Origin of the sequence: Streptomyces cinerochromogenes (genome assembly GCF_014648635.1) — a bacterium.
Classification (GTDB): Bacteria; Actinomycetota; Actinomycetes; order Streptomycetales; family Streptomycetaceae; genus Streptomyces; species Streptomyces cinerochromogenes.
Window position 1 is genome coordinate 1 of the sequence record NZ_BMRM01000018.1, and the last position, 56,961, is coordinate 56,961.

At 68.4% G+C, this 56,961-nt stretch carries 51 protein-coding genes and 3 pseudogenes (1 of these 54 only partly in view); 21 read left to right on the forward strand and 33 right to left on the reverse strand.

Features of this window, described 5'->3' with window-relative positions; translation table 11 throughout:
* The coding region (locus IEZ20_RS29770; protein WP_189304386.1) for an MFS transporter at positions 1–608 on the forward strand (608 nt) is incomplete at its 5' end.
* Between the two features lie 252 nt (positions 609–860).
* Positions 861–2,231, forward strand: coding sequence for an FG-GAP-like repeat-containing protein (locus IEZ20_RS29775; protein WP_229896309.1), 1,371 nt, complete (start codon positions 861–863; stop codon positions 2,229–2,231).
* 304 nt (positions 2,232–2,535) lie between these two features.
* On the opposite strand, the gene IEZ20_RS29780 is transcribed toward IEZ20_RS29775, so the two are convergent.
* Entirely contained in the window at positions 2,536–4,941 is a 2,406-nt protein-coding gene (locus IEZ20_RS29780) for an ADP-ribosyltransferase domain-containing protein (protein ID WP_229896310.1), read from the reverse strand.
* Positions 4,942–5,254: 313 nt separating this feature from the next.
* Here IEZ20_RS29780 and IEZ20_RS29790 point away from each other — a divergent pair, with 313 nt between their 5' ends.
* Positions 5,255–5,938, forward strand: a complete 684-nt coding sequence (locus IEZ20_RS29790) for a cysteine hydrolase family protein (protein WP_189304390.1) — start codon at positions 5,255–5,257, stop codon at positions 5,936–5,938.
* A gap of 213 nt (positions 5,939–6,151) precedes the next feature.
* Here IEZ20_RS29790 and IEZ20_RS29795 read toward each other — a convergent pair whose 3' ends face one another.
* The 5 genes from IEZ20_RS29795 to IEZ20_RS29815 form a co-directional block, all read right to left on the reverse strand.
* Positions 6,152–8,347 (reverse strand): MMPL family transporter, encoded by a 2,196-nt coding sequence (locus IEZ20_RS29795; RefSeq protein ID WP_229896343.1) that lies wholly within the window; start codon positions 8,345–8,347, stop codon positions 6,152–6,154.
* A gap of 203 nt (positions 8,348–8,550) precedes the next feature.
* Positions 8,551–9,306, reverse strand: coding sequence for a hypothetical protein (locus IEZ20_RS29800; RefSeq protein ID WP_189304394.1), 756 nt, complete (start codon positions 9,304–9,306; stop codon positions 8,551–8,553).
* A gap of 26 nt (positions 9,307–9,332) precedes the next feature.
* Positions 9,333–10,058: a GNAT family N-acetyltransferase gene (locus IEZ20_RS29805; RefSeq protein WP_189304396.1), complete on the reverse strand. Its 726-nt coding sequence runs from the start codon at positions 10,056–10,058 to the stop codon at positions 9,333–9,335.
* Between the two features lie 102 nt (positions 10,059–10,160).
* Positions 10,161–10,976: a tryptophan 2,3-dioxygenase gene (locus IEZ20_RS29810; protein WP_189304398.1), complete on the reverse strand. Its 816-nt coding sequence runs from the start codon at positions 10,974–10,976 to the stop codon at positions 10,161–10,163.
* Positions 10,977–11,035: 59 nt separating this feature from the next.
* Positions 11,036–11,815 carry a DUF6875 domain-containing protein gene (locus tag IEZ20_RS29815; RefSeq protein WP_189304400.1) on the reverse strand — a complete coding sequence of 260 codons (780 nt, stop codon included), beginning with the start codon at positions 11,813–11,815 and terminating at the stop codon, positions 11,036–11,038.
* Between the two features lie 608 nt (positions 11,816–12,423).
* Between IEZ20_RS29815 and IEZ20_RS29820 the strand changes: the two genes are divergently transcribed.
* The gene (locus tag IEZ20_RS29820) at positions 12,424–12,747 is read left to right on the forward strand and encodes a hypothetical protein (protein WP_189304402.1); all 324 of its coding nucleotides are present in this window, start codon (positions 12,424–12,426) and stop codon (positions 12,745–12,747) included.
* Positions 12,748–12,929: 182 nt separating this feature from the next.
* Here IEZ20_RS29820 and IEZ20_RS29825 read toward each other — a convergent pair whose 3' ends face one another.
* Both IEZ20_RS29825 and IEZ20_RS29830 read right to left on the reverse strand, forming a co-directional pair.
* Positions 12,930–13,310 carry a hypothetical protein gene (locus tag IEZ20_RS29825; protein ID WP_189304404.1) on the reverse strand — a complete coding sequence of 127 codons (381 nt, stop codon included), beginning with the start codon at positions 13,308–13,310 and terminating at the stop codon, positions 12,930–12,932.
* Positions 13,311–13,633: 323 nt separating this feature from the next.
* A complete protein-coding gene (locus IEZ20_RS29830; RefSeq protein WP_189304406.1) occupies positions 13,634–14,134 on the reverse strand; it encodes a GNAT family N-acetyltransferase in 501 nt (166 codons plus the stop codon).
* Positions 14,135–14,158: 24 nt separating this feature from the next.
* Between IEZ20_RS29830 and IEZ20_RS39925 the strand changes: the two are divergent.
* A pseudogene (locus tag IEZ20_RS39925) lies at positions 14,159–14,349 on the forward strand (IS701 family transposase); the annotation flags it as partial.
* Positions 14,350–14,405: 56 nt separating this feature from the next.
* On the opposite strand, the gene IEZ20_RS29835 reads toward IEZ20_RS39925, so the two are convergent.
* Positions 14,406–14,849, reverse strand: coding sequence for a nuclear transport factor 2 family protein (locus IEZ20_RS29835; RefSeq protein ID WP_189304408.1), 444 nt, complete (start codon positions 14,847–14,849; stop codon positions 14,406–14,408).
* Between the two features lie 100 nt (positions 14,850–14,949).
* Between IEZ20_RS29835 and IEZ20_RS29840 the strand changes: the two genes are divergently transcribed.
* Both IEZ20_RS29840 and IEZ20_RS29845 read left to right on the forward strand, forming a co-directional pair.
* Positions 14,950–15,585, forward strand: coding sequence for a TetR/AcrR family transcriptional regulator (locus IEZ20_RS29840; RefSeq protein ID WP_229896311.1), 636 nt, complete (start codon positions 14,950–14,952; stop codon positions 15,583–15,585).
* A 290-nt stretch (positions 15,586–15,875) separates the two neighbouring features.
* Positions 15,876–16,523 (forward strand): polysaccharide deacetylase family protein, encoded by a 648-nt coding sequence (locus IEZ20_RS29845; protein ID WP_229896312.1) that lies wholly within the window; start codon positions 15,876–15,878, stop codon positions 16,521–16,523.
* Between the two features lie 323 nt (positions 16,524–16,846).
* On the opposite strand, the gene IEZ20_RS29850 is transcribed toward IEZ20_RS29845, so the two are convergent.
* Positions 16,847–17,479 (reverse strand): hypothetical protein, encoded by a 633-nt coding sequence (locus IEZ20_RS29850; RefSeq protein ID WP_189304412.1) that lies wholly within the window; start codon positions 17,477–17,479, stop codon positions 16,847–16,849.
* A 442-nt stretch (positions 17,480–17,921) separates the two neighbouring features.
* Entirely contained in the window at positions 17,922–19,232 is a 1,311-nt protein-coding gene (locus IEZ20_RS29855) for an SUKH-4 family immunity protein (RefSeq protein ID WP_189304414.1), read from the reverse strand.
* A 250-nt stretch (positions 19,233–19,482) separates the two neighbouring features.
* On the opposite strand from IEZ20_RS29855, the gene IEZ20_RS29860 reads away from it, so the two are divergent.
* A protein-coding gene (locus IEZ20_RS29860; RefSeq protein WP_268253085.1) for an IS5 family transposase occupies positions 19,483–20,311 on the forward strand; the annotation gives its coding sequence in 2 pieces (ribosomal slippage) (positions 19,483–19,793 and positions 19,792–20,311; 831 coding nt in all).
* Between the two features lie 117 nt (positions 20,312–20,428).
* Here IEZ20_RS29860 and IEZ20_RS29865 read toward each other — a convergent pair.
* From IEZ20_RS29865 to IEZ20_RS29875, 3 genes are all read right to left on the reverse strand, one after another.
* Positions 20,429–20,680 (reverse strand): hypothetical protein, encoded by a 252-nt coding sequence (locus IEZ20_RS29865; RefSeq protein ID WP_189304416.1) that lies wholly within the window; start codon positions 20,678–20,680, stop codon positions 20,429–20,431.
* A 611-nt stretch (positions 20,681–21,291) separates the two neighbouring features.
* Positions 21,292–22,884, reverse strand: coding sequence for a GMC family oxidoreductase (locus tag IEZ20_RS29870; protein ID WP_189304418.1), 1,593 nt, complete (start codon positions 22,882–22,884; stop codon positions 21,292–21,294).
* A 65-nt stretch (positions 22,885–22,949) separates the two neighbouring features.
* Positions 22,950–24,386, reverse strand: coding sequence for an aldehyde dehydrogenase (locus IEZ20_RS29875; protein WP_189304420.1), 1,437 nt, complete (start codon positions 24,384–24,386; stop codon positions 22,950–22,952).
* Between the two features lie 437 nt (positions 24,387–24,823).
* On the opposite strand from IEZ20_RS29875, the gene IEZ20_RS29880 reads away from it, so the two are divergent.
* Positions 24,824–25,441 (forward strand): TetR/AcrR family transcriptional regulator, encoded by a 618-nt coding sequence (locus tag IEZ20_RS29880; protein ID WP_189304422.1) that lies wholly within the window; start codon positions 24,824–24,826, stop codon positions 25,439–25,441.
* Between the two features lie 179 nt (positions 25,442–25,620).
* On the opposite strand, the gene IEZ20_RS29885 is transcribed toward IEZ20_RS29880, so the two are convergent.
* Together IEZ20_RS29885 and IEZ20_RS29890 are read right to left on the reverse strand one after the other, a co-directional pair.
* A complete protein-coding gene (locus IEZ20_RS29885) occupies positions 25,621–26,583 on the reverse strand; it encodes an NAD(P)H-dependent flavin oxidoreductase (RefSeq protein WP_189304424.1) in 963 nt (320 codons plus the stop codon).
* Between the two features lie 381 nt (positions 26,584–26,964).
* Positions 26,965–27,432 carry a VOC family protein gene (locus tag IEZ20_RS29890; RefSeq protein WP_189304426.1) on the reverse strand — a complete coding sequence of 156 codons (468 nt, stop codon included), beginning with the start codon at positions 27,430–27,432 and terminating at the stop codon, positions 26,965–26,967.
* A gap of 341 nt (positions 27,433–27,773) precedes the next feature.
* On the opposite strand from IEZ20_RS29890, the gene IEZ20_RS29895 reads away from it, so the two are divergent.
* Both IEZ20_RS29895 and IEZ20_RS29900 read left to right on the forward strand, forming a co-directional pair.
* Positions 27,774–29,192 (forward strand): zinc-dependent alcohol dehydrogenase family protein, encoded by a 1,419-nt coding sequence (locus IEZ20_RS29895; RefSeq protein WP_229896313.1) that lies wholly within the window; start codon positions 27,774–27,776, stop codon positions 29,190–29,192.
* A 14-nt stretch (positions 29,193–29,206) separates the two neighbouring features.
* The gene (locus tag IEZ20_RS29900; RefSeq protein ID WP_189304429.1) at positions 29,207–29,578 is read left to right on the forward strand and encodes an ankyrin repeat domain-containing protein; all 372 of its coding nucleotides are present in this window, start codon (positions 29,207–29,209) and stop codon (positions 29,576–29,578) included.
* Here IEZ20_RS29900 and IEZ20_RS29905 read toward each other — a convergent pair.
* Both IEZ20_RS29905 and IEZ20_RS29910 read right to left on the reverse strand, forming a co-directional pair.
* Positions 29,548–29,935 (reverse strand): annotated as a pseudogene (locus IEZ20_RS29905) (transposase); the annotation flags it as partial. The gene IEZ20_RS29900 and the pseudogene IEZ20_RS29905 sit on opposite strands and share 31 nt — an antisense overlap.
* Before the next feature lie 485 nt (positions 29,936–30,420).
* A complete protein-coding gene (locus IEZ20_RS29910) occupies positions 30,421–30,939 on the reverse strand; it encodes a winged helix-turn-helix transcriptional regulator (protein WP_189304431.1) in 519 nt (172 codons plus the stop codon).
* 75 nt (positions 30,940–31,014) lie between these two features.
* On the opposite strand from IEZ20_RS29910, the gene IEZ20_RS29915 reads away from it, so the two are divergent.
* The gene (locus IEZ20_RS29915; RefSeq protein WP_189304433.1) at positions 31,015–31,824 is read left to right on the forward strand and encodes an SDR family oxidoreductase; all 810 of its coding nucleotides are present in this window, start codon (positions 31,015–31,017) and stop codon (positions 31,822–31,824) included.
* A gap of 25 nt (positions 31,825–31,849) precedes the next feature.
* On the forward strand, positions 31,850–32,209 hold the full coding sequence (locus IEZ20_RS29920) for a nuclear transport factor 2 family protein (protein WP_189304436.1): 360 nt from the start codon (positions 31,850–31,852) through the stop codon (positions 32,207–32,209).
* Between the two features lie 718 nt (positions 32,210–32,927).
* Here IEZ20_RS29920 and IEZ20_RS39930 read toward each other — a convergent pair.
* Positions 32,928–33,032 (reverse strand): annotated as a pseudogene (locus IEZ20_RS39930) (B/F/G family RNA polymerase sigma-70 factor); the annotation flags it as partial.
* Between the two features lie 65 nt (positions 33,033–33,097).
* Here IEZ20_RS39930 and IEZ20_RS29925 point away from each other — a divergent pair.
* Complete coding sequence (locus IEZ20_RS29925; protein ID WP_189304438.1) at positions 33,098–33,307, forward strand: hypothetical protein; 210 nt, start codon at positions 33,098–33,100, stop codon at positions 33,305–33,307.
* 550 nt (positions 33,308–33,857) lie between these two features.
* Here IEZ20_RS29925 and IEZ20_RS29930 read toward each other — a convergent pair.
* Positions 33,858–34,445: a TetR/AcrR family transcriptional regulator gene (locus IEZ20_RS29930; protein ID WP_189304440.1), complete on the reverse strand. Its 588-nt coding sequence runs from the start codon at positions 34,443–34,445 to the stop codon at positions 33,858–33,860.
* Between the two features lie 125 nt (positions 34,446–34,570).
* Between IEZ20_RS29930 and IEZ20_RS29935 the strand changes: the two genes are divergently transcribed.
* Positions 34,571–35,593, forward strand: coding sequence for a hypothetical protein (locus IEZ20_RS29935; RefSeq protein WP_189304442.1), 1,023 nt, complete (start codon positions 34,571–34,573; stop codon positions 35,591–35,593).
* Between the two features lie 84 nt (positions 35,594–35,677).
* Here IEZ20_RS29935 and IEZ20_RS29940 read toward each other — a convergent pair whose 3' ends face one another.
* The 10 genes from IEZ20_RS29940 to IEZ20_RS29985 all read right to left on the reverse strand — a co-directional run bounded on the left by IEZ20_RS29940 (position 35,678) and on the right by IEZ20_RS29985 (position 47,884).
* Positions 35,678–36,607, reverse strand: a complete 930-nt coding sequence (locus IEZ20_RS29940; RefSeq protein ID WP_189304444.1) for an NmrA family NAD(P)-binding protein — start codon at positions 36,605–36,607, stop codon at positions 35,678–35,680.
* A 335-nt stretch (positions 36,608–36,942) separates the two neighbouring features.
* Positions 36,943–37,773, reverse strand: coding sequence for an alpha/beta fold hydrolase (locus IEZ20_RS29945; RefSeq protein WP_189304446.1), 831 nt, complete (start codon positions 37,771–37,773; stop codon positions 36,943–36,945).
* A gap of 403 nt (positions 37,774–38,176) precedes the next feature.
* On the reverse strand, positions 38,177–39,622 hold the full coding sequence (locus IEZ20_RS29950) for a Dyp-type peroxidase (RefSeq protein ID WP_229896314.1): 1,446 nt from the start codon (positions 39,620–39,622) through the stop codon (positions 38,177–38,179).
* 57 nt (positions 39,623–39,679) lie between these two features.
* The gene (locus IEZ20_RS29955; protein WP_229896315.1) at positions 39,680–40,264 is read right to left on the reverse strand and encodes a hypothetical protein; all 585 of its coding nucleotides are present in this window, start codon (positions 40,262–40,264) and stop codon (positions 39,680–39,682) included.
* A gap of 164 nt (positions 40,265–40,428) precedes the next feature.
* Complete coding sequence (locus tag IEZ20_RS29960; RefSeq protein WP_189304450.1) at positions 40,429–41,550, reverse strand: catalase family protein; 1,122 nt, start codon at positions 41,548–41,550, stop codon at positions 40,429–40,431.
* Between the two features lie 1,028 nt (positions 41,551–42,578).
* Positions 42,579–43,037: an SRPBCC family protein gene (locus IEZ20_RS29965; RefSeq protein ID WP_229896316.1), complete on the reverse strand. Its 459-nt coding sequence runs from the start codon at positions 43,035–43,037 to the stop codon at positions 42,579–42,581.
* Between the two features lie 140 nt (positions 43,038–43,177).
* Positions 43,178–44,007 (reverse strand): IS5 family transposase gene (locus IEZ20_RS29970; RefSeq protein WP_373303993.1). Its coding sequence is split into 2 segments (ribosomal slippage): positions 43,178–43,665 and positions 43,665–44,007, totalling 831 coding nucleotides; the frame shifts between segments, so codons are not numbered across the junction.
* 942 nt (positions 44,008–44,949) lie between these two features.
* Positions 44,950–46,026: a methyltransferase domain-containing protein gene (locus IEZ20_RS29975; RefSeq protein WP_229896317.1), complete on the reverse strand. Its 1,077-nt coding sequence runs from the start codon at positions 46,024–46,026 to the stop codon at positions 44,950–44,952.
* 157 nt (positions 46,027–46,183) lie between these two features.
* On the reverse strand, positions 46,184–47,023 hold the full coding sequence (locus IEZ20_RS29980) for an MBL fold metallo-hydrolase (protein WP_189304451.1): 840 nt from the start codon (positions 47,021–47,023) through the stop codon (positions 46,184–46,186).
* Between the two features lie 231 nt (positions 47,024–47,254).
* On the reverse strand, positions 47,255–47,884 hold the full coding sequence (locus IEZ20_RS29985) for a TetR/AcrR family transcriptional regulator (RefSeq protein WP_189304453.1): 630 nt from the start codon (positions 47,882–47,884) through the stop codon (positions 47,255–47,257).
* 93 nt (positions 47,885–47,977) lie between these two features.
* On the opposite strand from IEZ20_RS29985, the gene IEZ20_RS29990 reads away from it, so the two are divergent.
* The 5 genes from IEZ20_RS29990 (at position 47,978) to IEZ20_RS30010 (ending at position 52,967) form a co-directional block, all read left to right on the forward strand.
* The gene (locus tag IEZ20_RS29990) at positions 47,978–48,424 is read left to right on the forward strand and encodes a nuclear transport factor 2 family protein (RefSeq protein ID WP_229896318.1); all 447 of its coding nucleotides are present in this window, start codon (positions 47,978–47,980) and stop codon (positions 48,422–48,424) included.
* On the forward strand, positions 48,421–49,269 hold the full coding sequence (locus tag IEZ20_RS29995) for an NmrA family NAD(P)-binding protein (RefSeq protein ID WP_189304456.1): 849 nt from the start codon (positions 48,421–48,423) through the stop codon (positions 49,267–49,269). The genes IEZ20_RS29990 and IEZ20_RS29995 overlap by 4 nt, the downstream gene beginning before the upstream one ends.
* 536 nt (positions 49,270–49,805) lie before the next feature.
* Complete coding sequence (locus IEZ20_RS30000; protein WP_373303994.1) at positions 49,806–51,494, forward strand: PP2C family protein-serine/threonine phosphatase; 1,689 nt, start codon at positions 49,806–49,808, stop codon at positions 51,492–51,494.
* Positions 51,448–52,572, forward strand: a complete 1,125-nt coding sequence (locus IEZ20_RS30005; protein ID WP_189304460.1) for a cobalamin B12-binding domain-containing protein — start codon at positions 51,448–51,450, stop codon at positions 52,570–52,572. The genes IEZ20_RS30000 and IEZ20_RS30005 overlap by 47 nt, the downstream gene beginning before the upstream one ends.
* Positions 52,569–52,967 (forward strand): STAS domain-containing protein, encoded by a 399-nt coding sequence (locus tag IEZ20_RS30010; protein WP_189304462.1) that lies wholly within the window; start codon positions 52,569–52,571, stop codon positions 52,965–52,967. Before IEZ20_RS30005 ends, IEZ20_RS30010 begins: the two co-directional genes overlap by 4 nt.
* 98 nt (positions 52,968–53,065) lie before the next feature.
* Here IEZ20_RS30010 and IEZ20_RS30015 read toward each other — a convergent pair whose 3' ends face one another.
* The 3 genes from IEZ20_RS30015 to IEZ20_RS30025 all read right to left on the reverse strand — a co-directional run bounded on the left by IEZ20_RS30015 (position 53,066) and on the right by IEZ20_RS30025 (position 55,951).
* A complete protein-coding gene (locus tag IEZ20_RS30015) occupies positions 53,066–54,370 on the reverse strand; it encodes an APC family permease (protein ID WP_229896320.1) in 1,305 nt (434 codons plus the stop codon).
* A gap of 107 nt (positions 54,371–54,477) precedes the next feature.
* Complete coding sequence (locus IEZ20_RS30020) at positions 54,478–54,903, reverse strand: hypothetical protein (protein WP_189304464.1); 426 nt, start codon at positions 54,901–54,903, stop codon at positions 54,478–54,480.
* 49 nt (positions 54,904–54,952) lie between these two features.
* Positions 54,953–55,951: an AraC-like ligand-binding domain-containing protein gene (locus IEZ20_RS30025; protein WP_189304466.1), complete on the reverse strand. Its 999-nt coding sequence runs from the start codon at positions 55,949–55,951 to the stop codon at positions 54,953–54,955.
* 686 nt (positions 55,952–56,637) lie between these two features.
* Between IEZ20_RS30025 and IEZ20_RS30030 the strand changes: the two genes are divergently transcribed.
* Positions 56,638–56,961, forward strand: partial view of a hypothetical protein gene (locus tag IEZ20_RS30030; protein ID WP_189304468.1) — the beginning only. It continues 447 nt past the right edge of the window; 324 of the gene's 771 nt are visible here — the first part of the coding sequence; it begins with the start codon at positions 56,638–56,640; its stop codon lies off the right edge, out of view.

Here is a 56,961-nt window from a genome sequence, read left to right on the forward strand (position 1 = left end):
CCGCTCTCGCCGCGGGCGGCGTCTTCTGCGCCTTCTCGTACCTGGCCCCGTTGCTCACGGACGTCTCCGGTCTCGACGCGGGCTATGTCTCCGCCGTCCTCGCCCTGTTCGGCATCGGCGCCCTCATCGGTACCTATATCGGTGGCCGGGTCGCCGACGCCCATCTCTTCGGCGTGCTGCTCAGCGGTGTCACCGCCTCCACCGTCTTCCTGGTGGCGCTGGGGCTGCTGGCCTCCAGTCCCGTCGCCACGATCACGCTGACCTTCCTCCTGGGCGTGTCCGCCTTCTACACCGCGCCCGCCCTCAACGCCCGGATGTTCAACGTCGCGGGAGCCGCCCCCACTCTGGCCGGTGCCACCACCACCGCGGCCTTCAACCTGGGCAACACCGGCGGCCCCTGGCTCGGCGGCACCGTCATCGACGCCGGCCTCGGCTACGCCTCCCCGGCCTGGGCCGGTGCCGCCATGACGGTCCTCGCCCTGGCCACGGTCGCCATCGCCCTGCGGCTCACCAGGACGACCTCCCAGGTCGTGGCCCGGTCCTCCGCCTCCGACGCGGAGGAGACCTCGGCGCACACGGCTGACGCGTCCTGCACCGCGTCCCGCTGACCGTCCCGCCGCTGGTGGCGTGCGCCCGCGCCGTCCACTGCGACCCGGCCTGCGTGGAAACCCTCGCTACAGCCGTCCGCTGATCAGCCGGATCAGCCCCGTTCACCGGCAGCACCCGTCCGCTGCGGGTGCTCGCGGGGTTCGGCATACGATGCCTTGATGCGGTGCACGCCCAGTTGCGTCGTGTGGGAGGGGATCATGTTCGTAACGAACAGGCTTGGCAGGCGCGGCTGTTGGCGGTCGGGGGCGCTCGTGGTCGCCGCTGTCATGGGCGCCCCGCTGTTGTCGGCCGCGCCCGCGGCAGCTGTGCACGGGGCGGTGCCCGGTGACTTCAACGGTGATGGCTACCGCGACGCCGTGCTTCCGGCGCCGGGGGCGAACGTCGCCGGCAAGAGGGCGGCGGGTGCCGTGGTCGTGCTCTACGGTTCGAAGTCGGGGCTGTCGACGTCCCGGCGGGCGACCATCACGCAGAACAGCGCCGGCGTGCCGGGCACGGCCGAGACCGACGACGAGTTCGGTGGTGCCACCGCGACGGCCGATCTGAACCGGGACGGTTATGCCGACCTGGTGGTCTCCGCGCCGTTCGAGGACACCGCGCGGGGCAAGGACGCCGGCACGGTGACGGTGCTGTGGGGCGGCAAGAAGGGGTTGACGTCCGGCACCGACCTGCCGGCCGCCACCGCCGGCAGTTACTACGGCCTGGACGTGGCAGCGATCAGCACCGGCCCCGGGGTGAAGACCGAGGTGCTGGTCGCCGGATACCAGGGGTCGATGAGTTTCACGGGGCCCTTCAGCCGCAGCGGCACCTACGGCCGAGCCGTGGAGAACACGGCCACCGCTGCCCTCCAAGGCGTCGCGCTGGGCGATTTCAACCGCGGGGGCTCCCCGGACGAGGTCGTCGTCACCGTCCGGCTGAGCGACCTCAGCGGCGGCGCGGTGTACGTCAATCCCGATCCGGGCGGTGAACAGCAAAGGGGCAACGGCCTGATCGCGGCCACCGGCGACGTCAACGGCGACGGATACACCGATCTGGCCGTAGGGGACCCGGACGAGCCGGACAGGGCCGGAACCGACGGCGTGCTCGGCGGCCGGGTCCTTCTCTGGTACGGCTCGGCGCAAGGCATCGCGCGGGACGCGAAGCCGGTGCAGCTGACCCAGAACACCGCCGGTGTGCCCGGTTCGAGCGAGAAGGAGGACGCGTTCGGTGGTGCCCTGGCGGTGGCCGACCTGAACCGCGACGGGCTGGCGGACATCGTGGTCGGCTCGCCGCGGGAGGACACGGGCAAGAGGAACGCCGGGCAGGTCACGGTCATCCCCGGCCGCCGCACCGGAGCCCTGGGCGGCGGCGCCTACGCCTTCACCCAGGACACCGCTGGTATCCCCGACGCCGGTGAGGCCGAGGACGCATTCGGCACCACCGTGGCCGTCGGCGACATCAACAAGGACGGAAAACCGGAACTCTTCGTCAGCGCCGAGGGGGAGAACAACTACACCGGCGCGGTCTGGGTGCTCCCGGGCGGCACCAGCGGCCCGACCGCGAAGGGCAGCCGCGTGATCACCGCCGGGTCTGTCGGCTTCCCGCAGAGGGACAGCACTCTTCTCGGCGGCTACCGGGTCGGGTGAACGGATCTGTGCTTGCGTCGAAGCGGTGGCGTGGGAACCGCGAGGGCACTCCTTGCACTGCACGCTCATCCGGACCGGCACCGCCTCCTACCGCTTCGAGGCAACACCACCGTCAACCCCGGCGCAGCCAGGGCCACCGCCCTCGCCATCCAGCGCACTGCCGACGGCGGGGCGACTTCGAGTGCTGCCTGGAGGTTGCGCCAGGGACGCGGCGAGACCGGCATGGGACGCTGCCACGTGGTTGCCGGGCGCGAACGTTCGGCAACCACGACCGTGACCGCCGGTGAATGGCCGGCGGGGCGGTTCAGGACACCACGGGAGCCCTGTCCGTGACCTCGCTCAGCCGGACCGTGCACAGCCCGCGGGACTCGCTCTTCACCTCCGTCACCTTGAGCTGGGTACCCGGGGTGAGGATGTACTCCTCCTCGCCGGTGAAGGCGGAGAAGCTCTTGATCCCGACCGCCCGCGCAGGCGTCACTTCGAAGAGGGTCCGCTTGCCGCGACTGCCCAAGAACGCCCTGGCCACATGCAGCTCCGAGGTACACGAGGAGACGCCCCACCAGGTCACCGTCCGGCCCACCGGGTACTGCGCCCGAAGGTCCAGCGACACCCCGCGCCACAACGGCTGCGTGTAGGTCGGCAGCTGCGCGACCGCCGAGAACAGCAGTCGCAGGTACGGCAGGTAGGGGATGACCTTGGTGCGGTCGGGCGAGCGCAGAACGCTGTTGATCTCGCGGTAGAAGGCTGACTCACAGGTGTAGAGGTGGAGCGCGGCGATCGCGTCGGCGGACAGGCCGCCGCCGGCCGCCTGGTCCGCACGCTGCTTGCCGAAGTCGAAGGAGCGCCGAATGTGCCCGGCGAGCCCGGACAGTGCCGCGGAGACCGGGGCGACGGCGTCCTGGAAGTCCATCAGCGGAGTGTCGAAGACACCGGTGATCGTGGGCAGGACCAGGCCCTCGTCCTTGACGCTGGTGAGGCGTTCCAGGTACAGCTGGTGCAGGTTCATGGTCGACTCGATGAAAGCGCCCATGCGCGCCGAGACGCTCCCGCCGTCACCGCCCGCGCCGGCTGCCGGCACGTTCCACCCCTTGCTCGGCAGCCAGTCGATGGGGTCGGCGCCCAGCGAGGTCAGGGCGTCGTTGACCTGGGCGAAGTGGTCGCCCTCGCAGAAGATGTCGCCCTGTGCCGCCGGATTCGCGTGGTCGAGGTGCCGGACCTCTACGTCCGGGTACTTCTGCTGGAGCCGGAGCACGACCCGCTTCAGGCTGCGCGCGTGCGCCCCCCACCACGCGAACACGACCCCGCGGTCCTCCTCGGCCGCGTCCTGCTTGGCTTTGAGGATCTCCTCGACGATCCGTTCGGCGACCGGCCGCCAGAACGCCGTGTGCTGGTCGGTACCCATCGCCCCGTCGCCGCTCGCGGTCAGCGACGCGTTCAGCAGGAGCACGCCCTGTGTCAGCATCGCCTGGAACCACTCCGGCGGCTGGACCGTGTCCCGCTCCTTCAGCAGCGCCCGCACGTCGGCGATCGGGGTCTTCTTCGGGATGCCGTACTTCCACATCGCCGCTGCCTTGATGAGGCACCGGATACTGACGACCCGGCCGAACTGGCTGTCCTTCCAGTCGCTGAACGTGTTGTCGAACATGGCTATGCCGGTGGCGCTCTCCGGCCGCGGATACGGGTTCTGACCGAAGACCACGACCTTCCACTTGTGCGGCGGATTCGGCTTGAGCGCCTGGAACGTCAGCTCGCGGACCGGGACCACCTCGTGGCTGCGGTCCTTCCCGATGAACCGTGCGGCGTCCGGCTGCGCCTCGATGACCGGCTTCAGCAGCGGGAGCCAGGCCTCCCCGCCGCCGGCGAAGAGCTCGGTCAACGCGAGGGGATCGTCCGCATCGGCATGGGGCTGCGGCGGCTGGCCCGGAGCCGGGACGCCGGTCGTCGACCCGGTCATGGCGGAGGCGTTTTCGTTCGTCGTGGCCGCAGGAGAGCAGGCGGCGGCGGAGGGAGCGGGAGCGGCAGTTTCGGGCGCGGGGGCGGCGGGCGTGACGGCCGTCGGCGGCACGATGCGTACCCGGTGGTCGACGGGCGCGTTCTCGATCCCGTGGAGCTGGGAGATGATCGTGGACCGCAGCTCGTCGTCGTCCTCGAACCAGTGGTCGTGGAAGAGCGTGTAGCCGGTCCACATCAGGTTGGCGCACACCCGGGCCGGCACCTGGCCGGTCTGCGCTCCCATCCCGACCAGCGCCACGGACCGGATACTGCCCGGCTTCTTCCGGTTCTGCCGGTGGACGGCCTGGAAGGCGGCCGCGCACGCCAGCGCCACGTTCAGCGTGGCGCTCACGTTCTGCGAGGACCGCACCATCGTCGGCGTCGATATCAGATACCGGGGGACGGTTGCGCCGGACGGGACGCAGACCGCGCTGCCCACCGGCATGGGTCCGGCGAACCGGTCGCGGATCGCCCGCTGGACACGCACCTGGATGCCGGACCCCAGGTACCGCTTGATGACGGCGTCGACTCCGCCGTCCATCCGTCCCCGGGAGTTCGTGGGGGTGACCCAGGCGTCGACGTCCTCGTCGAGGATCGAGCCCTTGCGGATCTCGATACCGGGGGTGTCGGCGAACGCGGCGCGCCACGCCTCCACCACACGCTCGTTGACGTCCGTCAGCACCACCCTGAGCGCGGGCAGAACACTGCTCTCGGTCATCGTCCACTCCTGTCGTGCAACAGTGTTTCCAGGAGCTCGAATGTATCGCCCACCACTGACAACGCAGCTGCGACAAGGGGCCGGTGACCTGCCGTCATGCCGCGCGTGCGTCATCCAAGCGGGCGTCGTCTCGACGACCCGGCGGCCGGCGCGCCGGCATTTCCCCGCGCGCCACGGCTTGTGCCTCAGCGACGTCGCCCCGCTCGGCTGCTGGAACAGCGGCGCCCCACTCAACTCCCTGGTGTCACCCGACACCGGCCCGTGCGGCACCAACCGCAAGGTCAGTACCGACCACGACTGAGGAGGCACCGCCGTGCAGGACATCGAGGCCCGCATCCACACATGGCACATCGAAGAGCGCGAGTACCGGCGCCAGCAGCAGCGCCGCGGACGCCGCTTCGCCTACCCGCGCCTCACACCGGCCCGCACCGCCCTGGTCGTCATCGACATGGTGCCGTTCTTCGTCGACGCCAACCCCTACGCCCGCGACATCGTCCCGAACATCCAACAACTCGCCGACCGGCTGCGGGCGGTCGGCGGGACCGTCGCCTGGGTCCTGCCCGCACGCACAGAACGCACCCCGGTCGGTGACGAGTTCCACGGACCCGAAGCCGCCGAAATGTTCCGCAACTCCGGCGGTACCGGACCCCTACGCGGCCGGCTGTGGCCAGGCTTCACCGCCGACCCGCATGACATCTTCGTGGAGAAGAGCGCACCCAGCGCTTTCTTCCCGGGCCGTTGCCCGCTCCCGGACCTGCTCCAAGAACACGACATCGACACAGTCCTGATCACAGGAACGGTCACCCAGGTGTGCTGCGAATCATCGGCCCGCGACGCATCCACCCTCGGTTACCGGGTGGTCATGGTCGCCGACGCCAACGCGACCGGTCGCGACCAGGACCACAACGCCACACTCGCCACGATCTACCGCTCTTTCGGTGACGTACGCCCCACAGCAGAGATCCTCGACATGATCGACGCGGCACCGGTGCCATGAGAGCCACCCGGTCGACGACCACCAGTTCATCTCGGGTAGGACCGAGTCCCAGAGTCGCACCGTCTTGTCGGCCCCACGGTTGTGGAGTCTCTGCGTGGACACGAACACGTGGTTCGAGGTTGCCTCCCGGTCCGTCCCCGATCCGCCGGACAGGGCCTGGTAGTGCTCCGACAGCCCGGCGAGGGCCGGGGTACGAGCGTCGAATTCCTCTGATCACGGGGCCGGGGTCCCGGTTTCGATCGGGTGCTGGGCTGACACGGGGTGCTTCATCGGCTCGTCCGGGTGCGTGTCCGTGTGGTGGTGGCGGGACAGGCCAGCGGGCGCCCACCAGTTGGCCTTTCCGGTGAGTTGCATGAGGCAGGGGACGAGAATGCCGCGGACGAGGGTTGCGTCGACAAGGACGGCGAGGGCGAGTCCCGAACCGAAGATCTTCAGTGGGGTGACTCCGGAAGTGGCGAGTGCGCCCATCGCCGTCGCCACGATGAGGGCCGCTGCGGTGACCAGACGGCCGGTCCGGGCGATGCCGAAGACGACGGATGACGTGTGCGCACCAGTGCGCAGGTATTCCTCTTTGATACGGGAGAGCAGGAAGACCTCGTAGTCGACGGACAGACCGAAAGCGATGACGATGGTCAGCAGGGGCATGGTGACGTCCAGCTGGCCGGTCACCGTGAAATCGCCGAGCAGCGTCTTGAGGTGACCTTCTTGGAAGACGTACACCATGGCGCCGAGGCTCGCTGTCAGGCTGAGCGCGGCCAGCAGGAGCGCTTTCAACGGGATCAGGATGGAACGGGTGAAAAGGAACAGGAGGATCAGGGTACTCGCCCCGGCAATGGCCGCTGCTGCCGTCAACCGGCCGCCGATGACGTGCACGGTGTCGACGCGTTGGGCGGGCAGACCTCCGACCAGGTGAGGTCCGGGTGCGGGCGCCTCCCTGACCTGCCGCACGAGGTCGTCCATGGCGCCGTTGTCCAGCGACGCGTGGGCGGTGACGGCCAGCCAAGTGGTGCCCGGTGCTGCGAAGCGCCGATGCCGGGCGGTGGGTGCTCCTGCGCGGCCGTGGGACGTGAAGCTGCCCGTGGCGGTTTCCACGCCTGACACGCCGGCGGTGTCGGCGAGGCGTTGGGCGTAGCGGCTGAGTTCAAGGCGGTGGGTCTGGGCGTCGGTGGCGGGAAGCCACACCGTCAGCGTTCGCTCTCGTGGCGCGGGGAACTCCTTGCGGACCCGCTCGCCGATGGAATGCGATTCGAGCTGGGCAGGCAGATCTCGTGCGTCGGGGATGCCGAACTGGACATGGGCGAAGGGGACGGCCAGGGCGAGGAGGACGAGGGTGCAGGTTCCGCCGAGGAGCAAGGGGTGTTTGGTGGATGCTTCGGCGACGGCTCTCCAGGTAGGGCTGTCTGCCCTTCCCCGGCCCTGCGCGGCGTCCGTGGTTCTCCGGAGCCGCAGGCGCTCCAGGACAGGAGGGGAGGAACCCGCGTTGCCGATGCGCTCACCGAGCAGCGTCAGCAGAGCGGGCATCACGGTCACCGTGGCGAGCGCGGTGAGGGCGACGACGGACAGCCCCGCCCATGCCATGGAGTGCAGGAACGGCAGGGGAAACACGAAGAGGGCGCACAAGGCCAGGGCCACGGTCAGCGCTGAGAAGAGCACACTGCGTCCAGCTGTGCGCATGGTCCTGCTGACGGCCGCGGCGACGGTCGCTCCCTGGGCGTGTTCCTCGCGGAAGCGGGTGACGACCAGCAGGGCGTAGTCGACCGCGAGCCCGAATCCCAGCGCGGCGGTGATGTTGGTTGCGAAGACGGACACCGTCATGACGCGTGTCAGCACACCGAGGAGGGCCGTGGACAAGGTCACGGTGAAGACACCGATCACTGCCGGCAGCAGTGCCGCGGTGGGCGAGCCGAAGGCCAGCAGCAGGATGAGGATGGTCAACGGTGCGGCGACCAGCTCCGCTCGGAGCAGGTCCTTACGGCACTGTTCAGTCGCCTGCACGGCCATCCAGGCAGGGCCGGCAGCAGAAACACGCGCGGTCGTCGTGCTCTTCGCGACCTGCGGAACGATACGGGCGGCGGTTGCCGCCGCCTGCGTGTCGGTCCCGGACAAGTCAACGGCGACCAACGCGGCGCGGCCGTCTTCGGCACGCAGCTCCCGCGCGCCGGTGCTCCAGTACGAGTGAACACGCGCGACACCGGTCTCGGTGGAAAGACGCTGCGTCAGCTGCCGACCCAGAGCGCGCATGTGCGGGGAGTCGACGTCGCCTGGAAGGTAGAAGAGCAGATCGGTCTGAGGTACCTCGAAGTCCCGCGCCAAGGCCTGCTCCACCCGTGCGGATTCCGTACCTGAGGGCGTGAACCCGCCGGCGGACAGCCCGGTGGATGCCATCGCCCCGGCGGCGGCGAACAGCACGGCGAACAAGGCTGCCCCTCCCAGCATCCGCCACGGCTTCTTCTGCGCCGGGCTGACGGTGGAGGCCTTCCGGGGAAGCTGCTCGCTGCTCTGTGCCGGCGGTGGAGCGCTGTGAGGTGGCAACGGGGAACCTTGTCGTCGTAGAGGGGGGCGGGACGGAGGAGGGAGCGCAGCGTGCACCGAACTGCGCGGCGTGATGCGGGTCAGCTGTTCCGTGTGCAGACCAGAACGCCGCGCTGTCTGGGATGGATGCTGTAGCTGATGTCCCGCGTCGTGGTGGCCACACCCCGGTCGGCGAGTCGGCTGCGCAGCGCGTCGAGGGTGGAGCAGGGGGCACCGAGGGGATCTTCCAGCGGGCCGATCAGTACGTCACCGGCGGTGACGCGCACGAGCTCCAGGATGGCTTCTTCCTGGTCTGCCGCGTGCGGGAACGTGAAGAGCAGGAAGCCGCACAGCGAGAGGCGGAACTGCCGGTCAGCGAAGGGCAACCGGGGAAGCGCCGCCGGCACGTAGTGGCGTTCCGGCCCGGCGTGGTCCGCGGCGTAGTCCCGCAGGAACGCCTCGGCCGCCCCTTGCCACCGTACGAGGTGCTCCTCCGGCGAGCCGGCCCAGGAGAAGTCGAGCTGGTCGGCGATCGCGAGTCCGAAGGCGGCGCTGGCCGCGAGGTGGCCACGCACCAGTGGTTCGATGATGTGCGGAGCCAGGAGGTAGACCGGATCGGCGGAGATGACCTGCGCCCCCAGTGCCCGGCTCTCCGCCGCGAATGACGACGCACCACCAGGGCAGTCGAGGACGGGACCGCTCAGCAGGTCCTCATCGGTCAGTCCGAACACCATGCGGTACTCGTCCAGGGTGCGCGAGGTGAGTTGCACACGGCCTTCGACGACCGCCTGCGCCGCGGCGGCCACCTGGTCCGTAGTGGGGGAACCGCCGGGGGAAGGCGTTGACTCAACGGGCACGTCGTGAGTAGAGGTCACGGGGGGTCCTAACTGATCGGGGGCCCTTCGGGAAGCCGGGCAAGAGTGGTCGGAAGCTCACCGACGGAGGCCAGGTGCCATCCGCCAGTCGAGAACATGGCCTTCGTGCGGACCGCCGCTTCCTCCAGGCGTCCGCCGATGAGCAGGCCCAGACCGTCGGACCCGGGCAGGACCATGGGTTCGGACAGCTGCCGGGCTCCCAGCCAGCCGGCCAGGCGCACCAGGGCCGGACGTGTGATCGCCGCGAATTCAGCGACACCCCAGGCGGTGGAAGTCCAGGTGGCAGCCGCATGCATGATCACGGCGAGGACTTCCAAGGAGCGCGCTTCGGGGGAGACGACCAGGCGCTCCCCGAAGACGAAGCCATCGGGATCCGCGGGCAGCGCTGCCCGCAGCTCGGCCGTCAGGTAGGGGCACCAGCCGTCGGTTTCCCGCTGGCGCCGCACCAAGCGGACGGTGCCGACCGGCACATCATCCGTGCGGCACAGCAACACGAGCGCTTCCTCGTCATCGCTCTCCCAGTCGGGTGCCGGCAGCGGGAACCCGTATTCACGGCGCAGAGAGGCGACCTCATCACGCTGAGGTCCCTCCTCCGGTGCAACGGTGACGGCTTCGATGGTGAACGTGCGCCCGTGATGGGTGGCTTCCAGCCTCGGCTTCGGCATGCCGGTGATAGAGGTGCCGGTGATAGAGGTGCCAGTGATAGGGGCGCCAGTGATGGGGGATGCGGTCATTTCCTGCCTACGGTCGATTGATGAATGCGGCCCAGGCAGCATCTGCTCCCCGGACACCGCTTCTGTTCCCGAAGAGTTGGCCTGAGGCAAGCCCGACGGCCGTCACAGCAGGCCCCGGGAGCTCCACAGCTCGGGGAAGATCCGGTACTCGGCGGCACGGCGCAGCCACTGCACCCCCGTGGTTCCGCCCGTTCCGGCTTTGGTGCCGATGATCCGCTCCACAGTGAGCAGATGCAGGGAGCGCCAGCGGCCGAAGCCCTCCGCGACACCGATCAGTGCCTCCGACAGTTCGAACATGTCGTCACCGGGGCCGCCTCGGTACTGATCTGCCCACGCACGTTCCACGGCCTCGTGCGGCACGTAGGGCTCGCTGACATCCCTCACGAGGACGGCGTCCGGGATGACCGACCCGCGGCGTGCCAGCAGGTGCAGCGCCGCGTCATAGACACTCGGCGCCCGGAGTGCTTCCTGGACCTGGACATGAACGTGCGGGACCCGACGGTGTGGACGGGCCATCGCGGCGTTCTTGTTGCCCAGGACGTACTCGAGCATCCGGTACATGTACGACTGGAAACCCGAGGCCCGACCCAACTGCTCGCGGAACGCGTTGAACTCCGTGGGCGCCAGTGTCCCCAGTACATCCCACGTGCGGGTAAGCAATTCGATCACCCGCCGCGCACGCCGCAGCGTCCAAACGGCTTGCGCCACATCGTCGTCGTCGAGCCGCGCGCGCACGGCGCACAGCTCTCCGTAGAGCAACTTGAAGAGGAGTTCTTTCACCTGGCCGAGGACATAGAACGTCGGTTCGGCCGGTGCCTCGGACAAGGGGTGCTGCAACGACAGGAGAACATCGATGCTCTGGTAGTCGATGTAAGGGGTACTCGGGCCGGGAAAGTCGAGGTACGGCTCATCGTCCATGACGTCGGGCGCTCGCCGCCCATCAGCTGCGCCGCCGGCAGGGCATGATTCCACTGTGCTCACATCCCGCCCCTGGAATCCGTGCGGTACCGGGAGACCGGGAGCGTCATCTGTGCGAGGGGTCGATCGAGGCCGTGCAGGCGTCGCTCATCCGAAGACCGCGCGCTGGTGGGCGGCTCGTGGGCGGACATCAGGGCTGCCTTGTGTCTTACGGCCTTGGCTCCGGCTTCCGCGGCATTGCGCGCCGTGTCGGCACCGAACCGGGCGCGTGCCCGAGCGAAGTGCTCAACGAACAAGGGATCAGGGACCGAGCCCCTGTCATACCGGCCGCCGTAACGCTGGTCGTACGCGGTGAAGGATGTGCTGTCCCCGTCCAGGAAGAGCACATCGTGAACCGCCATGTGCCGCAACGCCAGCATCGGCACGGGTGACCGCGACACCCGGAAGGAGGGATTGCGAGCCGCTCTTTCCTCACACTGCGCGTGGAACTGGCCCAGCATCAGCCCCTTGGCCACCAACTCCGGTTTCACCTGCCGATGGGCCTCGTCAGTGACACCCAGCCTGTCCGTTGGCAGACCATCGAGCACCACGACCAACGCGTGCAGCGTTCGGTTCCGGCTCACCCATTGAGCGCTCTCGAACACCGCGACCATGTCCCTGACCAGCGACACCAACCCCGCCACACCGATCTGCGCGTTCACCGGCCACTGCTCCAGCCGGAGAGTTCCCGCACGAAGCGCCGGTGCGACAAAAGGACATACCGCGCCCGGCCGTCCGACCCGGGCATCAACGCTGCACAGATAGCCGGTCAGCCAAGCCCGCGCGGCTTCCATGTCCATCGCAACCAAGACCTGCCTCGCATCCCTTCGCCCGCTCCGCCGACCTCGCGCTCGACAAGCCCGACCGCTCGGTTGGCGGCTCAGACAGCCCAGCACCTTGATTGACCACCGCGGCACAGGCACAGCCGAACGATCACTCGAACGCGTGGCGCGGCCACGCCCGTGCAGGCCATCGGCCCGCGCGGGACTCTTGGGGATGATCGACGCGGCGATCTGTGACGGCGACATCGTGTCGTGACCGTACGACGGCGGAGCAGTGCCGGCCACGGCGACATCGTCGCCGCGCTCGTGGAGGATGAGGCCACCATCAAGGCGCGGCGCGCCGGCGGGACGGGCGGGTGCGCTCATGCCCCGCGCCCCGGCCGATGAGCCGACCCCCGGCGACCAGGCGCGGATCCTCGGCAAGGCCGTCGGAGTCTTGCGCCTGCTCCTGCTCTGGCTCGCGCGTGACCGCCCCGGTGATGGTCTTCGCCGAGCTCGTCGGGTGCGCTCGGGTCTCGTGCCGTAAGCGCGCCCCGTTCCATCGCCCTCGCCGGGTACTGGAGCACTTCGAACGCGGACAGCTCGTCGAGCGTCCCGTCACCGCCGCGGCGTAGGCTCGGCGCACCATGGCTGACCACCACACCTATGGCACCAGCACCCACACCGCGAGCGAGCTGGTCCGGCTCGTCAGCGACCGCCTCGGGCTGGTCTTCATCGAGCGCGACAGCGACTACCGGGGCGTCCACCACCTCGCCGGCACCTCCAACAAGCAGATCGAGATCCAGCCCAACCCGATCCCCGGCGACGACGAGGAAGACGACCTCTACGCCCCGGAACACCCGTCGGCCCGGGTGCTGTTGCTCACGATCACACCGGCCCCGGACCCTGCCCTGCAGTCCCGCCTGGACTCCATTGAAGGACTCATCCACCTGGGCCACGAGACCCTGTAAGCCATCACCGCACACAGCCTACGGGCGCCGACGGGCCGGGCGAGCGGGCCGGCGCTGGAGACCAGGTGGAGGGCGCGTACCACCCGGGCAGTCCACAGCGGCCGCCCTCACCCTGCCGCGCGGTGTCACTCGAGGCCCGGCTGAGCATGAGGATTCCGCCACCTCGTCCCGGGAGGTGGCACTCAAGGGCACGGGCGCGCCGTACGTTCCAACGCTTTGCGGGCGGCGAGGTAGCCCGCGATCTTGAACGCCCTTTCGTGCGAGCCGAAGGCATCGGCGCGGGCGCGCCGCAGCACCACCCGAGTGGCGATCACGACTCCGTGCTCGGGCAGGCTCAGCTGCTCCTCGATCCCCACGGCGGCAGCCTCGAAGAAGCGCGACAGGGCCTCGGCCGGTTCGTAGTCCACCGTGAGCCCTTCAGCCACCTCGAAGACGAAGCCCTCGGCCGCGGGCTCGAAATCCACCTCTATCTCCGCGAAATGCGGCGCGCAGTTCTGCTTCTGATGCAGCACCCGTACGCCACGGATCGGGTACGGCGGGAAGCGGGGCAGCGCTGATGTCATGCCGGAACGCTACCCCTGCCTGAACATTGACCGCATCGTCACCATCCCAGGCGCCGACCCTGCACGGGTTACCACGCTCCTGGCCGGCGCCCGCAGCCCGCCGCCCGCAGCATCCGACATCCGGCCGACCCCGAATCCGCACCCCACGCCCCCACAAGCCGCCCGCGCTGCCTGCCGCCACGCATGACGGCACTCCACAGTTGCGAACCCCAGCCGTGGCGCGGATGCCTCCGCTTCAGCATGCCTGGTCTGCGCCCCGACCAACCGAGCAAGAGCTGTGGAGAGGCCTCATACAAGGAAAACCTGGCCGACGGTACTGCCTCCTACGGCAGGCAACGCGTGAGCCACACCAGTTCCCCACTGTCTTCGGTGGAGACGTGGTCTCGCTGGAACCCAAGCTTTTCAAGAACGCGAAACGATGGCGCGTTCCAGGGACGCACCGTCGACCAGAGCCGTTTACGCCCCGTTGCGATCGCCGCGTCGAGCACCGCGGATCCCGCCTCGGTGGCATAACCCTGTCCGTGCACGCGCCGGAACAGCTCGAAGGCCATCTCCGGCTCGTCGACAGAAGCCCGGCCGACAGTGAGCCCGCAATACCCGATGAAGTCACCCACATCGCGACGGATGACGGGCAGCAGAGCAATCCCTGTCCGTGCCGACGCAGCGCGCTGATCCTCGATCATCCGCCGGTTGTCCTCGATCGACGGCATACCACCGCCGCGTTCGGCGACGAGCGCGCGATGGGCGTCGATGTCGGACTCGGTCCACTGCCGCAACATCAGTCGGACGGTGCCGAGTTGGAGGGGCATCGGCGCATGCGGCATGGCAACACTCTATCGATGCCGCGCCCCGAGCCGGACGACTTGGATCACGTGAGATGGACAGTCACCTGCAACGAGATCGCACGTCTGTTGATCACGCTCATCGCCCAGTGCGTCCACGACACGGCCCACCGGCTCGCTGGCCCCACTGGCGACGCCGCCACCAGGCCCGATCCCGAGCAAGCCACTACCAGTGCCAGGCTGCCGCCCTGACGTGATCAGCGGACTACATGCGCTGTGTTCGGCGGAGCCTGACGTGTCGTCATGTACCGAATCAGCCTTGCTGGTCCAGCGCGGCGAGCAACTGGCTCGCGCGTCCGTCCGCCGCGGCGAAGGCGAGGTGGTCGTGGTAGTCGCGCGTCTCGACGATCAGGCCGTCCCTCACGTGGAGGACCTGGATGTTGGCGGTGCGGAAGGTGCGGCCGGTGGCGGGGTACAGGCCCTCGTAGTCGAACTCGGCGATCACCACTTCGGGGTCGCCGGTCTCGTGGATGCGGATGTTCTCGGTACGCAGGCGAACCGCGTCAGAGGCCTCCAGGGCCTCGAAGCGCTTACGGAGCTCCGCCCGGCCGTGGATGCGGCGTGGAGGAACGGGCGAGAAGACGATCTCCACCTCGGTGTCCTCCGCGTAGAGCTCGGGCAGTTCGCTCCACTTGCCCGCCGAGATGAGACCCGCCAACTGCCCGAAGATCTCGCGGGGCGTAGCTGGTGCAGACATGGCTGACCTCCGTGATCCCGCCACCTACAATCGGATAGGCGACTCCGGTTCCGACGATACGGATAGATGACTCCGTTTGTCCAGGCATGGTGAGGACCACTTGACGACAGATCAGACTTCCCCCGCCACAGGCGTGAAGCCCTTGCGTGCCGACGCACGGCGAAACCGCGCGCGGCTGCTGGAGGTCGCTGAGGCGGTCTTCACCGAGCGGGGTACGGGCGCCTCGACGGAGGAGATCGCCCGGGAGGCGAAGGTCGGCATTGCCACCGTGTTCCGACATTTCCCCACCAAGGAAGCCCTGCTCGAAGCGGTGCTCGTCCGGCGATTGGAACGGCTGGCCGAGGAGGGGCGCCGCCTGATGGCCGAGACCGGGCCGACCTACGCTCTCTTCGCGTTCTTCGACTTGGTACTGGATCAGTCTCCGGTCAAGAATGCCTTCGCCGCGGCGCTCGCGGACGCGGGAGTCGATGTGCGGGCCGCTACCTCTGAGGCCGGGCGAGCCCTGGGCGAGGTGCTCACCGTGCTCCTCGACGGCGCCCAGCAGGCTGGTGTGGTGCGACGGGACCTGGGGGTACCGGAGTTGACGGCGATCCTGGTGGGCACCTGCCGCATGCTGGAGCACCTGGACGGCCACCCGGAGTCCGCGAAGCGGGCCCGAGCGGTCGTCCGCGACGGGCTGAAGGCGCGCACCGGGAGCCCGGAAGAGCCCTTGCCTCAAGGAGGTGCCCCCTCCTGAAGGAGGAGCGGGCAGCCTACGGTCCCGGCGGTCCTGCGAACCGGGCCTGCAGCATTGCCACGCCACGGCCTCAAGGAAAGGTACCGGTCGACCGATGACGGCGGCATGGAAACACGCTCCCTCGCCGCACGCGGTCTCGTCTCCCGTCGCCTGGTGACCGCCGGCCTACTCGCTGCGGCTTGGGGGCGGCCCCCGGGCCCTCTGCCGGAGCAGCCGGGGCTTTCTCGCCGCATCGAGCGGCACCTGCGGACGAAGGGGGTCTGCGGGCGCTGTTCGGGTCGGAGAACCGTGTGATCCGTACGCGTGAACGGGTGGTCGCGGTGACGTTCAACGCGGCCTGGAACGACGCCGGTCTGGAACGCGTTCTCGGCGAGCTCGCACGTCGGCGCACGCCCGGCGCGTTCTTCCTGACCGGTGACTTCGCCGACCGGTACCCCAAGGCGGTCAAGCGGCTCGCTGCCGCTGGACACGGGTTGGGCAACCACTCCTACAGCCACCCCTACTTCAACGACCTGACCGCCGCCGGAAGGAGCCGGGAGGTGCGGGCAGCGGACCGGGCCTTGCGGGCGGCCGGGGCAGGAGCGGCCCTGACCCCGTTCTTCCGGTTCCCCTACAGCGAGACCAGCGCTGCCCAGATCAAGGAGGTCAACGGGCTGGGCTTCGCGGATATCGAATTCACCACCGACACCAACGGGTGGAAGGGCACCGAGGGCGGCATGACCGTGGGCCGCGCGGTGCGCCGGGCGCTGGACGCCCTGCGGCCGGGGATGATCCTGCAGATGCACGTCGGCACGACCGAGGGCCAGACCGACGTGATCGATGCTCGGGCCCTGCCGCGGATCCTCGACGCGATCACCGCGCGCGGTTACCGCGTCATCGACCTTCGCCTGCTCCTGACGCCCCCGGCTTCCCTCGGTACGGAGCGGGACAACCACTGAGCCACGCGGGGGCTCGCAGGCATGGAGGACGCCTCCCCAGACCGCTGGCCGCCGGCGGTCTGACGGGTGTACGCCGCGATCGAGGGCCGTCACGGGGCCGGGCGGACGAGCGGGTGGTGGCCGCCCTGAGGGAGGTGTGGGAGGCCGGACGGGATCGCTCCAGCGGGATGCTTCGGGTCGTACTCCGCTCGCAGCGGACTGCCGTACCAGCCCCGCCCGGCACTCTGCCGCTGTTGGGGGATTCGCTGCTAACGGTGGTGCCGAGTTGGTGATGATCTCTGGTACCTGAAGGGCCGGTGCGTGTTGTGCTGGTCAGTGGCTCGCTATGAGGTTGGGGGCGCGGTTGGCGGCAGGCGGGGGTTGCCGCCGGCCCAGTACAGGGCGGTGTCGATGTCGCGTGCTGTCCAGCCGTCGGCGTGTGCTCCGCCGTGGTGCAGGAGGTCGTCGAGGAGGTGTAGGTAGCGGCCGTAGCGTCCCGGAGTGGGGGTGAGGGTGAGGCCGAGTGTGTCCAGGGCGTGTTGGACGCGGCGGTCGTAGACGGCCATCCGCTGGGGGGCCGCCGCGGTCAGAACGGCCGAGGCGAGGGCGTCGCCTCTACGGAAGCCGGGCAGTTCCCCGATGATGCCGCGCCCCGCACGGGCGGCTTCGCCACGGGCGAGGGCCGTGTCGCGGACGGCGGTGACAGCCCGCTCGGTGACCTGGCGGACCTCGGTGTCGGGCAGGGACATGAGCGCCGACACCCAACGGGTTTGAGCGGAGAGTCGCTTCCAGACGACGAGGGCCGCGATGTCGGTCTTACCGAGACTGCCGGTGCGCTCGGTTCGCTGGGCGACCTCGTGGAAGACCTCGTCGTAGTGAGGTGAGACTCCTGCCAGATACCCGGCGCGGGCGGAGGTCAGCACGTCCCATACGGCAGGGAGCTCTTCGTCGGCGGTGCCTTCCGTGCTGTTTTCCATGTTCGCATCATGCCGGTTCTAGCTCGCTGGCGCGTGTGGCGGGCTCAACGCATCCGGCAAGCAGTACTGCCGGTGGCACCACCCACGGAAACGGTTCCCGCAGTCCGTCCGGCACGGTCCGCTCGACCAACTCGCTACCTGGGCGAAGCTCACTTCGCATCTGACCGCCGAGACCTACGACAGGAGCCGTGCCGTGGTGGACCGACGGATACGGGAACGGGCCTGCTTGCGGCTCATGGGCCCGGGTAGGGGCACGGCTGGCTCCGGCGCGGCCGGGGGCGGCCCGCACGGGCGCGGAGGTCTGCCGGCTTCCTCCTTGACGGCGCTGCGTGAACCCGCAGTGCGCCGACTGCCTGTCCTCGTACGGGCCCTCGGCCGATTCCGTGGTGATCACGAGCAGAGGCCGGCAGACAGCGCTACCCGGTCACCCGGCCGCACTGGCTCAGTAGCCGTCCACCCCCAGCTCCGTGATGCCGGCGTAGAGCCAGCTCCACACCCTGCCCGTCGCAGTGTCCCGGTCGGACAGGTCCGGGGCCAGTTCCGCCAGCTCCGCCAGGAACAGCTCCGTCACGTCTTCCTGGCCGCCCTCCACCGGGTACGGGTGCCAGCAGGCGTTGCGGTAGCGGTCGACGGCCTCCAGGACGCGGGTGAACACGTCGAGATCCGGGGCCAGTGGCACCAGGACCTCCTCGCCACGGCGGGTCAGGCGGCTCCGGATGTGCACGGTGCCCTCGTGACGGTGGAGGTACAGCTCGCCGTACTCGGTGACACCGAAGGCGATCAGGTCGGCGGCGGCCACCCCGTCGGGCAGGCTCTCGCCCGGCAGGGCATCTTCCGCAGGTGGGCGCATGGAGTCCAGCGGGTGGGTCTCGTACTGAGCGCTGTGGCACACCCACCAGGCGGGCAGGCCGACGTCCCGCAGATACCGCCTGCTGCCCGCGTGGACGAGTCCCTCGGGCAGGTCGCTCTCGGCGATGCGCACCACGTGCCGCGCGCCGCCGAAGGCGTCGTCGACCCGGGCCGCGGTGAGCGGACCCGTCGGCCGCCGCGTGGCGGGGGCCGGTCCCGGCGGTGGTTCCTCCGCCGACGTGGGGTCGAGGCCCGTGCCGCGCGGCCAGTCCCGCAGCGTGTCGGCGTCCGTTTCCACGACCGCTATGCCGTGCACACTCGTGACGAGATGCCGGGTCCGGCCTCCGTCCGTCGCGAAGGCCACGGCGCCCTCCCACTCCTCCGGGAGGAACAGGTCCAGGTCGTACAGCGCGAGCGCATCGGCGGTCCCGGTCCCGGCCGGCGCGTCGGTCAGCGCCGCCTCGTCCACGTCCGTCACCCGGTGGCCGGTCGCCGCGTCGAGCCAGAGGGGGCCGCGCTGGTCGGTGACCTCGACGAGTTCCCGGCCCCTGTCCACACACCGGCGCACCCGGAAGTAGTCGCCGTTCAGGCTCGGGTGGACCGGGAACCAGTGGGCCGGCCGCCACCACGCCCACACCGTCCGCCACGGCATGCCGGGACCGGCCGCCGCGATCCGGTCGGCGTACGCGTCGTGACCGGTGGCCTTCGCCGCGAAGTGCAGCCAGGATGCGAACTCCGCGGGCGTCACCTCCGCGCCCCCGAAGATCGCCTCGGCCTGCAGGAAGACCTCGCCCCCGACGCCACGGGCCCTGTCGTCATGGGAGAGATGGGCGCGCAGCGCCGCACGGTCGGCGGTCAGCAGCCGTGCGGGATCTGCCAGTACCCCGTCAAGATCATCAGTCATACGGTCATGCTGCCAGCCGGCACTGACAGCCGAGCGCGCACCCCGGGTCCTCGAACCCCTCCCGCGCGCTTCTGGAGGAGTTCCAAGACGGCGCGGCGGCAGGCCAGGGGGTGGGTGTGGCGGATCCGGGCCTCGGACCAGACAGCGGGGGAGTGGGACATACCCCGCCTCCCGCTGAGCTAGAGCGTGTCTCCTTGATGGGTTGAGCTGTTAATCGGATGTGTCTGTTCGACTGGTGATCAGCGATGTGATGTGGGACCGGATCGAGCCGTTGATGCCGGCCGATCCGGTCCGTGGGCGGCGGTGGGCGGACCATCGCCGGACTCTGGAGGCCATCGCGTGGAAGTTCCGGACGGGCTCGCCCTGGCGGGACCTGCCCGAGGAGCTCGGCTCGTTCAAGACCGCCCACAAGCGGCTGTTGCGCTGGGCGGTGGACGGCACGTGGACTCGCATCCTTGCCGCCGTTCTGGCGGCGGCGGACGCGGACGGCGACATCGGTTGGATGGTCTCGGTGGACTCCACCATCTGCCGGGCCCATCAGCACGCGGCGGGCGCCCGCAAAGGGTGACTCCGGCAGAGGCGAGCTGACTGACCACGCGCTGGGACGCTCGCGTGGTGGCCTGAGCACAAAGGTTCACCTGGCGGCCGACTCCAACGCCCGTCCCCTGGCGTTCGTCCTGACGGCTGGACAGGCTGGTGACGCGCCCGCGTTCACCGCGGTGATGGCCGCCATTCGCGTACCGCGCGGCCAGAGCGGGCGGCCGCGGACCCGGCCGGACGTGGTGCTCGCGGACCGGGCCTACTCCTCGCGCGCGATCCGCGCCCACCTGCGTGAGCGGCACGTGCGGGCTGTGATTCCACAGCTGGCGGACCAGGTCCGTCACCGTCGGCGGCGCGGCTCAAACGGCGGGAGGCCGCCGACGTTCGAGCCCGAGGCGTACAAGGGACGCAACAGCGTTGAGCGGTGCATCGCCCGGCTGAAACAGTGGCGCGGCCTGGCCATGCGAACGGACAAGCTCGCCGTCGCCTACCAGGCCGCGTTCCACCTCGCCGCGATCCTCATCTGGACCCGGCGATAATCGCCGTCAGCGGTTGCCCATCCAACGCGCGTCCGCAGGCCAAGCCAGTACCTACGCGCTCCACGACGCTGAACGCCATGCGTATGGGGACGGTGTCCTCCCCCGGGCGTCAGGTGGTTAATCCGTCTTGACGGGCACGAGTGCCCAGGCGTTATGAACTTCGGAGTCGGAAGGTGCCAGTTCGAGCATGGGCGGGAAGATCGGTTTCGTCGACACCACCAGATGCAAGTCCTTGTCGGAGACACGGATGAAGTAGGGGGTCGGCTGCGGCGCCTGCGGGGCTGCTTCGATCTTCCACTCATGGGTGGGGAAGTCACTCAACGGCCCCAGGATCACCCTCTCACCCTCCTCCGCCTCCTGGTAGCTCACGGAACGAGAGGGGAGCATCTGGGCGGGAACACTGGATAGCGCAGACGTCATCCTCGCGGACCTCCACCCTGAACTGCTGGTCCCGTTCCGGCGCAGTGCCGGCAGCCGTAACGGTCACACCCTGATCGGTCGCTGTGAGGACCTGCGGCTCCGGGCTGGTGGCGTCGGGCCAGCTGACGATGCGATAGACGCCAGAGGACAAGGTTCCCATGGGTGACTCCTTCACCTGGTAATTGCTGCGGCCGACTCCGGTCAACAGCCTCCTGCAGCGACAACTGGGCCGGACCGCAGATCGGCCGGATCACCAGGCAACACTGCCGAGGTTCAGAGGATGCGCTCCAACACGGCAAACCACCCGAACGCGGGAAACCACAAGGAGACACGCTCTAGGCCAAGCCGACAACGACCGGCCGCAGCGCAACACGCAAGGAGGCGGCCCGGACCGACCGGGCCACCTCCTTGCAACGACATCACTCTTTCAAGCTCAGTAGTAGTGCTTGTTGGCTGGTCAGGCACCCTGCGCGAGACAGGGCTTCAGAAACGACGCCGCTGGGGCGCGCCCGGTAAGTGACGGGCGCGCCCCAGCGGCGGGCTCGAGTTCAGCGAGGCCGCTACCCGATCCGCTCGGCAGCCTTTTCGGCGATCATGATCGTGGGTGCGTTGGTGTTTCCACTGATGACAGTCGGCATGACCGAGGCGTCGACGACACGCAGTCGCTCGACTCCGTAGACCTCCAGATCCGAATTGACGACGGAGTCGTGTCCGGTTCCCATGGCGCAGGTTCCCACTGGGTGATACGCCGTGGCACTCCATCTGCGGACGTGTTCTTCGAGAGCGGCGTCGTCCAGACCGTCCAGGTCGTCACTGGCCGGCAGGTACGACCGCGCGAGGTATTCAGCGAACGGTGCGCGGTGGGCGATGTCCATGACCGCTCTGAGTCCGGCGACCATGACCGACGCATCCGCGGGCACGTCGAAGTACCGGGGATCGATCAGCGGTGGGGCCTGCGGATCAGGCGACGCGAGACGGACGGTGCCGCGAGTCTGCGGGTGCAGGGGGACGCAGTTCATCGTGAACACCGGCCGGTCAGGTCCTTCCTCACCGCTGAGAATGAGTGCTGTGGCCCCTCCCACCAGTTGGACGTCAGGACGGCTTTGGCCGTCGGTTACGTTGAGGAACGCGCCGACCTCGCCGTAGTTGGAGGCGAAGGGCCCGTCGCCGTGTGTGCGCCAGCGTTCGAGGTTGTCCGGGGTGAGCAGGTCCCGGACGATATCAGTGGAGTTCCGGGTCTCCCACACGACGGGAGCCATCAAGTGGTCCTGCAGATTACGCCCGACGCCGGGCAGGGGGACTCGGACGTCTATCCCCACATCGTGCAGCTCGTCGGGATCGCCTATGCCCGACAGGAGCAGCAGCTGGGGCGAGTTGATGGATCCGCCGCAGAGCAGAATCTCCCTGTCGGCGTGGGCCGTCCGCTCCTGTCCGTCCCGGAGATAGGTGATGCCGGCCGCGCGTGATCCGTCGAGCGTGATCTTTGTTGCCACGGCGCTGGTGCGCACCGTGAGATTGGGTCGGCCGAGGGCCGGGCGCAGATAGGCGTCGGCCGTGGACCACCGTCGCCCGTGATGGCATGTCACCTGGTACAGGCCGGCGCCGACACAGGAAGCCCCCGCGAAGTCGTCGTTGCGGTCCATTCCCCATTCCACGGCGGCGTCCAGCCAGGATTGTGAGAGTTCGTGGGTGTAGGCGCGGTCCTCGACGTGCAGGGGGCCGTCCGAACCGTGGTAGGGCTCGCCGAGGCGGTGGTTGGACTCGGACTTCATGAAATAGGGCAGGATGTCGTCGTAGCCCCAGCCTTTCGCACCGTGCTCATCACGCCAGCTGTCGTAGTCGTGTCGGTTGCCCCGGGTGTAGATCATGACGTTGGTGGAGGATGAGCCGCCCAGTGTCTTGCCCCGGGGCCAGGAGAAGGCGCGCCCCGGCTGGGGCTGCTCGACCGTACGGTAGCTCCAGTCGGTATGCGATCCGAAGAGCATTCCGAGCGCGGCTGGGATGTGGATGAGTTCGTCGGTGTCGGGGCCGCCCGCTTCGAGGAGCAGCACCCGAACGCGGTCGTCGCGGCTCAGGCGGTCTGCGAGTACGCAACCGGCGCTGCCGGCGCCCACGATGACGTAGTCGAATCCTTCGATTCCGGTGGAAGTCATGCTGGTTCCCTCGCCCGGCGAGCGGCCGTCGCCCGGACTCGCCGAGCCGGGTGACGGCTGTCGCATCAGGGGTGGTAGATCGACTGGAATTGCTGGTATGCGTGAAGTCCCTCGGGCCCCAGTTCGCTGCCGAGTCCGCTGGCCTTCCTACCTCCGTAGGGGGAGGTGAGGTCGGGTAGATAGCCGTTGAGCCCGACGGTGCCGGTCCTCAAACGGCGGGCCACCTGGGCACCATGGTCCAGGTCCGTGGTCCAGACGGTGCCGGCGAGGCCGTAGGCCGACTCGTTCGCCAGGCGCACTGCCTCGTCCTCGCCGTCGTAGGGCGTGATCGTGAGGACCGGGCCGAAGATTTCTTCCTGTGCGATGGTCGATGAGTTCTCGACGTCGGCGAATACGGTGGGTTCGACGAACCAGCCTCGATCGAGGCCGGCTGGCCGGCCTCCTCCGGTGGTGAGCCGAGCCCCTTCGTTGAGGCCGGTCTTGATGTAACCCAGGACCCGTTCGCGCTGGCGCTGGCTGACGAGCGGGCCGATCTGGGTGTTGGGGTCGAGCGCATCACCGACGACGGCGTCACGGGCCATCGCCGTACAGAACTCCACCACTTCCCGATACCTGCTGCGAGGGGCCAGGATCCTAGTACTCGCGTAACACGTCTGACCGTTGTTCAGCAGACTGGCCATGAAGAACTGCTCTGCGTTCGCGGCGAGGTCGGCGTCGTCGAGGACAACGGCGGCGGACTTGCCTCCCAGTTCCAGGGTCACCGGCCGCAGCAACTCGGCGCATACGGCAGCCACTTGGCGTCCCGCTCTGGTGGATCCGGTGAACGACACCTTGTCGATGTCAAGATGGGAGACCAGATAGGCGCCGGTGTCACGGCCGCCCGGAACGATGTTGATCACACCGTCGGGAATGCCTGCTTCCTCGACGGCCTGCGCCAGCAGCACCGAGTCGAGGACCGTCTCCTGAGCCGGCTTGAGGACGAGCGCGCAACCGGCCGCCAGAGCCGGGGCCACCTTGAAGAAGGCGATGGTCTGAGGGAAGTTCCAGGTCATGATGGCGGCTACGACGCCTGCGGGTTCCCGTCGGACCAGCGTGGTGCCACGGGGCAGTCCGGTACGCAGCTGCTCGGACGTCATGCTGTCGGCCAGACCCGCGTAGTAGCGCAGCAGGGCTGACGGCACCACACCTTCGAAGGACCGGGCGACAGTGATCGGCATGCCGTTCTGCGCGCTGACGGCGGCGGAGGTCGCCCCCTTCCGGGCATCGAGCGCATCCGCGAGACGGATCATGGCGGCCGCGCGTTGTTCAGGGCCCCAGGAGGACCAGCCCGTCGGTGCGTCGAATGCGGCACGAGCGGCTCCGACCGCCCGGTCGATGTCGTCCTGCGAACCGTCCGGTACGGCACCGAGATGATCGCCGGTACTCGCGGATGCGACGTTGATGACACGGTCACCGGACGTGTGCACCCAGCGTCCGCCGATGAACAGATGGTTGGGATCCATTGGTGAACTCTCCCCACGGCATGGCCTTGGGACCACGACATTCCGTGGTATGCGATACGTGGATGAACAGCGGGCACGAGGATGCTCAGCGCGGTACGCAGGCCGCTGCCGGTCATGACTTTCCTGCGCAGTGGCCCGGCGCGTCGAACCTGCGGGCGGGCCGCATCTGCGGCGCCCCTTGCGGCTGGTACCGGCCCTGGGGGAGCGCTTTCATGATTCACAACTGAATGAATCCGACATTACACCCATCTGGGGTAATTTGTCACCAGATGGGTGAAATGCGAGAGTAGATGCTGTGGCCGTCGCCCGACGAAGGAGGGCCGGACCGGCGGCTCAAGAACTCACACGAGGCCACTGAGCATCGCAGTCGGCAGGCCGGCCCCCGGGTGCGTGACATCGCACCATGAGCAGCACGCCTCAAGGAGAGGTGGCACATCGTGAGGACATATGGCGGAGCCACGGCGGAACAGCGCGCTTCGCTCCGCCGTCGGCGCCTCATGGAAAGCGGACTCGAACTTTTCTCCACTCAGGGATACGCCCGCACATCGATCAGTGCGGTTCTCCGCCACGCCGGACTCAAAGACAGGTACTTCGCGGAAAGCTTCGCGTCCCTCGACGATCTCATGGCAGCGCTCATGAGAGACATCTACGAGGAACAGATCAGCCGGTGCACCGAGGCGATCGCCACAGACCAGCCGCTGCGCGACCGGGCTCGAAACATGATCGACGTCATCACCGGGCTACCTCTGGAAGACCCCAGAAAAGGGCGCGTCAAACTCACAGAATCCCTGGGGGCCGGTCCCCTCACAGCACGCGAACGGCGTCTGGGCCTGCAGCGCATGAGCGGCCTCGTGGACTCCCTCCTGAGAGAAGAGCTTCATGATCCCCGGATCGACACCGCCACCCTGTCCGTGGCCGTCGTGGGCGCGGTCAGCGAGATGCTGCTGAGCTGGTTCAACGGACATCTGGGCATCTCAAGGGAGGAACTGGTGGATCAGGGCCTCCTCCTCTTCGAGGCCATCACCGAGCACGCCTCGGCAACATCACGAGAATGACAGGGCAGCCACCGTCAACAGCTCCCAGAGACCACCCGGAGTCATGCGTTCACCACGCTCAGTCGACCGCATCCACCGGCGTCCGCCACCTCCCCAGCCGCGTTTCCGTCGGGTGGTGACTCAGGCGTTCACGACCGGCACGTCGAGCTTCGCCGTCCCCGCACGAGCTGGGTTGCTCGTCAGCTCAGCAGCGATCGAGGCCGTGAGGCCAGGATTGCCTCGGCCTCGTCACTGATCGTGCGGACCACTTCGGCGGCGGGACGGACGGCATCGACGAAGATCGCCGACTGGCCATAGAGAATCGCGCTCGTGTCAGGGTCGCGCGGGTCCTCAACGGGACTGACGTCCTTGGGGGGCGCGAATTCCTCTTTGCGGTCCCGCAGCGTCGCCTCGCGCTCTGACCACTCATCGGTGAACCGATTGCGGCGGACTCGTTCACCGATGGTCGCCGGCCACGGCAGCCCCGACACAATGTCGTAGGTCCGCGTCCATACGGTGTCACTGCCATCACTCTCGACGATCAGGCGCTTGTGGACATCGTTCACCTCGATCGCTTCGGGCGTGGCGAGAAACGCCGTGCCCAGCCAGGCGCCGTCCGCCCCGGCGGCGAGGACGGCCGCGAGTGTGCGGCCATCGCCAATGCCTCCTGCGGCCAGCACCGGAACATCGGGGTAGCGCCTCACGATCCCGGCCAGAAACGGCAGGAGGCCCATCGTCCCGGTATGGCCGCCGGCCTCGGTACCCTGCGCCACGAGGACATCGGCACCCGCGGCGACGGCCGTCTGTGCGTCATCGTAGTTCTGTACCTGGCACATCACCCGGGCTCCTGCGGCCTTGGCTCGAGCAAGCCACGGTTGCGGGTCGGCGAACGACAGCGCGATGACCTCTGGTCGCTCTTCCAGAGCGGCCTCGAAATGCGGTTCGGTGAAGGGGAGGAGTGGCGTGATGAAGCCGACTCCGAACGGGAGGTGAGTCGTGGCGCGAATGGTCGCGATCTCCGCACGGATCCAGTCAGGCCCTTTCCAGGGACGTGTTCCCCCGAAGGAGCCGAGCCCGCCGGCCGCGGAGACCGCGGCGGCGAGTGTTCCGCCGCTGTGCAAGCTCATCGGGGCTGCCATCACCGGGTAGGTGATACCGAACATTTCGGTGAATCTCGTATGCCACATGGGTAGACGCTAGCGAACACGGCGAGTCCGGCCTACCAGAAGCGCCGTCTCGCCCGAGTGAAGCTATTCGATCGCAAAATGGAACCGCGGAGCGCCTGACCCATCAGCCGGAGTGTTAGGTGGTGTCGTAAAGCTTGTAACACGATCTTGTTGAAGTGCTCTGGTTGGGCGTGAACGAAGTGATGATTCGGCCGTTCGGACGGCTGCGAGTACTCGGCCGTGGATCGTAGACGACGATTTGTGGTTCGACTGAGTCGCAACACACGGCAGCGCAAGGCCCGCGCTATTCTTCTCGGACGGTGCGGTGGGCGAGTAAAAGTCTGGATAACTGAGCGCATACTGATGTTGTGAGACCGATCAGGAACCAGCTCCGGGCAGCTTCTGCGACAGTTCGATCATGTTGCCCCACGGGTCGCGGAAGAACGCCAGTCGCCGGCTGATGTCCTCGATCTCGAAAGGTTCACCGATAAGGTCGACACCACGGCCAGCGAGCTCCGCACGTGCTTCGTCGACATCGTCGACATGGAAGCACATGTGCTGGTAGCCGCCGTGCTGCAGGCTGACTCCGAGGTCGTCGAGGACCTCGTTCGGGAAGGGTACCGGTCCGGCCAGCAGTTCTACATGGAAGTTGTCATCGTTGGGCGGGCAGAGGTACGCGAGCTTCAGCTCACCGTAGGGCCACTCCTGGAGCACTCGGAAATCCAGCTTCTCCGTGTACCAGGCCTTCCCCGCGTCGTAGTCGGGAACGCGGATACCAACATGGTGACCACTAAAGGATGAAAATGGGCTTGATGGGTTTTTCGGCGGGTGGGCCGGCATGGGCATCACAATCACTCCTACCCTGCTGAACCATCAGGGGATGACGGGATGAACCAGACGGTTCAGCCTATCGCCCGGTTCGCTGCGGAATAATAAAAGTCCGGACATTCGTGATCAAGTTTGATGGCTCACCGTGTAGAGCTTGTAACACGATTATGATCGGTGCTTCTTCAGTCGCATCCAGCAGATGAGGCTGCATGCCAAGGAAACGAAGGCGACGACGGCAGGCGGGATTCCGTCGCGCACCGCGAGCTCACTCATCCGCTCGGGATCGCACCTCACGGCGGGAGAGGTACCGCGTCGCTGAGCTCATCGCCGCGCATCTGCGCAGGACCGACGACTCCTGGATGACGCAGCTACAAGACGCCGCCGCACGAGCCGGGGGCGGCCCTGGTGAGCAACTCGTCGGACACTTTGACGCGCTGACGGACGCCTTCGAACGGCACGGCTTCTTCGGATGCCCGTTTGTCAGCGCGGCGGTCGAAGCGGACCTGGACGCGGAGGCCCGGGCCGTCACTATGCAGCACACTCGGCGGCGTCAGGCGTGGCTGACCGAGCTGTCCGAGAAGGCCGGCGCGGACGACGCCAGCGCGCTGGCCCGGCAGATCGGACTCCTGATTGATGGCGCCTTGGCCTTGGGACGCCTGCTGCAGGACCGCGCCGTCGTGGAGGAGCGAAGTCGACGGCACGCCTGCTCATCGGCAGTCACCTCTGATCGCGGCCGGTGCACCACCGTGCCGGCCGCATACCCACATCAACGAAGACAGGGAAGAGGTGCAGTCGTGCGCGCAGCGGTTCTCCGAGAGTTCGGCACGCCGTTGGTCCTCGCTGAGATCGACAAGCCCGACATCGGCCCGGGGCAGGTGCTGGTCAAGGTCGAGGCCAGCGGCGTCAACCCGTTGGACACCAAGATCCGGGCCGGCAAGGCGGCTCATGCCAGGCGCACGCTCCCGGCCGTCCTCGGCCTGGACCTGGCCGGCGTGGTCGAGGAGGTCGGCCCAGGTGTCCACGGCTTCACACCGGGCGACGAAGTCTTCGGCATGACCGGCGGTGTCGGTGACGTGCAGGGCTCGCTTGCCGAGTTCGCTGCCGTGGACGCGCGTCTGCTCGCGCGCAAGCCGGCCTCGCTCACCGCACGCGAGGCCGCGGCCCTGCCCCTGGTCGTCATCACGGCCTGGGAGGGACTGGTGGACCGGGCGCAGGTCCACGCGGGGCAGAGGGTCCTCATTCATGGCGGAGCTGGCGGCATCGGCCATGTGGCTGTGCAGATCACCCGTGCTAGCGGTGCCGAGGCCTTTGCCACCGCGTCACCTCCGCGACTGGAGGTCGTCCAGCGCCTGGGGGCCATCCCGATCGACTACACCGCCGCCACCGTGGACGAATACGTCGCCAAGCACACCGGCGGCGAGGGCTTCGACGTCGTCTTCGACACCGTCGGTGGTTCCGTGCTCGACGACTCCTTCACCGCGGTACGCACCTACACGGGTCATGTCGTGAGCGCCTTGGGGTGGGGAACACACAGCCTCGCGCCACTGTCGTTCCGCGGAGCGACTTACTCCGGTGTCTTCACCCTGCTGCCCCTGCTGACCGGACGCGGGCGTGAACATCACGGAGAGATCATGCGCGAGGCAGCCGCACTGGCCGATGCCGGGGCACTCAAGCCGCTTCTCGACCCCCGGCATTTCACGCTCGCTGACGTCGCCGCCGCCCACGCCGCCGTGGAGAGCGGCACCGCCCAGGGCAAGGTCGTGATCGACATCGGCTGACACCCATCCGGCCGATGACCGACCGAGCGAGGCAGGTCGCCGGATGTACATTCGTGCGCCGGGGGGCCCAGCATTTCGCGGCGGGTGAGCAGGATGCCGCGGCGGTCAGCTCTCTCTTGGCGGCGGGTGTGGGAGTGGATGTCCCCGACGAGCAGGGCAATACGCCTTTGCGGGCAGCGGTGTTCACGTATCGAGGTGATGGTGCGGTGCTGTTGCTGCTGGTCAGTGCCGGTGCCGATCCGGACATAAACCACCTTCATGGTGTGAGTCCGCGGTGCCTTGCCGACTGGCGTATTGGTTCAGATGCCGTGGTGCATCTCGGGATCGTCCCGTCTCGTAGTGCTGTTTATGCAGGTCAGGCGGCTTTGGCGGGCTGTGGCTCGTAGAAGGTTCCGTCGCGGAGCATGGCGAAGAGGACATCGGCTCGGCGTCGGGCGAGGCAGAGCAGGGCCTGGGTGTGGTGCTTGCCCTGGCTGATCTTCCTGTCGTAGGAGGCCCGCGAAGCCGGGTCGCTCAGGGCGGCGAACGCGGAAAGGAAGAAAGCCCGTTTGAGCTGCTTGTTTCCACGCCGGAAAGGTTGTTCGCCGCGGATCGAGGAGCCCGAGTTCCGGGTCGCCGGGCGAGACCGGCGTAAGCGGCGAGGTGACCGGGAAGGTGCTGCCTTCGCCGACCTCGATGAGGATCCTGGCCCCGGTCCTGACGCCCACTCCCGGCATGGACGTCAGGACCTTCAAAAGAGGGTGCCTTGATGGCCTTGGTGTAGGCGCTGGCGCGGTCCCGGCCGATGATCTCGGCGCCGGGATGCTCGGTGAGGCAGGCCGCGAACGTCTCCGAGGTGCGGTCGGGCAGTACGTCCACGACCCGGCCGGCCTCGACGTCGACCAGCACGTGCCGTAGGTGCAGCCCTTGCAGAAGGCGAACTCATCCACCCCCAGCACCCGCGGCGCACGGTCCGGCACCGCCGGCGCCGTCAGTAGCCTGAGAAGCCGGGTCCGGCCCGCGGTCAGCCGCAGCCGGTGGCACAGCCGGGCGGCGGGACGGCCGCCGAGCTCGATTGCAGAGCCTTGGAAACGACCGGTGTTGCTCCTCGCCTCACTTGATCCAGTTCTCAACGACTGGGGAGGGTTGGCAGGTATCACGCCGGCGACAAGCCGGTGCCGCAAGGCTGGTCAGGTGCAGCCCGTGCTTGCGGCCCTGCTGAAGGCTGTACGAGGCTCTTCCGGGGGGCTTACGCCTCTTCTGCGGGAATGGCCGGCCGTGCCGCGTAGCGGGTGCGCATCGCGTCGCTGGCTGCGGGGCCTGCGGTGAAGACGTAGGCGGCGCTGTCGTCGAGTCGGCGGCCGGTTTTGGCGTCGACGACGACGGGCTCGACTTCCTCGCCGCTGTGCGCATTGACGAGGATCATGCTGCGCTCCGTCGGTGCGAGGCGGGAGTTGCCCCACGCGGCGAGGGCGACGATCACCGGGCGCAGGGAGCGCCCGAGTTCGGTCAGGACGTACTCGTGCCGGACGGGGCTGGTCTGGTAGGGCCGGCGTTCCAGCAGACCGTCGGCGACCAGGGTCTTCAGCCGGGTGGTGAGCATGCTGGAGGAGATGCCCAGGCTTTCTTGGAACTGGTCGAAGCGGGTGTAGCCGTCGAAGGCGTCGTGGAGGATCAGCAGTGTCCACCACTCGCCGACGTGTTCCACCGTCGTGGACAGCGGGCACTCCCGGTCCTCTAGCCTGATCCGGCTCGCCACGGCGACCATCCCCTCAGTTACTGCTAATGTCGAAGTTAGTAGCTTCTATTTTAGCAGTCGAGACGGGAGCGGCGCCTCGTATATATGCGCCCGGGAACGGAGCACAACGTGACCACGTCCATCAGCGAATCCCTCGAAGGCCGACGCGCTCTGGTCACCGGCGGCACCAAGGGCACCGGAGCCGCGATCGTCCGACGGCTCGCCGAGGCCGGCGCGACCGTGCTGGTCACCGCCCGCAGCCGCCCCGACGACGTCGAGGAGAAGACGTTCATCACCGCCGACCTGTCCACCGCCCAGGGCGCCGCCCACGTCGCCTCCGAGGTGGACGCCCGCATGGGAGGCGTCGACATCCTGGTCAACACCCTCGGCGGCTCCGAGGCACCGGCAGGAGGATTCGCCGCGCTCGGCGAGGACGACTGGGCAAGGGAGCTGAACACGAACCTGCTGGCCGCCGTCCGCCTGGACCGCGCACTCCTCCCGCACATGATCGCCACGGGCAAGGGCGCGGTCGTGCACGTCACCTCGATCCAGCGCCGCATGCCGCTGTGGAACGGCACCCTGGCCTACGCCGCCGCCAAGGCCGCCCTGACCACCTACAGCAAGGGCCTGGCCAACCAGGTCGCCCCGTACGGCGTCCGCGTCAACACCGTCTCGCCCGGCTTCGTCCAGACCTCGGCCGCCGACAACCTCGTCGCCCGGATCGCCGACGACGCCGGCATCAGCCAGGAAGCGGCGCTGGGCCGGCTCATGGACTCCCTGGGAGGCATCCCGCTCGGCCGTCCCAACCGGCCCGAGGAGGTCGCCGAACTCGTCGCCTTCCTCGTCTCCGACCGCGCCTCGGCCATCGTCGGCGCCGAACACGTCGTCGACGGCGGCACCACCCCCACCGTCTGAACCCGCCACCACCTTCAGGATCGTCATGCACGACAACCAGCCCCGAACCATCACCCCGGACGACCTGCCCGCGGTGATCACCCGCTACCTCACAGCGCACCGCGCCCACGACACCGCCACCGCGGTCACGACGTTCACCGACGACGCCACAGTGATCGACGACGGCAACACCTACCAGGGAAGCGCCGCGATCGAGCGGTGGCTGGACCGATCCGCCACCGAATTCACGTACACCATCCACCTCACGAACGCCCAGCAGACCAACACGGCCCACTACATCGCCACACACCACCTCGAAGGCAACTTCCCCGGCGGCACCATCGATCTCCGCTATCGATTCACGCTGCGCGACGACCTCATCGAACACCTCGCCATCGAACCCTGAACCCGCTCCCACACCACCTGTTCCCGCCCACGAGAGAGACCCCACCCACCCCCGGACCGCCCCGTCCCAGCCCTCGTGCCCACCCAGCCACCCGACCAAGAACCAGCCCTCAAGTTCGGCAACCCGCAGATCAGCACTTGCACGCCTGAGGAATCAAGGCGAGCAACTCCGGGGCCATCCTCAGCACAGGGTGAGGAGATGCAAAGATCCCCATCACCCCTGAATTTCACGGAGTTCACCGCCGAGGTCCTGGCCTGGACGATGTGGTGGAACACCGAGCATCGCCTGACGGCCTCGTCGGCCAGACGCCCATCGAGGCATGGCAGGCGGATCCCACGCCGCTCTCCGACATCCCCCCAGGCCGCTCTGTGGGCTCTGATGCTGGAAGACGACGGCCGGCCGCGGAAGCTGACCAGCCACGGGGCGCGCCGGCGCGGCCGCGACTAGGTTGGCGCATAGATGGCCGGCCAGGCAGGCCGCACTGTCCGTATCCGCTACATGCCCCATCACGACCACAAGATCGAGGTCTTCGACCCTGCCGGGCCCCATCTCGGGCCTGCCCACCTCCCCGACGCCGCCACGCCCGAGCAACTCGACGCCCTGCGGCGTACCCGTACAGCCCGGGCCCGCCGCCTGCGTGAGGAAGCCAAGAAGGCTCAGGCTCTGCGCCGGCAGCGTTTCGCCCCTGCCACCACACCCACGGCCCCACAGCGCCTAAGCGCAGGTACAGGACGATGCGTTCCCGCTCGGGCAGTCGGCGCAGCCCCTCTTTGGCGGTCTCGCGGTCGATGACGACGTCGTACGAGGTGTCTGCTGCTGCGAGGGCGTGGGAGGGTGGGCGGCGCGACGGCCCTGCCCTGCCAGCAGCAGGGTGGTTCAGCCCATTGGATGATCACTTTCAAGGGCAGGCCACCGCTGGTGCTGCACCGCGACACCATGCAGGCCGACCTCCCGGACGGCTCCCGGCTGACGCTGATGCGCAAGGAGGTCCGCCTCCGGGCCGCCCGCAAGGGGCGGGTGCTGCCGAAGGAGATCACTACCGCGTCATCACCTTCGCAAAGGGCGACAAGGTCGTGCACCTGGGCACCTCCCTGCTGAACCACGAGCAGTACCCGGCGGATGAGCTGGTCGCCCTCTACCGGAACGCTGGGAGATCGAGCTGAGCTTCGACGAGATCAAGAACCACTCGGGCCCGGCGGATCGCTCCGGTCGCGGACCCCGGAGGCCGTGCGGCAGGAGCTGTGGGCCCTGCTCGCGGTCCACCAGGCCGTACGCCGGTTCGCGCACGCCGCCGCGGCGAGCACACCGGTTTTGGACGCTGACCGGCTCTCCTACCTCCGCTGCGTCCGAATCGCCCGCCGCAGCGTGCCGTTCCAACACGACACTTCCAGACGCGCGCTGACCAGCGCCTGGAAGATGCGGACGCGCCTTGGTGGAGCGGGCCGACAGCACCCGGCCGCAGCCATGCCGGGTTGCCCACTGCCGCTGCCGTCCGCCGTCGTTGCCGTCAGCGTTGCCGTCACTGCCGTGGGTGGCAAACGCCGTATGAGCCCCGCTTTAGGAGTTCGATCCGAGCGCAGTCCAGCTGCTGCCGACGACTGATGCGACGCCCGGACGCAGCCGCTGGTGTCGTCCGACGTCGTTGATGTCAGCAGTGGATGTCAGACACGTGGTTTTGCGGGGCGGGTGACAGCGCGGCGCGGGCGGCGGAGAGCACCTGCCCGGACAGCGGGGAGTTCTTGGTGGCGCGGGCCAGGAGAAGGGCGCCGAGCATGGTGCACAGCCGGGCGATGCCGTCCTCGTCGTCGGTGGCGAGCCACTGGGTGAAGTCCTGTACCCCTTCGGCGTAGGCGCGGTGCGCTCCGTGGTCGCCACTGTCCCGGGCCATGTCGGTGGCGAGCGCGGCGACGGGGCAGCCCGAGGCGGGGTTGTCCCGGTGCCGGACGGACAGGTACCCGTCGATCAGGGACTGCTGGGCCTCGACACGGTGCCCCTCGTGCTCTTCGAGTGTGGTGGCGTGGAACTCGGTCAGTTCGCCGAACGCGTGGGTGACCGCCTCGTCGATCAGGGCCTCCTTGGAGGCGAACTGCTTGTAGAAGCCGCCGTGCGTCAGGCCGGCCGCCTTCATCAGATCCGCGACGCTCACGCCCGTGCCCTGCTCGCGGAACAGCTGCGAGGCCCGTTCCACGACCCGCTGGCGGTTCGCCTGTGCCTGCGCCTGTGAGACGCGACCCATAGGGCACCTCCCTTTTGGATGCTGGACGGCATCTATCGTACGGTTGCTTTTTAGATTACTAGCATCATCTATTTTGGGCCCCCTCCCCTCGTCCCAGGGCGCGCCCCCTTTCCGGGAGACACCTCATGGCCACTCGCCTCGGCCCGGCCGCCGAAGCCGACCTGACCACCGCCACCTCCTCCTCGGCAACCGCGCCACCGGTCCGGCTCTGGCTCCAGCCGACCGTGATCGCCCTGGTCGTCGTGGCGGCCTTCATCGGCTGCTACGTCGGTCTGCAGCGCAACCCCCAGCCGCACCGGGTGCCGGTGGCTGTCGTCGGCCAGGAGCTTTCGGGCGAGATGAGCCAGGTCCTTGGTGACAGCGTCGATGTCCATCCTGTCGCCGACGCCGCCACGGGGCGCGCCGAGGTTGAGCGCCGCGATGTCGTGGCCGCGCTCAGTGGCCACGCGGACTCCGACCGGTTGCGCCTGGAGGTCGGCGGAGCCAACGGGCAGTCGACCACGACGGCCGTCAAGAGCCTGATCGGCGCCTATGCCCACGGGTCGGGCCAGCGCCTGACCACGGTGGATGTCGTCCCGTTCGCTCGGTTCGACTCGCGTGGACTGGCCGGGTTCTACCTGGCGTTCGGCGTCACACTGGCCGGCTTCGTCCTCGCCCAGAACGTTCTGGGTCTCGCGAACCATCTGCACCTGCACCACCGGTTCTGGCTGCTGTCCGGAGCCTCTGTGGCCATCGGCATCGTCGCCACCGTCATCGCCGGCCCCCTCCTCGGGGCGGTGCCTGCGCCGGTGATGCCGCTGGCCTTCGCCCTGACCCTGCTTGCCGCGGCAGCCGCGTTCACCACCAAGTTGCTGGGCACCTACCTCGGCCCGGTCGGCGTGCCCGTCGCCACCCTTTTGCTGCTCACGGTCGGCAACTCCACCAGCGGAGCGGCCATCGGCCCGGACCTCCTGCCCTCGGCCGCACACGCCGTCTCCGCCCTGCTGCCGCCGGGTGCGGCCGTTCGCGCCGTGACCGACCTGAGCTACTTCCACGGCGCGCAGGCGGTGCAGCCATTGACCACCCTCGCGCTGTGGGCGGTGATCGCCGCCATTCTGGTGGGCGTGCGTCCCCGCCTGAGGCGGCGACGCACGCGGGTTACCACCTGACCCACGCTCGGGTGAAGGGCGTGCCGCAGGCATGGCACTACGGGCCCCCAGGGTCCTTCGCTTTTCTCAGGGCGGCTGTCGGCGTTAGCGAGTGAACAGCTCGGGGTTCTTGCGGACGAAGTCGGCTACTCCTCCGGCGGACCGCCCGGTGACCTCTGCCATGCCTTCTGCCTGGCGGTCATAGCGGCCGTCCAGGTGCAGGCGAGCCATGGTGGAGATGTGCTGACGTACATGAGCCGGCAGTTCCAGCGCTGCGAGATCGTTGTCCAGCCATTCCTGCAACGGGACGGCGGTGTAGTCGACCGTGTGGTGCAAAGCATCTGAAATCTCCGCGGCCAGGCCGACGACGTTCTGTGATCGGGGGCCGGTCAGCTCGTAGCTCCGGCCAATGTGACCGGCCGGATCGGCCAAGATCTCCTCGACAACCGCGGCAACGTCATCGGCCGCGATCGGGGAGGTTCGCGCCTCGCCGAAGGGCCACCTGATCACGCCGTCCTTGGCGATCGAGGAAAACACGGTCTGGAAGAGCGGGTTCTCCAAGAAGACGGTGGGCCTGACCTGAACCACGGGCAGGCCTGACCAGTCGAGAACCTGCTCGACCAGCCACTGCTGTCGATGCTGGTGCGACTCGGAGCCGCTGGTGGCGTCCATCTCGGAGACGGTCAGCTGCGACATGTTCACGAACACCTCCAGCCTTCCGTAGGCGCGCGCGACCGCCGCCGTGGTCACGGCAGCCAGCAGATACTGGTCTGACACGGCCATGCCGAAAAACATCCGACCGCAGCCGTCGAGGGCGTCGGCGACATCACGAGCACACGTCAGATCTCCGACCACGACCTCGGCGCCCGTCGCGCGCAGCGCCTGGGCACGGTCGTCATCCCGGCGCACCAGAGCACGGACCTGGAGACCCCGGCGCCGCAGACCCTGGACCACGGTTCTGCCGACAGCCCCAACGCTGCCCGCAGCACCGGTCACCAGAATGGGCCGCATGCCTGCTTCCGGGCTGTAGTCCATGTCGGCAGACTGCGGCCCGCAGGGCCAGGACGCAACCGGGGGGCGTTCTCCCAACCTTCGGGGGCCGGAACGGTGGCCGAAGTGACTACCGCCCGCGTGCGGAGCTGGCGCGGCAAGCTCTGGCGGCCGGGGCCGCAGCAGCTCTCGCACCGCGCTGATCCGTCAGCGAAGCGCTCATTGCGAGGTGAGGACCGGACCTGCCTGAACGTGTGGTGTCCGTCGCTGAATGAGACGGAAACGAGACGGCCGGACGTCCGCCGGACCAGGTGCGCTCCCCCATGCGAACTACGGGTACGCCGGGGAACGGGCCGGACGCTGAGGCCAGCCCGTCGGGGTCAGGAACGGATGAACGCGAGGATGTCCGGGTTGAGGACCTCCGGGTGCGTCGACAGCATCCCGTGCGGATAGCCCTCGTAGGACTTGAGGGTCCCGTTCTTCAGAAGCTTGACCGTCAGGGGTGCCGAGTCCTCGTACGGGACGACCTGGTCGTCGGTTCCGTGCGCGACGAGGACGGGCACCTCGATCTGCTGCAAGTCCTCGGTGAAGTCGGTCTCGGAGAACGCCGCAACGCACTCGTAGTGCGCGTTCGCCGCGCCCATCATGCCCTGGCGCCACCAGTTGTCGATCAAACCCTGCGACACCTGCGCTCCGGGACGGTTGAAGCCGTAGAACGGCCCCGAGGGAATATCGATGAACGTCTGAGCCCGGTTGCCGGCAACGCCCTCACGGAAGCCGTCGAAGACCTCCATCGGCAAGCCGCCCGGGTTGGCCTCCGTCTTCAGCATCAGCGGTGGCACCGCGCCCACCAGGACCGCCTTTGAGACACGGCCGGGCTTGGCGCGGGCGACGTAGCGGGCGACCTCGCCACCGCCGGTGGAGTGGCCGATGTGCACGGCGCCCCGCAGGTCGAGTGCGTCGGTCAGGGTGGTCACGTCCGCGGCGTAGGTGTCCATGTCGTGGCCGGTCGCGGTCTGGGTGGAGCGTCCGTGGCCACGGCGGTCGTGGGCGATGACTCGGTAGCCCTGCGCCAGGAAGAACAACATCTGGTTGTCCCAGTCGTCGGCGCTCAGCGGCCACCCGTGGTGGAAGACGATCGGCTCCCCATCCCGAGGACCCCAGTCCTTGTAGAAGATCGTGGTGCCGTCGTCGGTCGTGACTGTACCCATCGCAGGTCCTCCGCTCGTCCAGGCACACCCCAGCCACGGAGCAATGGGTGGGGGGGCACGCGGGACTTCACGCCCAGCGGGCGCGGTCCGGATGTATGGCCCACGTTACGCCCTGCCCCTGCGGGCCACATCCGCAGCTTGTCGGCGTCCGCCAAGTCTCAGAGATGGCATCAAGCTCGCCCGCCCGTCGTGGTGGCTCGTGGCCCTGCTCCTGGGATCGGTCTCTAACTTGTTGATGGTCAGGCCACGAGCAGAAGCGCCGCTCCCGGCATCGGGGCCGGCCGTACCCTCGCCCACCGCGGGCACCTCCCGTCCTCAGCGGGCCAGGTCCGCGCGCCCTGACCCAGATCGGTGCAACTCGGGGTTCGTGAAGCTTGCGGTCGTCAGGGGGTCGCGACGGCTTTCAGGATGGTTCGGCTCGTTCATCAGCGTGGCCGCCGGATTGGCGGAGCTCCCCGATCCATCTCAAGGCGGACAGGGAGGGCATGAAGAAGTATTCGCCGCCGCGCAGCACGTTGAATGTCTGGATGCCGTGGATGCGACGCCGCACCGGATGTTGCGGGATGGTGAACGTCGCCCCGTCCTCCTGCAGCCCGACGTTCGGATCGCGTTCGTCGCCCAGGTCCATGAAGTTGCCGTTGTTGATCCACTCCTGCTGCAGGAACTCCATCGTGGCCATTGCCTTGGCGCTGAGGAAGATGAAGTAGGTGCCGCGTGCTACCTCGTCGTCCTGCTCCGAGGTCGCGTCAGGGTCGTAGGGTGCCCCGTAGGTCGTGCTGCGCCGGATGATCCGGTGAACGTTCACGTCGGCGAGTAGGGCCATCTTGGTGTCGCGCGGGTTCATGCGCCGCATGTGTGAGCCGAGCGGCACCTGCCGGCCGTGTGGATCCGCGGCGTAGGTGAAGTCGTTGTTCCGGCGCGCGTCCGCGCCGAGCGCTGGGTCGTCCTGCGTCGGGGCGAGCGTCAAGGGCGCGCCGCTGCGCCAGCGGCCCACCAGCTTCGCGGCGAGCAGTTCCCGCTCCTGCTCGGTCGGCGCGTGCTCGCGCAGGAACCGGTTGAACGTCCCGACGCGGGCCTGGTAGTTGCGCAGCCCGACGAAGGTGCCGTTGCGGCCCAGCACGTCCGGGCGGGGCATCGGCAGCGGCACGCCGGCCTCGCCGGGGTAGCCGAGGATGAATTCGCCGGCCTTGATCGGTGGTCCCTGGCCGGGCAACGAGTCGACGCCGCTGCCCTCGATGGCCGGCTGGCCGATCGAATCTTTGTAGCCCAGCGGATTGAGGTCGCCTGGCTGGGCGCCGAAGTCCTGCATCAGCATTACGGTGACGCCGGAGAACCCCTGATACTGCCGGCCCGCGGTCTCCATCGCGCGGCGCCACTTGTCTTCCGTGTCGCTGAAGATGCTGACCGCGATGTGGATCTCCCCGGTGCCGAAGGGCCTTTCCCAGTTCGTCGGGTCGTTGGGTCCGTAGTCCCGGAGCTTGTCGGCGCGTGCGGCCATCCCCACGCGGAATGCTTCGGGGAAGGACCGGAAAGAATCCTCCGGCAGGCCTAGAGCCACCAGCCCGGTGGAGCTGATGGCGATTGAGGTCCAGACGTCGCCGGCCTGCCACCAGTCGGCGGCGGAGTCGACATAGGGTGTCAGCCGCTGCACGAATTCGCGGCCGGCCTGGGCATCCTCCACGTGGAGCATGACGTGCGTGCCGTAGTAGGGCTCGGGCCGGTAGCGCAGCACCGTCGCCTGGATGTCGTCGAGCTCCACGGTGACGGGGGCACGCGGAAGGTCGCCTCCGAGGCGATCGACGAGCGGCATGGCGTTCTCCCCACAAGAAACCGAGACGAGCCGGCTCACGGGGACACTCTCGCCGGGTGGCACGGCCGCACCCCGCAGACTGTCCGGGTGGCTGGACTAGTCGCTGATCTTGTCCAGGAATTCTTCCAGCGCGTGGCCGACGCGGTTCAGCCGCCTGGTCTCCGCCACCGTCAGATCTGGATTCGCGACGTACCAGCCATCGGCCGGGATCTGGTACTTCGCGATCCAGTCCTTCACCGACGGGCTGCGCGTTCCCGGCCATCCCACGCAATTGCACATAAACAGATCCAGTTCGTCCGGGATCTTCGTTGCGAAGTCGTCGATGTAGGGGTCCCACTCATCGTCGTAGGCGGTGCAGAAGAGCAGCTTCGTGTCGTTGTCAAGGAATACGAAGCGCATATCGTGGACGGTGCCAACCCTGTCTGTGTCATCGAAGTTTCCGTCCCGCAGCTGCAGGAAGGCGCGCAGTCGCTCCGCTCCACCTTCCACGAACGGAGCGATCAGGGTGAGCTCCGAGACCCTGCCCTGACGGCTGCCGACCCGGCCAGCGGATTCCATGCGCGTTCGCGGCTTCCCCACAAACGACGTCGCGTCTTTTCGGAGTACGTTCTCCAACGCCTGCTTTCCCACCTCCGGCGCGTCGGCGTAGAGCTCTCGCAGCTTCTGGATCTTCTGCTCCACGGCCTGATCGGGTTCCGGTGCGGTCGCTGTCCCTTCTCGCGTTGTCATAGCTGTCCTGTCCTTTCGATCCGGTTCGATTCCTGCGCCCGGATAATGGCCACACGACCCACGGATGCGCCGCGGACCGGGTGGTTACCGCCTGAGCCGGGCCCGTGGGCCTCTGATCACGGCAACACCGAATCGGCGCTGGTCGGCTCGGTTTGCGGCTGGTGGTTGAGCGTCCGGCGGACCTTGGCCGACGCCGTGTAGATCCGTCGCACGTTCATGATTTCGCCCAGCGGGCGGTGAGCGGACGTGACACGCCACTGATTGAACGCGAGCGCGTCACCCTTCTCGAAGTTCTCGGGTCCCGAGATGTCCTGGCGCGGTAGATGCACGCGTCCCACGGTGACAAAGGGAGACAACTTTTCGGGCCATTCCACGGTCAGGACGTTCACTGGCATCGCCGTGAGGTCCGTGCACAGCTGGACCTGAAGATCGAAATCGAATGGTCTCGCCTGTAGCTCGTCCGCCAGCGTCGGATAAAACACGTCCGGGCCAATCGTGAGGTCGAGATCACGATGGATCACGTGCGTGGCGCTCTCCGCGGCCGGCGCGACACGTATCTTGGCGATGTAGTCCCCATGACGTACCGCGCCCATGCTCCAGAACGTGGTGAGCAGCGGATTGCGCACATGCGTCTGCGTTACCAGCCTCACGATCGCGAATAGCTCGTCCCATGCCCACTCTTGCTGCTGCAGCTGGCCCTTGCCCGTGAGCACATCCGCCAGCAGCTCGTGGAGACCCGCCTTGCCGCGCGTCAGGTAGTCCTGCGCGTTGTTCGCGATGTCCTCGATGAACAGGTAGTGTTTCGCTGTATTGCTGATGAAGATGGGATTATTTTTGAGCACGAGGTCGAAGGTGGTCGAGTCCGGCTCGTCTTCGACGAGTTTTGGTCCGTCGATATCGAATATTTTGATCGCGAAGCCAAGGCCGGGTCCGAGTTGTGCGTCCGTGCCCAGGTGGGTGGACGTGCTGGAGAAGCGAATCAGTGCGCCGTGGTGGCCCGGCTTGGCATAGATGCCCTGCGCATACGCCGCCGGCACATCAGTCAAGATCTCGACTTCTGCCTTGACCAGGCCGAATGACTTCGCGTGGGCGCCGCGGACGGCCCGCCCGGTGCCCTCGGTACTCGGCGATTCACGGCCCTTTTTCTCCCAGAAATCGATGATCTGTGCCAGCAGCTCGTCGAGATGGGGATCGATGGTCTCGATCTCAGGGGTATAGCGAACGAACTCGGATGACATCTGTCGCTCCTCCAAGTCGGTCTCGCTTGTCCCGTTCGTTCAATGCTTGTGGCTCTGCTGAACTCCCGAGCAATATTTGGCGGCCAAGTACAGCCTTTGAGTACTGCTGGACTCGATGGTCCCGAGTGTGCCCGGCACTGTCGGCGACTGGCGGAGGTTGCCGCTGTTGATCCACTCTTGTCCGAGAACTATCCATCGCCTCGGCACTAACTCTGATCATTCATGCGCCCAGCAGACGGGAGGTGACCTCGTGCAGGTGATCTTTCGCTTGCCGATGTGAGTCCGGTCCGGGTACGGAGCACGCTGGGGCCCGGTCTTGAAACGGGTCAACTGCAGACTGGGGCAGTCGCCGAAGGCGCATCACCCGACCTGAGTTGCATCATTACGGTGTAATCATCGCATGCGTTGGGCAGGAGCGCGAGCCGTTCGAGGGCGGCGGTGATCTGTGCACTACTTCGACGTAATACACGATTCGTTCCTGCCTCGCTATCTTGAGGTGCTGGCTCGCGACGCTCGAAAGGCGGCGGAGAGGCTCGATGAACACTCGGTAGAGATCGCGGCAGGTGTTGGGTACTCGGACTTTTCTGTAGGTCACCAAAATTTGCGGCCGCTAGAGCCCAATCACTCGTACGATCTAACTCAACCATGCACGATACACATCGGCCGATTGTCCACTTCTTTAGCCATCTCGGTAGATAAATCTAGCGGTGAGATATCGAGCGCGCTCCTACCGGGTGCACCGGTGTTGGTCTCCCTGAGCGCACTGCCCGAGGAGGCCGCTGTCCGCGCCTGGATCGGCTCCGGGACCCGGCTGGTCCGCCAGGCGGCATCGCGAGCACGGCCAGATCGTCGGGCGTCAGCCGGTCGCGGTCGAGATCGCGCAGGGCGCCGTACGCCTCGGCCCAAGCATGGCGGGCCACCGCGTCTCTCGCCTGCTCGACGCAACGCCTGCGGGGTCGCGTGCTCACCGGCGATGATCTGCCGGCTCGCACCGGTACTCGAAGCAGGGCACCTCGCGCGGCAGCATCTCAGGCCGACGCAGCCGACAACACCAGCTCCTCCAACTTGTCGAGACCCTGAGTCCAGCCCTCCTCGTGAAGAGCGCGGCGCCGCTCCGTGGCGAAGCCACCCTGGATGAAATTCAAATCGGTCGCCGTACCGCCGATATCGCCAAGCGACAGCGTCACCACTGTCTCCCGGTCCTCGGGATCGGGATCCTCCCACCGGAATGTGTAGGACAGACGTTCAGGAGGCTCGACCTCGAGGAACTCGCCGACCAGGTAGAACAGGTCGCCTTGCGGAGGCTGCATCGCGATCCGATACCCACCTCCTGGCCGAAGGTCGCTTTCCACACTCGGGGTGGCGAACCCGTCAGGGCCCCACCACTTGGCCAGCTCCTCCGGTTCGGTCAAGGCCCGGAACACGACCGAGCGGGGTGCGCGGAGGACACGCTGCATACGCAAGCTCAGCCCGCCATCGTGCGTCACCAACGAACCTCCTTCGGCCGAAGGTGTCAGTGACCTTGACGGCCTGACAGAGCCGGACACCCATCGGCTCGCCCGAGAAGTCGGCGCCCCTACGGGTGGGTCAGAAGATCGGCGTCTGCGCCTAGGTTCTGTCTCTTTGGTCAGCGTCGTGCCCAGATGAGGATGGCGGCGAGGTGGAGTGCGGCCTGGTAGGCGATCGCGAGTTTGTCGGTCCGTGTGGCCAGGCCGCGCCACTGCTTGAGGCGGTTGATGCACCGCTCGACGGTGTTGCGCTGCTTGTAGGAAACCGCATCAAGGCTCGGCGGGCGTCCGCCATGGCGGCCCCGGCGCAGACGGTGGCCGATCTGGTCCGACGGCTGCGGGATGACCGCGCGGATCTGCCGGCGGCGCAGGTGGCCGCGGATCGCGCGGGACGAGTAGGCACGGTCAGCCAAGACCATCGTGGGGCGGGTCCGCGGCCGGCCAGGGCCGACCTTCGGCACCCGGATACGTGCCATCACCGTCTCGAAGGCGGGTGCGTCACCGGCCTGGCCTGCGGTGACAGCCAGGGCCAGCGGCCGTGCGTGACCGTCTGCGGCCAGGTGGATCTTGGTGCTCAGCCCGCCGCGAGAACGTCCGAGTGCGTGGTCGGCCGGCTCGTTGCGTCCTTCGGCCCCTTTTTGAGTGCTCCGGCGGCATGCTGGTGGGCCCGGACGACAGTGGAGTCGACCGACACGGTCCAGCCGATGTCGTCGACGGCGTCCGCTGCGGCGAGGACGGCGGCGAAGATCTTCTCCCAGGTGCCGTCGACGGCCCACCTGATGAGCCGCTTGTGAGCGGTCTGGAACGAGCCGAACTCGTCGGGGAGGTCCCTCCAGGGCGAGTTGGTGCGGTACTTCCACGCGATGGCCTCGAGCGTTCGACGGTGGTCGGCCCACCGTCGCCCGCGGACCGGATCAGCCGGCATCAGCGGTGCGATCCGGTCCCACATCGCATCAGTGATCACTAATCGGACTGGCACATCCGATCAACTGATGAGCCCACCAAAGAGACACGGCCTAGTCGTCGCACGCCAGCAGGCAGCGATGCCTGAGCAACTGCTCCCCCCCCGGACGCCGGCTCCGAGCCCGACACCCAGGAGCCGGAGGCCGAACCTCGGAAGGCGGTCGACGCGACGGCGCTGCGGGCGCTGAAGAGTCCCGCACCGACGTGGAGGCCCTCGACCCGGCGACGGTCAGTGAACTCTCCCTTGGTGAGTATCCGCCTGACGCAGCACGGGTCCGGGGCGGTGGGCGGTGCCCCCGAGAAGCGGTGACCAGGACGATGTACTCCTCCGTGGCGACCCGATCGACAGACACTCCTCGAGAGGGGCACGACGACAACCGCGCCGCTCCCAAATCGCTGGGATGGGCGAAGTGGCGTTGCCATACTGGCGCCATGTGCTTTCGTGGGGGAACGCCGAACCGGCATTACGTGTGCTTGCCCTGCCGTTCTTCGTTCAAGAAGCGCGGCACATGGGCAAGTCGATGCCCGCGCTGCGGTGCAGAGTTGATCGACGCGGGCCAGGACCTCGCTGTGCCGAAGCGGCGGGACACCGCTGGGTGGCGGACGTTGGCTGTGCTGCTGAACGCGGGTGTCACGTTCCACTCCGGCTGCTGTGATGGGCCCGTCTGGCGGCCTCGAACACCGCGCGAGGTACGCGAGCGGTTGGCCGCCGCGGCCGGCACCGGCGTGCCGCTGAGCGTGGCGCTGACGACGGTCGACACAGACGAACTCCGTTCACGGCACACCTCACGCTGAGCCGTCGGCGGGGCCGCCCCGTACTCGGCGACGTGCGCCCTTGTGAGACCCTCGATTCGACCGCCCCACTTCAAGCGGGGAACCACAACGGCTTCTCACTGACGGGATCTCGCGGGCCACCGGCGCCGCATGCTCAGACGCGGGCCTCGTAGACGATGTTGAACGGCGTTTGTGCCGCCCGGCGGAAACGGGTCAGGCCGGCTTCCGAGGCCACCTGGCGGGTCCGTTCCTCGCCTGCTTGGGCGCCCAGAGCGCGGCCGACCTCCTGGGACTGCGAGGCGGGCGTGCAGATCAGGGTGGAGGCGCTGTAGAAGGCACGGCCCAGCGGGGTGAGGTTCTCCTCCAGCCGGTCGCCCGCCAGCGGCTCCACGAGCATGATGCTGCCGCCCTCGGCCAGCTGGTCCCTGCTGTGCGCCAAGGCGCCGACGGGGTCGCCCATGTCGTGCAGGCAGTCGAAGAACGCGATCAGTTCGTACGGCCCGCCGGCGAAGTCCTTGGCGCCGGCCACCTCGAACGAGAGCCGGCCCTTGACACCGGTTTCCGCGGCCAGCTCCCGGGCGGCGTCGACGGACGGCCGGTGATTGTCGAAGCCGGTCACCAGTGCGTCCGGGAACGCCTTGGCGATCATCACGGTGGAGTGGCCCAGTCCGCAGCCCACGTCGGCCGCCCTGCCGCCGGTACGCAGCTTGTCCACGACACCGGTAAGCGCCGGCAGCCACTCGTCCACCAGGTGCGTGGCGTAGCCCGGACGGAAAAAGCGGGCCGTCCCTGCGAACAAGTCCGGGTGGTGTTCGTGCCAGCCGACGCCGTGGCCGTCCCGGAAAGCGCGCTCCAGCCGCCCCCGTTCCTCGGCCGAACCGCAGGACAGGAACGACTGGTACCCGCCCAGCGCGAAGACCGGGCTGTTCTCGTCGGCGAAGACGGCACTCTGTTCCGGCGTCATACGGAAGCGGTCATCGCCCTCATAGGTCAGGTATCCGCTGGCGGCCATCGCGGCCAGCCATTCGCGGACGTTGCGCTCGGCGGTCCGGGTACGCTCCGCGAGCTGTCCCGGGGTGACGGCTTCGCCGTCCACGAGGGCCCGGAAGAGCCCCAGCCTCTCCCCGAGCAGTGCCAGGGGCGCTGCTGCGACCGCGCCCAGGTCGGTCACGACCTTCCCGAGCAGTTCGTTCAGCTTCGCTTCGTCCACCGTGCTCATGTCGACCGACACGACCACACCTCCGATCGATCCGGCCGGCCCCACCGTTGGTGGCGGAGGGAATCTCCTCTCGCCATTCGCGCGCGGATGACGCTAACTCCGACCGGTACGGATAGCCGGGCAAAACGCCACAGATCGCGCCCATTCGAGCAACGCGTTGCCCATCTCATCAGCCGGTGGTAGGCCGGTCGCCGCCCGGGACCAGGCGTGTGTGGCGACCGCGGGGGCAGGACAGGAGCCGCTCGTCCAGTCCCAGCCGCTGTGCCTCGGTCAGGAAGTGGTCGAGTGGTGAGCGGAAGACGGTGTAGTCGTCGTAGTGCACGGGCAGCACTCGGCGGGGGGCCAGGCGCCTGGCGAGTTCTGCTCCTTGTGCGCCGTCCATGGTCACCACGAAGCCGCCGGGCAGCTGCGTGCCGCCCAGGTGGAGGACGGCCAGGTCGGCGGCGGGGAAGCGCTGGGTGATCTCTTCGAGGCCGTCGAACAGCAGGGTGTCGCCCGAGAGGTACAGGCGCAGTTGCACCGGCCCGGCGGCGGGGCCGAATTCCAGCATGCTGCCCATGACGGGCGGCAGCAGGCGGCGTAGCACGGGGTGCAGGGCGTGCCGTCCGGGCAGGGAGGTCACGCGGACCTGTGCGGTGCCCTGCTGCAGCGTGCAGCTTTCCCAGGTACGCAGGCCTCCTGCCCGGTGAAACCCCTGGAGGGTGCGCAGCCGACGGGCGGCGTGGGGTGTCGTGACGATCGGGAGGGAGTGGTCCAGGTGGTTTCTGGCGCGGCGGTCCCAGTGGTCACCGTGCAGGTGTGAGAGGACGACGCCGTCCAGGCGGGGCAGGTCCGCGGCGTCGAGGGCGGGTTCGGTGAGTCTGCGGCTGACCAGTCCGTACCCCAGGTGGGCGCGTTCGCCGCGATGGAGGAGATTGGGGTCCGTCAGCAGGGTCAGCCCGCCGAACCGCAGCAGGACCGTGGCGTTGCCGATGAAGTGGAGGTCGAGAGTGTCGTCGAAGGCTGTCATACCGGTTCCTGCCCGGCGGGCGCGGCCCGTCTGAGGTCGGCACGGTCTGGTTGCCGGCCCCCGGGTTCCCCACACGCCGGGGCGCATACGCCGCGCGGGCCCTCGGGCAAGGGGCGGCCGATCACACGGCCGGGGGCATCGCGGACACCACCTGCTCGGGTACCTGCATCCGATACCCGCAGTCACCACCCGCTGACCGGCGCCGGCGGCTCGTGTGCGGTCCAGCTCGGTCTACCCGTCAGTTCGCTCATGGCCGAGCCGTTCCGGGGACGTGTCCGCGCAGAGGGTTCTGCCGGCGAACTCCGCCAGGCGTGCCCGCATCTCGTCGCGGGGCAGCCCCTTCTCGCCGGCCAGGTGGGCGACCAGGTCGGCGCGGGTGGCGGCGAGCAGGGCATGCGCGGTGAAGTCGGCGGAGCCGGTGCCGGCCAGGCCGGGAACGCGGTCCAGCAGGTCACGGAGCAGCGCATGCCACCGCTCGTAGTGCTCCGTGCGGTAGGGGCTGTCGGCGCCGGCCTGTTCCAGGGCCAGCGCGAGGTGGCGGTTGTCGAGCTTGAAACACAGGACCGCGTCGAGCAGGGCCAGTACGCGTCGCAGAGGCGCGGTCGCGGGCCCCAGCGGCGGCGGACCCTCCTCGACGCTCGTCCGGAGCGGTTCGAGGCGTGCCTCGTACAGGGCCCGGATCAGTCCGGTGCGATCGCCGAAGGCGCGGAAGAGCGTTCCCTTGCCGACGCCGGCTGCCGCCGCGATGTCGGCCATGGTGACGTTCTCCGGGTGCTCGCACCGGGCGAAGAGGGTGTCGGCGGCGGCTAGGACGGCCGCGCGGTTACGGGCGGCGTCTTTGCGCGGGCTGCGCTCGGGCACGGTTCCTCCGTTGCAATCCGGACCGGCGGTCCGTATCGTCGAATAAAGCGGACCGTTGGTCCGCATCGTACTGGAGCACAGGAGTGAAGAGTCATGTCGATGTCGGGGAAGACCTGCGCGCACAGCTCACCGGCCGATCTGTACCGCCGGAGCCTGCAACTGCTGCTGGACAAGGACATTCAGGGCTGGATCGGCCTGTGGGCCGCCGACGGGGTGATGGAGTTTCCCTTTGCCCCGCCAGGCTGGCCTCAGCGCCTGGAGGGCCGGGACGCGATCGCCGGCTACATGCGTGACTACCCCGACCACATCGACCTGCACGGCTTCCCCGACGTGCGGGTCCACCAGACCACCGACCCGGAGACCATCGTGGTCGAGATGCGCGGTGTGGGCCGGGTCGTGGAGAGCGGCGCCCCCTTCGACATGACCTACATCGCCGTCGTGTGCGTGCGTGACGGCCGCTTCGCCTCCTACCGCGACTACTGGAATCCGCTCGCCGTCCAGGCACCGGGTCTGGACTTCGCCGGGAGCGACGCCCGATGAGTCTTCCCGGCACCACCCTGGTCATCGGCGCCACCGGCACGACCGGGCGACGTACGGCCGCGCGGCTGGCCGCCGCCGGGCAGCACGTCAAGGCCGCGAGCCGGCGTGCCACTCCGGTCGCGGGCGCGGAACCGGTCCGCTTCGACTGGTACGACCCCGCGACCTTCAGCGGCGCTCTCGCCGGAGCCGACCGCGTCTACCTCGTCGCGCCGCTGGGCGATCCGGACCCGGCCGAGGTCATGCTGCCCTTCCTCCGGCAGGCCCGGGCCACCGGTGTCCACCGTGCGGTGCTGCTCAGTTCCTCGGCCATCCCGGAGGGGGGCCCGGGAGTGGGTACGGTGCACCAGGCCCTGCCCGGCCTTTTCGACGAGTGGGCGGTGCTACGGCCCTCCTGGTTCATGCAGAACTTCACCGGCTCGCACGCTCATGCCCGGAGCATCCGTACGCACGGCGAGATCCTGACCGCCACCGGGACGGGCCGCGTCGGGTTCATCGACGCGGAGGACATCGCCGCCGTCGCCGTGCACGCCCTCACCGACGACCGCACGCTCGACGCGGACGTCGTCCTGACGGGACCCGAGGCGCTCGGCTACGAGGACGTCGCCACCGTCGTCTCGCAGGTCACCGGCCGTCCGGTGGTCCATCGGTCCCTGACGTACGAGGAGATGCGCGACCGTCTGGCCGCACAGATGCCGCTGGAGTTCGCCGCGATGCTCGCCGGCATGGACCGCGCCATCGCCGAAGGTGCCGAGGACCGCACCACCGACACCGTACGGCGCCTCACCGGCCGCCCGCCGCACAGTTTCCGGGAGGTCGCCGAACGGGAGCTGTCACCAGGCGGATGAGCCGTGCGTCCGACCCCAGGCGTGGCTTCGTCGCCCGCCCGGGACCGCACCCGGTCCTCAACTGAGCGCAACGACGCGGTGAGCGCCTCGAAAACACAGATCGAAGGGCTGGTGTGACCGGTTCTCGGGGTGCGTCACGCGGGTCGCGGGCGGCAGCAGCCTGAACAGCAGATCGTCCGTCAAGCTGACGTGCACCGCCGGTGCCGACGATCCGCAGCGGGGATCTCCGTTCCCGATGCGGCAGGTCGGCCTCGTCCACCATGCTCCCGGGTGCACGGGCTGGCCACCGCGCTGCTGAGAACACCTCAGCGACCCCTCGCTGAGCCGGGTGACAGCGTTGCCGGCGGCAGCTGTGAACGATGCGGCCATGCCCGGGACATGCACGTTGACTGCCTGCCTCACGCCAGGTCGGTTGTGGCGTTCAGGTCTGCCTTTCCCGGGCGGCTTGCCATGGCAGGGGCCCGTGCGGGACTGTTGTCAAAGGACATCTGTTTCCCTATGGCAGGAAGGTGGTGAGGTGCGCACCGGGCGTGCCTCTGTTTGTGACTGCTTCCCGCAGCTTTTCCACCCGTCCACCCGACACCGGCCGGCAGGCCGGCCCGGCGTGGACTGAGGCTCCCTATCCGGTGCTGGTCGCCGACCGGCACGGCCATCTCGTGCGCCTGAACGACGTCGCCCGGCTGATACTGCCGGACGCGGTGAACGGCGCCCGTCTTTCCGAGCAGGTGCCGGCCTGGCTTGCCGACGCCCATCAGCGGGTCATCGCCACATCCCCTCCGGGCACTGCCCCCAAGATCTCCCACGGGGCCATCGGAGACCGCCACTTCGAGGCGCATTCCACCCTCAGCGAGGGCGATGTGGCGTGGTGGCTGGTCGATGCCACCGACCGCCGCCTGGCCGAGAGGGCGCTCAGCGATGCGCGACACCGCTCGGAGGTGTTGTCGGAGGCGTCCAGCACGCTGCTGTCCACGCTGAACGTGCCGCGGTGCATGGAGGTGGCCGCTTCCATGGCCGCGGAGCATCTCGCCGAGGCCGCCGTCCTGATCGCGCCGCCCCAGGGGCGGCGCTGCTCCCTCACCTACGCCTGTCGAGGCGGACACGTCGTCCAGACCAGCCGACAGGTCGACGTCGCCGGTGTGCCCGGGCTCAGGGAGGCGCTGCAGGGCTTCCCGCCGGTGCCGGCCCGCTGGATCAACCCCGCCGACATCCCCGACTGGGCGATCCCGGACGGCTTCGCCGGTTCGGTCGGCTCGGTCATCGTCGCCCCACTGCCCGGACACGGCGTCCCGGCCGGCGCGCTCATCCTGCTGCGCTCCAGCACGGAGCAGGCGTTCACCGAGGGCGAGGAGGTCTTCGCCCGCCTGTTCGCCGCACGCGCCGGCGCGGCCCTGTCCGCCGCCCGCCTGTACACCGAGCAGGCCACGATCACCGCCACGCTGATGCAGGACCTCCTGCCGCCCACGCTGCACACGGTGCACGGCGTGGAGTACGCCGGCAGCTACCGGACCGCGAAGGACCACGAGCGGGTCGGCGGCGACTTCTACGACGTCCACCCCGGCGCCGGCCCGTCCGAGGAGACGCTGGTCGTCCTCGGTGACGTGGCGGGCAAAGGCCTGGACGCGGCGGTCCTGACCGGCAAGATCCGCAACACTCTGCACGCCCTGCTGCCACTTGCCGAGGACCACGAGCACATCCTCAACCTGCTCAACAGCGCGCTTCTCACCTCCCACCACACCCGCTTCGTCACCCTCGCGCTGGCGTCCGTACGCCGCCGCGGCGGCCGGGCGCAGCTGCGGCTGACCAGTGCCGGACACATGCCGCCCCTCATCGTCCGCACCGACGGCACCGTGGAGGAGGTCGACACCCGCGGCACGCTGGTCGGCGCCCTGCCGGCCGTCAGCGCGCGCACCGTCAAGACGGTCCTCGCGCCGGGCGAGACCTGCCTGCTGTACACCGACGGGATCACCGAGGCCCGCGGCGGTCCCCTGGGCGATGAACTCTTCGGTGAGGACCGTTTGCAGCGGGCGCTTGCCGAATGCGTGGGTATGCCGGCGGAAGCGGTGGTGGAGCGGGTACAGATGCTGGCCGCGCAGTGGCTGGGCAACGGCCGTCACGACGACATGGCCGTCATGGCCATCACCGCCCCGAAAGCCGGCGCGCTGAGCATCGTCAACGGGTATGCGAGCGGCGGGCCGTCCGGGAGGGGAGGAGCAGGTAGTGAGTGAGCCCACCGCGACGGCCGGTGCGGTGCAGCGGTTGTGGCAGGCCGTGATCGGCGGTGACGAGCACCAAGCCGCTGCGACCGTCCGCGACGCCCTGGCCCAGGGGGTGAGTGAGGAGACGCTCCTGCTCCAGGTCATCGCACCCGTGCAGGAGAAAGTCGGCGTCGAATGGGCGGCGGGCCGTATCAGCGTCGCCCAGGAGCACGCCGCCACCGCCATCAACGAGCGGGTCGTCGCCGCCCTTGCCCACCGTCCCGGCACCAGCCGGCCTGCACCCGAGCGCGGCCGGGTGACGGTGGCTTGCGTGGACGGGGAATGGCACGCGCTGCCCGCCCGCCTGGTCGCCGAGGTCCTCGCCCTGCACGGCTGGCGGGTGGACTACCTCGGCGCCCAGACCCCCACCCCGCACCTGGTCGCCCACCTGCATCTGACCAACCCCGACGCGGTCCTGCTGTCCGGATCGATGCCCACCCACCTGCCGACCGCGCACGGCGCCATCACCGCCTGCCAGGCCATAGGTGTCCCCGTCCTGGCCGGCGGCCGCGCCTTCGGCCCCCAAGGCTGTTACGCCACCGCTCTCGGGGCCGACCGGTGGGCGGCGGACGCACGGGCCGCGGCCGCCGTCCTGGCGGCGGGCATACCGCGGCCGGGCGCCTCGGCGATCCGGCACACGGTGGACGACCTGCCGCACCTGGGCGACCAGGAATACACTCTGGTCGCCCAGTCCCGGACCCGGTTCGTCAAGCAGACCCTTGCCGACCTGGAAGACCGCTTCCCCGCCATGCGCGCCTACCACCGCATCCAGCAGGAACGCACCGCCGAAGACATCGCCTACATCGTCGAGTTCCTGGCCACCGCCCTCTACGTCGACGACCCCGACCTGTTCACCGCGTTCCTGACCTGGACCGACGGCATCCTCACGGCTCGGGGCGTTCCCGCCCGCTCGCTACGGGCCGGCCTCGACGCCCTGGCCGGCCAGCTCCACGATTTCCCCCGCGCCCTCAAGATGCTCGAGCACGGCAGGACCGCCCTGACCGAGCACGCCACCCGTCCTGTCCCCGGCCCCGACATACACGTATGACGCACCTTCCACCCAGCGAATTCACCCTGGCCGTCCGCCACGAGCCCGCCACGCTGACCGTCATGATCGGCGGCGAACTCGACTACGGCACCAGCGGCGACCTCCTCAACGAGGTGAGCCAACAGCTCACGGCCGGCCAGCCACCGCCCGCCGATGTTCGGCTCGACTTCCGTGAGCTGACGTACATCGACTCCTCCGGGCTGACGGCTCTGCTCATGATCCACCGCCGTACCAGCGCCCTCGGCGCCACCCTCCACCTGGACAACCGGCCGGCCCGCCTCGAACGCATGCTGCACCTCACCGATGTCCTCGACCATCTCACCGCACCACCCACCCGCACCGGGGGCTGGCAGCCGGAGGAAGACGACGGCCTCACCGAGGCAGGCATGACCTGAGCAGAGGCTTTCTTGTTCGTAGGACGGAGGACGGAGGACCGAGGGCGTGAAGCATGGCCACGTTCCCGCCTTTCCGCAACTGTGGTACCCAGCGTTGTTCAGGACGAGGTTCGGCGGTGATGCCGGGCAGCGACGGTCCCCAGGACCACGCCGGCCGTGATGACGATCAGCCCGCGGGCCCAGACATCGGCCTCGATCTGCGTGGCGAGCGCCAGGCAGGAGGCCGCTCCCAGGACGGGGACGGCGGTGTACGCCCGGAAGTGCGGGCGGTCGCAGCGATCGCGCCGCTGGACGAGCACCGCGGTGTTGACGATGAAGAACACCACGAGGAGCAGCAGCACGAGGGTGGAGGCGAGGCTCGCCACGTCACCGGTGAGCGCCAGCAGGAAGGACAGCGCAGTCGTGGCCGCGATCGAGGCCCACGGCGTACGTCGGCCCGGAAGCACCCGGGTCAGGAAGCGGGGGAGGAGGCCGTCCCGTGCCATGCCGTAGGCCAAGCGGGAACTCATGATGCCGGTGAGCAGCGCGCCGTTGGCCACGGCGACGAGGGCGATGGCGCCGAACACCTCCGGCGGTACCCCGCCCGCCGCCTTGACCACCTCCAGCAGCGGACCGCTGGAGCGGGCCAGCGTCGCGGTGGGGACGGCGGCCGAGGCGACGACACCGACCAGGACGTACACGGCTCCCGCCGTCACCAGGGCGCCGAAGAGGGCGCGCGGGTAGGAGCGACGCGGGTCGCGGGTTTCCTCGGCGACGTTGACGGAGGTCTCGAAGCCGACGAAGGAGTAGTACGCGAGCACCGTTGCGCTCAGCACACCCGCGGCGGCTCCCGTGTGGGCGGTGCCGATGTGGACGAGCCTGTCGGGGGCGCTGTCGCCGCGCAGGAACAGCCAGACCCCGAGCCCGACGACGAGCAGGAGACCGCCGACCTCGACGGCCGTGGCCGCCACGTTGGCGCGGGTGGACTCGCTGATGCCACGGGCGTTCAGCAGGGCCAGGGCGCACAGGAAGACGGCCGCCACCGGCACGACCGGAAGGCTCACGAAGACGGCCAGATAGTCGCCGGCGAAACCCCGCGCCAGTGCGGCGACGGAGACGATGCCCGCGGCGAGCATGCAGAACCCGGCAAGGAAACCGGTGAACGGCCCGTAGGCGAGGGTCGCGTAGTGGGAGGCGCCGCCCGCCCTTGGATACTTGGTGGCGAGTTCGGCGTACGAGGCGGCCGTCAGGAGCGACAGCAGCAGGGCCAGGAGCAGTGGCAGCCACACGGCGCCGCCCGACTTCGAGGCGATCTGGCCGACCAAGACGTAGACACCGGCGCCCAGGACGTCGCCGAGGATGAAGAAGTACAGCAGGGGGGTCGTCAGCGCCTTCTTGAGCGCGGGCGCCCCACCCTGCGGCAAGCCGTCCGTCGCAGTAGTGGAAGGCGTGGAAGGAGTGGTAGGAGGTGTCACCACACCCGCCTACCCCCTTGGGCCCGGCAGCAGACGGAAACCGTTCGGCACTCGGGTCAGTAAGGCTTGCTGTTCACATCCCCCCAGCCGTCACCGTCGTTGACCGTCATCATGGCCTTGTAGCCGGGTCCGTCCCAATACCAAGCGGTCTGGTGACTTCCGCCTCGTCCCAGACTGCCATGGGACAACGCTCCGTAAGCTCCGTTTCCCTTCTTCCGCCACAGGTAGTAGCTGCACCCGCTTGACATGTTGTAGAAGGATGCCCGCACGTACCAATGGCCGGGTGCCGTCTTCTTGGCGTCGAGCTGGGCGGTGCAGCGCCCATCGTGCGTGTGGATCTGCCGCACACCGTAGTAGTACTTGACTGCCGTCGGTGACACGGCCTTCGGCGCAGCCGACTGAGCGGAAGCCGTAGAAGCCATGAAGCTCAAGCTGCACAGGGCAAGCGATGCGGCACCGAAGCATCGAATGACTTTGATCACTAAAACCCTCCTTTTCGCCAATCGTCGCAGGAAGAGTGCCGCAAGCGCCTTAGCGCGGTGCGCCAGGGGCTTGGCTTCGTGCGCCAGTCTTGGTGCTGTGATCGTGGGATCGGTTCCGGTAGTCGCTGGGGGTGATGCCGTGCACGGTGCGAAAGACGCGGGTGAAGTCCGCGGCCTGGGGGAACCCCCAGCGGGCCGCGATGGCCTGGATGGATACATGACGCTGCGCAGGATCAGCCAGGTCCCGACGGCAGCGTTCCAGGCGTCGGCCGCGTATCCAGGAGCGGACGGTCACGCCATGTTGCTGAAACAGCCTGTGCAGTGAACGAACCGAGATGTGGTGGGCTGCTGCCACCTCACCCGCAGTAAGAGTGGTGTCGCCGAGATGACGCTCAATGAACGAGGTGATACGCATGTACAGCACGCGCTGACGGGAGTCGGAGGGAACGGCACCCTCGCGCTCCAGGAAGTGCGCCAGTGTAGCGGTGACCAAGTCCAGGCCGACGGTGCCGAGTCGTGCGGCGTCTTGTGGCGTGTAGTCCGTACTGTCTTCCGTCAGGTGAGTGAGGAACGTCCTCAGCAAACGCCCCATGCCTTGATCACCGGGAAGGGTCCGGCAGATGATCTGATCGATCTGGCGGGCCGGTAACGGCAATAGCGCGCGGGGAAACTGTAAGAGAATGTTCCCGCCGTCCGCATAGGTCTCGAAGGGGCGCGAACTTTCGAAGAGCAGGAGGTCGCCCGGTCGGACTGCGGCGCGTTTGCGATTCTGCTCGATCACATGAGGGCCCGAGTTCGTGACGCCGAGGGCAAGGATTTCGGGATCCGAGGCGCGAATCAGCTTCGGGGTCCGCTGCGTGAGGTACGACGAGTACGCCATCGCTGACAACTGGACCGCCCCCAGCGGCATCGTGCTGACCCTGCCACGAAAGACATCCGTACCGATCAGCTTGAACGATGTCGGCATCACCGCCTCCGCGATGACTTTCTCCCATGCTGGAAGAGCATCCCGCGCCGAGAAGTCACTGCTGTCGAAGATGTGCTCCACGGATCCTCCCGGTACTCCAGCCGGACTTCTGTATCTCTGCTCGTCAACGGCTTGTCAGGAAGCGTAGCGAGGGCTCCGTAACCGTGTGACGGTCTTGTGCCGGCCGTCCCACCAACGGGTGCCCGGGCCGCCGCCGAGACGCCGCCGGCGGTTCCGCCTCGGCACCCAGCACAACTTCCGCGCCCGGCAGCTCCGCCGGTCCATCTCATCCCCGATTCCCCGACCCGGCCGAACACCGGGGCACCGGACACCGGGACACCGGGACATCGCCACGACGGTAGGCCTCCCACATGCGGCAGGGCGCACACCGACCACCACGTTCCAGGCAGCCCACAACCGGCACGTGCAGACGTGACACGCCTCGGCGCCGCCCAACTCGCCTACGGCCGAGGCCAGCTCGTTGTGTCGTAACGGGCCGTTTCATTCGGGGAGTCTGCGGTTGACCCCATCACGGCCACATGATCCGTCGAACGGTGCCCAGGGAGGACGGGGCGCAGTCGGACGGCGGACGCAGGCGCCACGGCACGAGGGCGTGCGTGAGGTGGCTCCCTCATCGCTCCGGCCGTCGGGATGTGCCTGTCAGGCACTTGACCGGATGCCGCTTCGACGGAGGATGGGGGGAGAGCGGGTCTGCGTGGTGAAGTGTGGGCCTCTGACAACCTCGACAGCAGGGAGCGTTTCGTCCGATGACCGCACAGCCCGCACGTCTTGAGCGCAGCGATCCCGGGACCGCCTCGGTGATGGGTGACTCGCCGTTCAAGTCTTCTCTCGTCAAAGCGGTGTTCAGGGACGTGACCTCGATGCACGTCTCTCGGTCGGCCGCGTGGGCCGCCGTGTCGGTGACGCGGACAGTGCTGACGGAGATCATCGACGGCGCGAGGAGAGCGGCGGCGGAGGAGGCCCGGAAGAAGCTGGTTCCCGGTGACCTTCTCTCGGCGATCGACCGGAACGTCGAGCTGGAGGTGGGGAGCAAGTGGTACGACCACAGCCCGACGTTCCAAGGCCTGACC

Bases quoted from the DNA above. Each gene is read 5' to 3' on its own strand.
- IEZ20_RS29780 (WP_229896310.1), bottom strand. From the start codon at position 4,941: ATGACCGAGAGCAGTGTTCTGCCCGCGCTCAGGGTGGTGCTGACGGAC.
- IEZ20_RS29805 (WP_189304396.1), bottom strand. From the start codon at position 10,058: ATGACCGCATCCCCCATCACTGGCGCCCCTATCACTGGCACCTCTATC.
- IEZ20_RS29810 (WP_189304398.1), bottom strand. From the start codon at position 10,976: ATGGACGATGAGCCGTACCTCGACTTTCCCGGCCCGAGTACCCCTTAC.
- IEZ20_RS29815 (WP_189304400.1), bottom strand. From the start codon at position 11,815: ATGGACATGGAAGCCGCGCGGGCTTGGCTGACCGGCTATCTGTGCAGC.
- IEZ20_RS29820 (WP_189304402.1), top strand. From the start codon at position 12,424: ATGGCTGACCACCACACCTATGGCACCAGCACCCACACCGCGAGCGAG.
- IEZ20_RS29825 (WP_189304404.1), bottom strand. From the start codon at position 13,310: ATGACATCAGCGCTGCCCCGCTTCCCGCCGTACCCGATCCGTGGCGTA.
- IEZ20_RS29830 (WP_189304406.1), bottom strand. From the start codon at position 14,134: ATGCCGCATGCGCCGATGCCCCTCCAACTCGGCACCGTCCGACTGATG.
- IEZ20_RS29835 (WP_189304408.1), bottom strand. From the start codon at position 14,849: ATGTCTGCACCAGCTACGCCCCGCGAGATCTTCGGGCAGTTGGCGGGT.
- IEZ20_RS29850 (WP_189304412.1), bottom strand. From the start codon at position 17,479: ATGGAAAACAGCACGGAAGGCACCGCCGACGAAGAGCTCCCTGCCGTA.
- IEZ20_RS29855 (WP_189304414.1), bottom strand. From the start codon at position 19,232: ATGACTGATGATCTTGACGGGGTACTGGCAGATCCCGCACGGCTGCTG.
- IEZ20_RS29870 (WP_189304418.1), bottom strand. From the start codon at position 22,884: ATGACTTCCACCGGAATCGAAGGATTCGACTACGTCATCGTGGGCGCC.
- IEZ20_RS29875 (WP_189304420.1), bottom strand. From the start codon at position 24,386: ATGGATCCCAACCATCTGTTCATCGGCGGACGCTGGGTGCACACGTCC.
- IEZ20_RS29885 (WP_189304424.1), bottom strand. From the start codon at position 26,583: ATGTTCGGTATCACCTACCCGGTGATGGCAGCCCCGATGAGCTTGCAC.
- IEZ20_RS29890 (WP_189304426.1), bottom strand. From the start codon at position 27,432: ATGCCCATGCCGGCCCACCCGCCGAAAAACCCATCAAGCCCATTTTCA.
- IEZ20_RS29895 (WP_229896313.1), top strand. From the start codon at position 27,774: ATGACGCAGCTACAAGACGCCGCCGCACGAGCCGGGGGCGGCCCTGGT.
- IEZ20_RS29900 (WP_189304429.1), top strand. From the start codon at position 29,207: ATGACCGACCGAGCGAGGCAGGTCGCCGGATGTACATTCGTGCGCCGG.
- IEZ20_RS29910 (WP_189304431.1), bottom strand. From the start codon at position 30,939: ATGGTCGCCGTGGCGAGCCGGATCAGGCTAGAGGACCGGGAGTGCCCG.
- IEZ20_RS29915 (WP_189304433.1), top strand. From the start codon at position 31,015: ATGCGCCCGGGAACGGAGCACAACGTGACCACGTCCATCAGCGAATCC.
- IEZ20_RS29920 (WP_189304436.1), top strand. From the start codon at position 31,850: ATGCACGACAACCAGCCCCGAACCATCACCCCGGACGACCTGCCCGCG.
- IEZ20_RS29925 (WP_189304438.1), top strand. From the start codon at position 33,098: ATGATCACTTTCAAGGGCAGGCCACCGCTGGTGCTGCACCGCGACACC.
- IEZ20_RS29930 (WP_189304440.1), bottom strand. From the start codon at position 34,445: ATGGGTCGCGTCTCACAGGCGCAGGCACAGGCGAACCGCCAGCGGGTC.
- IEZ20_RS29935 (WP_189304442.1), top strand. From the start codon at position 34,571: ATGGCCACTCGCCTCGGCCCGGCCGCCGAAGCCGACCTGACCACCGCC.
- IEZ20_RS29940 (WP_189304444.1), bottom strand. From the start codon at position 36,607: ATGGACTACAGCCCGGAAGCAGGCATGCGGCCCATTCTGGTGACCGGT.
- IEZ20_RS29945 (WP_189304446.1), bottom strand. From the start codon at position 37,773: ATGGGTACAGTCACGACCGACGACGGCACCACGATCTTCTACAAGGAC.
- IEZ20_RS29960 (WP_189304450.1), bottom strand. From the start codon at position 41,550: ATGTCATCCGAGTTCGTTCGCTATACCCCTGAGATCGAGACCATCGAT.
- IEZ20_RS29980 (WP_189304451.1), bottom strand. From the start codon at position 47,023: ATGACAGCCTTCGACGACACTCTCGACCTCCACTTCATCGGCAACGCC.
- IEZ20_RS29990 (WP_229896318.1), top strand. From the start codon at position 47,978: ATGTCGATGTCGGGGAAGACCTGCGCGCACAGCTCACCGGCCGATCTG.
- IEZ20_RS29995 (WP_189304456.1), top strand. From the start codon at position 48,421: ATGAGTCTTCCCGGCACCACCCTGGTCATCGGCGCCACCGGCACGACC.
- IEZ20_RS30005 (WP_189304460.1), top strand. From the start codon at position 51,448: ATGCGAGCGGCGGGCCGTCCGGGAGGGGAGGAGCAGGTAGTGAGTGAG.
- IEZ20_RS30010 (WP_189304462.1), top strand. From the start codon at position 52,569: ATGACGCACCTTCCACCCAGCGAATTCACCCTGGCCGTCCGCCACGAG.